At 35.4% G+C, this 57,671-nt stretch carries 44 protein-coding genes, 4 tRNA genes and 3 pseudogenes (2 of these 51 cut by a window edge); 30 read left to right on the top strand and 21 right to left on the bottom strand.

The window, feature by feature from the left end:
• The 4 genes from hemJ to ACFZP3_RS05055 form a co-directional block, all read left to right on the top strand.
• A protein-coding gene (gene hemJ, locus ACFZP3_RS05070; RefSeq protein ID WP_253302778.1) for a protoporphyrinogen oxidase HemJ crosses the window boundary here: on the top strand, positions 1-423 show its 3' portion. 6 nt of this gene lie to the left of the window's left edge; 423 of the gene's 429 nt are visible here — the last part of the coding sequence; its start codon lies off the left edge, out of view; its stop codon occupies positions 421-423.
• Positions 424-692: 269 nt separating this feature from the next.
• Positions 693-2,012, top strand: a complete 1,320-nt coding sequence (gene miaB / locus ACFZP3_RS05065; RefSeq protein WP_264688421.1) for a tRNA (N6-isopentenyl adenosine(37)-C2)-methylthiotransferase MiaB — start codon at positions 693-695, stop codon at positions 2,010-2,012.
• Positions 2,013-2,346: 334 nt separating this feature from the next.
• Positions 2,347-5,733, top strand: a complete 3,387-nt coding sequence (ileS, locus tag ACFZP3_RS05060) for an isoleucine--tRNA ligase (RefSeq protein WP_386087116.1) — start codon at positions 2,347-2,349, stop codon at positions 5,731-5,733.
• A gap of 68 nt (positions 5,734-5,801) precedes the next feature.
• Positions 5,802-8,489 (top strand): hypothetical protein, encoded by a 2,688-nt coding sequence (locus tag ACFZP3_RS05055; protein ID WP_253309469.1) that lies wholly within the window; start codon positions 5,802-5,804, stop codon positions 8,487-8,489.
• Here ACFZP3_RS05055 and pheT read toward each other — a convergent pair.
• Both pheT and ACFZP3_RS05045 read right to left on the bottom strand, forming a co-directional pair.
• Positions 8,483-10,879 carry a phenylalanine--tRNA ligase subunit beta gene (gene pheT, locus ACFZP3_RS05050; RefSeq protein ID WP_265016522.1) on the bottom strand — a complete coding sequence of 799 codons (2,397 nt, stop codon included), beginning with the start codon at positions 10,877-10,879 and terminating at the stop codon, positions 8,483-8,485. The genes ACFZP3_RS05055 and pheT overlap by 7 nt on opposite strands.
• A 120-nt stretch (positions 10,880-10,999) precedes the next feature.
• The gene (locus tag ACFZP3_RS05045) at positions 11,000-11,170 is read right to left on the bottom strand and encodes a hypothetical protein (RefSeq protein WP_341812316.1); all 171 of its coding nucleotides are present in this window, start codon (positions 11,168-11,170) and stop codon (positions 11,000-11,002) included.
• Positions 11,171-11,517: 347 nt separating this feature from the next.
• Between ACFZP3_RS05045 and ACFZP3_RS05040 the strand changes: the two genes are divergently transcribed.
• Genes ACFZP3_RS05040 through ACFZP3_RS05015 form a run of 6 tightly spaced genes read left to right on the top strand, consistent with a single transcriptional unit; the run spans position 11,518 to position 16,091 of the window.
• Positions 11,518-12,243 (top strand): F0F1 ATP synthase subunit A, encoded by a 726-nt coding sequence (locus ACFZP3_RS05040; RefSeq protein ID WP_253309466.1) that lies wholly within the window; start codon positions 11,518-11,520, stop codon positions 12,241-12,243.
• 59 nt (positions 12,244-12,302) lie between these two features.
• Positions 12,303-12,530, top strand: coding sequence for a F0F1 ATP synthase subunit C (locus tag ACFZP3_RS05035; RefSeq protein WP_250294934.1), 228 nt, complete (start codon positions 12,303-12,305; stop codon positions 12,528-12,530).
• Between the two features lie 3 nt (positions 12,531-12,533).
• Positions 12,534-13,013 (top strand): hypothetical protein, encoded by a 480-nt coding sequence (locus tag ACFZP3_RS05030; protein WP_264688424.1) that lies wholly within the window; start codon positions 12,534-12,536, stop codon positions 13,011-13,013.
• Between the two features lie 8 nt (positions 13,014-13,021).
• A complete protein-coding gene (locus ACFZP3_RS05025) occupies positions 13,022-13,498 on the top strand; it encodes a hypothetical protein (RefSeq protein ID WP_064125097.1) in 477 nt (158 codons plus the stop codon).
• 14 nt (positions 13,499-13,512) lie between these two features.
• Positions 13,513-15,069 (top strand): glycosyltransferase family 2 protein, encoded by a 1,557-nt coding sequence (locus ACFZP3_RS05020; RefSeq protein WP_386087115.1) that lies wholly within the window; start codon positions 13,513-13,515, stop codon positions 15,067-15,069.
• A gap of 23 nt (positions 15,070-15,092) precedes the next feature.
• Positions 15,093-16,091: a COX15/CtaA family protein gene (locus ACFZP3_RS05015; protein ID WP_253309463.1), complete on the top strand. Its 999-nt coding sequence runs from the start codon at positions 15,093-15,095 to the stop codon at positions 16,089-16,091.
• Here ACFZP3_RS05015 and ACFZP3_RS05010 read toward each other — a convergent pair.
• Both ACFZP3_RS05010 and ACFZP3_RS05005 read right to left on the bottom strand, forming a co-directional pair.
• Positions 16,074-18,152: an acetyl-CoA carboxylase biotin carboxylase subunit gene (locus ACFZP3_RS05010; protein WP_386086979.1), complete on the bottom strand. Its 2,079-nt coding sequence runs from the start codon at positions 18,150-18,152 to the stop codon at positions 16,074-16,076. The genes ACFZP3_RS05015 and ACFZP3_RS05010 overlap by 18 nt on opposite strands.
• Positions 18,153-18,224: 72 nt before the next feature.
• Positions 18,225-18,977 carry an ankyrin repeat domain-containing protein gene (locus tag ACFZP3_RS05005; protein WP_253309461.1) on the bottom strand — a complete coding sequence of 251 codons (753 nt, stop codon included), beginning with the start codon at positions 18,975-18,977 and terminating at the stop codon, positions 18,225-18,227.
• Positions 18,978-19,126: 149 nt separating this feature from the next.
• Between ACFZP3_RS05005 and gltX the strand changes: the two genes are divergently transcribed.
• Positions 19,127-20,557, top strand: coding sequence for a glutamate--tRNA ligase (gene gltX / locus ACFZP3_RS05000; protein ID WP_386086978.1), 1,431 nt, complete (start codon positions 19,127-19,129; stop codon positions 20,555-20,557).
• 1,139 nt (positions 20,558-21,696) lie between these two features.
• Here the strand turns inward: gltX and gatA are convergent.
• Positions 21,697-23,166, bottom strand: coding sequence for an Asp-tRNA(Asn)/Glu-tRNA(Gln) amidotransferase subunit GatA (gene gatA, locus ACFZP3_RS04995; RefSeq protein ID WP_386086977.1), 1,470 nt, complete (start codon positions 23,164-23,166; stop codon positions 21,697-21,699).
• Between the two features lie 98 nt (positions 23,167-23,264).
• On the opposite strand from gatA, the pseudogene ACFZP3_RS04990 reads away from it, so the two are divergent.
• From ACFZP3_RS04990 to gpmI, 4 genes and pseudogenes are all read left to right on the top strand, one after another.
• Positions 23,265-23,376 (top strand): annotated as a pseudogene (locus tag ACFZP3_RS04990) (IS5/IS1182 family transposase); the annotation flags it as partial.
• 35 nt (positions 23,377-23,411) lie between these two features.
• A complete protein-coding gene (locus ACFZP3_RS04985; RefSeq protein WP_253309452.1) occupies positions 23,412-23,603 on the top strand; it encodes a hypothetical protein in 192 nt (63 codons plus the stop codon).
• 19 nt (positions 23,604-23,622) lie between these two features.
• A tRNA-Asn gene (locus ACFZP3_RS04980) sits at positions 23,623-23,694 on the top strand.
• Between the two features lie 33 nt (positions 23,695-23,727).
• A complete protein-coding gene (gene gpmI / locus ACFZP3_RS04975; protein WP_386086976.1) occupies positions 23,728-25,302 on the top strand; it encodes a 2,3-bisphosphoglycerate-independent phosphoglycerate mutase in 1,575 nt (524 codons plus the stop codon).
• Positions 25,303-25,333: 31 nt separating this feature from the next.
• Here the strand turns inward: gpmI and fabD are convergent, their stop codons facing one another.
• A complete protein-coding gene (gene fabD / locus ACFZP3_RS04970) occupies positions 25,334-26,314 on the bottom strand; it encodes an ACP S-malonyltransferase (RefSeq protein WP_253309450.1) in 981 nt (326 codons plus the stop codon).
• Between the two features lie 128 nt (positions 26,315-26,442).
• Between fabD and rpmE the strand changes: the two genes are divergently transcribed.
• From rpmE to ACFZP3_RS04955, 3 genes are all read left to right on the top strand, one after another.
• Positions 26,443-26,655: a 50S ribosomal protein L31 gene (gene rpmE, locus ACFZP3_RS04965; protein ID WP_253309449.1), complete on the top strand. Its 213-nt coding sequence runs from the start codon at positions 26,443-26,445 to the stop codon at positions 26,653-26,655.
• Between the two features lie 27 nt (positions 26,656-26,682).
• A complete protein-coding gene (locus tag ACFZP3_RS04960) occupies positions 26,683-27,477 on the top strand; it encodes an NAD kinase (protein ID WP_264688435.1) in 795 nt (264 codons plus the stop codon).
• Positions 27,478-27,568: 91 nt separating this feature from the next.
• Entirely contained in the window at positions 27,569-29,329 is a 1,761-nt protein-coding gene (locus ACFZP3_RS04955; RefSeq protein ID WP_386086975.1) for a hypothetical protein, read from the top strand.
• Between the two features lie 813 nt (positions 29,330-30,142).
• Here ACFZP3_RS04955 and ACFZP3_RS04950 read toward each other — a convergent pair.
• The 3 genes from ACFZP3_RS04950 to mnmE form a co-directional block, all read right to left on the bottom strand.
• Positions 30,143-31,159 carry an NAD(P)/FAD-dependent oxidoreductase gene (locus tag ACFZP3_RS04950; protein ID WP_386086974.1) on the bottom strand — a complete coding sequence of 339 codons (1,017 nt, stop codon included), beginning with the start codon at positions 31,157-31,159 and terminating at the stop codon, positions 30,143-30,145.
• Between the two features lie 168 nt (positions 31,160-31,327).
• Positions 31,328-31,415: transfer RNA gene (locus ACFZP3_RS04945), tRNA-Ser, on the bottom strand.
• A gap of 47 nt (positions 31,416-31,462) precedes the next feature.
• Positions 31,463-32,791, bottom strand: a complete 1,329-nt coding sequence (gene mnmE, locus ACFZP3_RS04940) for a tRNA uridine-5-carboxymethylaminomethyl(34) synthesis GTPase MnmE (RefSeq protein ID WP_264688437.1) — start codon at positions 32,789-32,791, stop codon at positions 31,463-31,465.
• A 213-nt stretch (positions 32,792-33,004) separates the two neighbouring features.
• On the opposite strand from mnmE, the gene nuoI reads away from it, so the two are divergent.
• The 4 genes from nuoI to infC all read left to right on the top strand — a co-directional run bounded on the left by nuoI (position 33,005) and on the right by infC (position 36,170).
• Positions 33,005-33,487, top strand: coding sequence for an NADH-quinone oxidoreductase subunit NuoI (gene nuoI / locus ACFZP3_RS04935; protein WP_386086973.1), 483 nt, complete (start codon positions 33,005-33,007; stop codon positions 33,485-33,487).
• Positions 33,488-33,552: 65 nt separating this feature from the next.
• On the top strand, positions 33,553-33,741 hold the full coding sequence (locus ACFZP3_RS04930; RefSeq protein ID WP_187297136.1) for a hypothetical protein: 189 nt from the start codon (positions 33,553-33,555) through the stop codon (positions 33,739-33,741).
• Positions 33,738-35,639, top strand: coding sequence for a threonine--tRNA ligase (gene thrS / locus ACFZP3_RS04925; protein ID WP_253309443.1), 1,902 nt, complete (start codon positions 33,738-33,740; stop codon positions 35,637-35,639). The genes ACFZP3_RS04930 and thrS overlap by 4 nt, the downstream gene beginning before the upstream one ends.
• A gap of 12 nt (positions 35,640-35,651) precedes the next feature.
• Entirely contained in the window at positions 35,652-36,170 is a 519-nt protein-coding gene (gene infC / locus ACFZP3_RS04920; RefSeq protein ID WP_386086972.1) for a translation initiation factor IF-3, read from the top strand.
• A gap of 28 nt (positions 36,171-36,198) precedes the next feature.
• Here the strand turns inward: infC and nuoF are convergent, their stop codons facing one another.
• Complete coding sequence (gene nuoF, locus ACFZP3_RS04915) at positions 36,199-37,452, bottom strand: NADH-quinone oxidoreductase subunit NuoF (protein WP_253309962.1); 1,254 nt, start codon at positions 37,450-37,452, stop codon at positions 36,199-36,201.
• A 19-nt stretch (positions 37,453-37,471) separates the two neighbouring features.
• A tRNA-Lys gene (locus tag ACFZP3_RS04910) sits at positions 37,472-37,544 on the bottom strand.
• A 442-nt stretch (positions 37,545-37,986) separates the two neighbouring features.
• Between ACFZP3_RS04910 and ACFZP3_RS04905 the strand changes: the two genes are divergently transcribed.
• The 4 genes from ACFZP3_RS04905 (at position 37,987) to ACFZP3_RS04890 (ending at position 40,720) form a co-directional block, all read left to right on the top strand.
• Positions 37,987-38,062 (top strand) — tRNA-Ala (locus tag ACFZP3_RS04905).
• Positions 38,063-38,254: 192 nt separating this feature from the next.
• On the top strand, positions 38,255-39,793 hold the full coding sequence (locus ACFZP3_RS04900) for an MgtE intracellular N domain protein (RefSeq protein WP_386086971.1): 1,539 nt from the start codon (positions 38,255-38,257) through the stop codon (positions 39,791-39,793).
• Between the two features lie 62 nt (positions 39,794-39,855).
• Complete coding sequence (locus ACFZP3_RS04895) at positions 39,856-40,170, top strand: hypothetical protein (RefSeq protein ID WP_253309440.1); 315 nt, start codon at positions 39,856-39,858, stop codon at positions 40,168-40,170.
• Positions 40,171-40,291: 121 nt separating this feature from the next.
• Entirely contained in the window at positions 40,292-40,720 is a 429-nt protein-coding gene (locus ACFZP3_RS04890) for a hypothetical protein (RefSeq protein WP_253309439.1), read from the top strand.
• 77 nt (positions 40,721-40,797) lie between these two features.
• Here ACFZP3_RS04890 and ccmE read toward each other — a convergent pair whose 3' ends face one another.
• Genes ccmE through ACFZP3_RS04845 form a run of 9 tightly spaced genes read right to left on the bottom strand, consistent with a single transcriptional unit; the run spans position 40,798 to position 48,931 of the window.
• Complete coding sequence (ccmE, locus tag ACFZP3_RS04885) at positions 40,798-41,190, bottom strand: cytochrome c maturation protein CcmE (RefSeq protein ID WP_386086970.1); 393 nt, start codon at positions 41,188-41,190, stop codon at positions 40,798-40,800.
• Positions 41,174-41,311 carry a hypothetical protein gene (locus ACFZP3_RS04880; RefSeq protein WP_253309437.1) on the bottom strand — a complete coding sequence of 46 codons (138 nt, stop codon included), beginning with the start codon at positions 41,309-41,311 and terminating at the stop codon, positions 41,174-41,176. The genes ccmE and ACFZP3_RS04880 overlap by 17 nt, the downstream gene beginning before the upstream one ends.
• Positions 41,308-42,030, bottom strand: coding sequence for a biotin--[acetyl-CoA-carboxylase] ligase (locus ACFZP3_RS04875; RefSeq protein WP_253309436.1), 723 nt, complete (start codon positions 42,028-42,030; stop codon positions 41,308-41,310). The genes ACFZP3_RS04880 and ACFZP3_RS04875 overlap by 4 nt, the downstream gene beginning before the upstream one ends.
• Before the next feature lie 17 nt (positions 42,031-42,047).
• A complete protein-coding gene (locus ACFZP3_RS04870; RefSeq protein WP_386086969.1) occupies positions 42,048-43,412 on the bottom strand; it encodes an NADH-quinone oxidoreductase subunit N in 1,365 nt (454 codons plus the stop codon).
• Positions 43,409-44,851: a NuoM family protein gene (locus ACFZP3_RS04865; protein WP_253309434.1), complete on the bottom strand. Its 1,443-nt coding sequence runs from the start codon at positions 44,849-44,851 to the stop codon at positions 43,409-43,411. Before ACFZP3_RS04865 ends, ACFZP3_RS04870 begins: the two co-directional genes overlap by 4 nt.
• A 3-nt stretch (positions 44,852-44,854) precedes the next feature.
• Positions 44,855-46,702: an NADH-quinone oxidoreductase subunit L gene (gene nuoL, locus ACFZP3_RS04860; RefSeq protein ID WP_386086968.1), complete on the bottom strand. Its 1,848-nt coding sequence runs from the start codon at positions 46,700-46,702 to the stop codon at positions 44,855-44,857.
• A gap of 4 nt (positions 46,703-46,706) precedes the next feature.
• The gene (gene nuoK / locus ACFZP3_RS04855; protein ID WP_019236815.1) at positions 46,707-47,015 is read right to left on the bottom strand and encodes an NADH-quinone oxidoreductase subunit NuoK; all 309 of its coding nucleotides are present in this window, start codon (positions 47,013-47,015) and stop codon (positions 46,707-46,709) included.
• A complete protein-coding gene (locus tag ACFZP3_RS04850) occupies positions 47,006-47,593 on the bottom strand; it encodes an NADH-quinone oxidoreductase subunit J (RefSeq protein ID WP_253309432.1) in 588 nt (195 codons plus the stop codon). Before ACFZP3_RS04850 ends, nuoK begins: the two co-directional genes overlap by 10 nt.
• 60 nt (positions 47,594-47,653) lie before the next feature.
• Positions 47,654-48,931 carry a hypothetical protein gene (locus ACFZP3_RS04845; protein ID WP_265016509.1) on the bottom strand — a complete coding sequence of 426 codons (1,278 nt, stop codon included), beginning with the start codon at positions 48,929-48,931 and terminating at the stop codon, positions 47,654-47,656.
• Positions 48,932-49,191: 260 nt separating this feature from the next.
• Here ACFZP3_RS04845 and ACFZP3_RS04840 point away from each other — a divergent pair, with 260 nt between their 5' ends.
• Together ACFZP3_RS04840 and ACFZP3_RS04835 are read left to right on the top strand one after the other, a co-directional pair.
• The gene (locus tag ACFZP3_RS04840) at positions 49,192-51,105 is read left to right on the top strand and encodes an ATP-dependent helicase (RefSeq protein WP_265016508.1); all 1,914 of its coding nucleotides are present in this window, start codon (positions 49,192-49,194) and stop codon (positions 51,103-51,105) included.
• A 377-nt stretch (positions 51,106-51,482) separates the two neighbouring features.
• Positions 51,483-52,367, top strand: a complete 885-nt coding sequence (locus ACFZP3_RS04835; RefSeq protein WP_264688444.1) for an Rpn family recombination-promoting nuclease/putative transposase — start codon at positions 51,483-51,485, stop codon at positions 52,365-52,367.
• A 23-nt stretch (positions 52,368-52,390) separates the two neighbouring features.
• Here the strand turns inward: ACFZP3_RS04835 and ACFZP3_RS04830 are convergent.
• A pseudogene (locus ACFZP3_RS04830) lies at positions 52,391-52,936 on the bottom strand (IS256-like element ISWpi15 family transposase); the annotation flags it as partial.
• 223 nt (positions 52,937-53,159) lie between these two features.
• Here ACFZP3_RS04830 and ACFZP3_RS04825 point away from each other — a divergent pair.
• Together ACFZP3_RS04825 and ACFZP3_RS04820 are read left to right on the top strand one after the other, a co-directional pair.
• Positions 53,160-54,175 (top strand): annotated as a pseudogene (locus ACFZP3_RS04825) (IS110 family transposase).
• Positions 54,176-55,660: 1,485 nt separating this feature from the next.
• Positions 55,661-57,671: the 5' portion of an ankyrin repeat domain-containing protein gene (locus tag ACFZP3_RS04820; RefSeq protein WP_386086967.1), read on the top strand. It continues 905 nt past the right edge of the window; only the first 2,011 of its 2,916 coding nucleotides appear in the window; it begins with the start codon at positions 55,661-55,663; its stop codon lies beyond the right edge, outside the window.

Genomic DNA, 57,671 nt, shown 5'->3' with positions numbered 1-57,671 from the left:
TACTACCACTGGCTTGAAGCTTTTCACGTTATCTCCGCCATTATGTGGATGGCAGGTATGCTTTATTTACCCAGGCTTTATGTCTACCACGCAACTGTAAAACCGGGATCGGAAAATGATAGCTTGCTTCAAACAATGGAAAAGAGGCTACTTAGATATATCATAAACCCTGCAATGCTTTTCTCACTTGGTCTTGGAATCACATTAATGGTTATTAGGGAAGCATATCGTGAAGGATGGTTTCATGTAAAAGCATTTGCAATACTTTTGATGTTAATTATTCATATGCTACTTGCAAAATATAGGAAAAATTTTGCAATGGGTTCAAATGAAAAAAAACACGTTTATTTTCGTGTTTTAAATGAAGCAGTTACAGTATTGATAATAGTTATAGTTATTATGGTTGTTGTAAAACCTTTTTGACTGACCTTACCCAGAAAAAGCAGAAAGCTCAGCTACTCTTCTATTTTCATTTTTGACTTTTTTGAAAATAACATAAGCTAAAGTTACTGAGGTTTACCAATGATTTTTACAGGGATACTGGTGAAGTCGAGTTGCAATAGCTGTGTGCTTGACATTGGGATCCAATTTTATAAAAATCTATTGTGCTAGCAAGTTCACTAGCGTCACGCGCTGGTCTGTTGGACATTTAATGTGATTATATGTAGGGTTTTGAAAAAGACATACCAAATATGAAAGGCCTATATATTAAAACTTACGGCTGTCAGATGAACGTTTATGACTCCGTTTTAATGGAAAATATAATTAAACCTTTGGGGTTCAACGTTGTTAGTGATGCAGAAAAAGCTGATTTGGTGATACTGAACACTTGTCACATTAGAGAGAAGGCAGCAGAAAAGCTTTATTCTGAGCTCGGGAAGATTCATTCGTCACGAAAAGAAATTACTATAGTGGTGGCTGGATGTGTAGCGCAAGCAGAGGGAGAAGAAGTATTCAGAAGGGCTCCTTTTGTTGATATTGTTGTTGGTCCGCAGAGTATCGCTACCTTACCGGAGCTGATAGTCAAAGCAAGCAGAAGTAAAGGTCATGTAATAAACACTGATTTTCCTGAAGTTGCAAAGTTTGATAAATTGCCAGATGAATGCTATGGCAATAGCCAGGGGTCTTCTGCGTTTCTTGCCATACAAGAAGGTTGTGATAAATTTTGTACGTTTTGTGTAGTACCATATACTCGTGGAGCTGAGTATTCACGGCCAGTGAATGAAATATTTCGTGAAGCATTGAAATTAGTTGCAAATGGGGCGAAGGAAATCAATTTGCTTGGTCAGAATGTCAATGCTTACCATGGGAAATGCGAAGGGGAAGTGTGGGATTTAGGCAAATTAGTTAGTCATATTGCTAAAATTGAAAAGCTAGAGAGGATTCGTTATACAACTTCTCATCCAAGAGATATGCATGAATCTCTCTACTTGGCACATGCGGAAGAGCCAAAACTCATGCCATTTATTCACCTGCCTGTGCAGTCAGGTTCGAATAAAATATTGCACGCGATGAACAGAAAGCACACTGCAGAGGAGTATTTGGAAATAATAGACAGATTTCGCAAATTGAAACCTGAAATCGAATTTTCTTCTGATTTTATTGTTGGTTTTCCTGGAGAAACCGAAAAAGATTTTGAAGAAACTGTAAAATTAGTAGAAAAAATTAGATATGCTCAGGCTTATAGCTTTAAATATAGCCCAAGACCAGGTACACCAGGAGCAGAAAGAAAAGATCAAGTACCAGAAGAGGTTAAAACAGAACGCCTTCTTCGTTTACAGAAATTAATTAGTAAGCAACAACTTGAGTTTAACCAGAGTATGGTAGGCAAAACTATACCTGCTTTGTTCAGTGATAAAAAAGGCAAACACCAAAACCAAATTATTGGTAAAAGCCCATATATGCAATCAGTGTGCATTGATGATCCTGAAGGGAAGTATAGAGATAAAATAGTAAATGTGAAGGTATTGGAAGCTCGGCAGAATAGTTTGTTGGGGTGTGGTGCAGGATAGCTCTGTTGGACATCCGTCAGAGAATTATTTTGATTGAGAGAAAGTACCCCTATAGAACAAGATAGAAGTACTTCACGTAGTTTATTTCAAGTTTATCAACTATAGCTAAAGTAATTTAGGTTTACCGACAACCGTCATCCCGCTACTTGTTAGCGGGATCTAGAGATACCGTGACGATATGACGGTTAAGCTGAGATACCGCGAATGAATCGCGGTATGACGTGGGATTGTGTTAGCTATAGGGTGTGGGGTGCAGGAATAAGTTTGTTTCTTTTTGCATTTGTAATTTTCTAGAAAGCCCTGTATTCTTTGGCTTTATCCGGTCAAAATGAACATGAAGTCAAAGCATTATCCTGATACAGTAAGTAGTCCTGATTTTTCGTCGTTAGAAAAAGAAATCATAAAATTTTGGCAGGAAAATAAAGTTTTTGAGCGGTCAGTTGGAGAACGTTCCAAGGATAATTGTTTTGTGTTTTATGATGGGCCTCCGTTTGCAAATGGACTTCCACATTATGGACATTTACTCACTGGTTTCATCAAAGACGCATTTGCAAGATATCAAACTATGCTTCAAAAAAGGGTTGAACGTAGATTTGGTTGGGATTGCCATGGATTACCGGCTGAGATGGGTGCAGAAAAAGAACTTGGAATATCTGGTAGAACTGAGATAGAAAAATTCGGCATTGAAAAATTCAATAACCATTGTCGTACTTCTGTAATGAGATTTTCATCAGAGTGGGAAAAATATGTCAATAGGCAGGCAAGGTGGGTGGATTTTCATAATGACTATAAAACCATGGATAAATCATTCATGGAGTCGGTCATGTGGGCATTTAAACAGCTTTATGATAAGGGTCTAGTGTATGAATCAGTACGCGTTGTTCCATATAGCTGGGCGTGCGAAACTCCATTATCCAATTTTGAAACAAGGCTTGATAACGCATATAGAGAAAAGACTAGCAAAGCTGTAACTGTTGCATTTGAGCTTTTAGAAAACCCACAGCAGTTTAAAAGTGTTAAACAAAAATGTAAATTACTTGCTTGGACTACAACTCCTTGGACTCTTCCTAGCAATCTGGCATTGGCGATAGGAAAGGACATCAAGTATTGTGCAGTGTCAGTCCACTCTTTGGTGTCATCCCAGCGCGTGACGCTGGAATCTATTTCTGGATCCCAGTGTCGAAGCACTGGGATGACAGAAGTTAATGAAAGGAGTTCAGTGAAGAGTGAAATTTATATTTTCGCTGAAAGCTACCTAGAAAAATTTATCAGCCACTCTGAACAAAACAATATTCCATATGAAAACTGCAATATAAAACTTAAAGCGAATGATCTTGCAGGCCTTTCCTATAAGCCGCTGTTTGATTACTTTAAAGATACAAAGAATGCATTCCGTGTTTTTGTTGCTGATTATGTTACAGGAGAAGATGGTACTGGCGTTGTACACACTGCTCCTGGATTTGGTGAGGAAGATTTTTACCTTTGCCAAAGCCATGATATTCCAGTTATTTGTCCAATTGATAACAGTGGAAAATTTACTGCTGAAGTTTCAGATTTGGCAGGGGTTCATGTTTTTGATACCAATGATACAGTAATAAAAAAATTGAAAGAACAAGGAAACTGGTTCAAAACTGAACAATATATTCACAATTATCCACACTGCTGGAGAACTGACACTCCTTTGATCTATCGCACTATGCCTTCTTGGTATGTTGCCGTTACAAAATTCAAAAGCAGAATGGTAGAGCTAAATAAGAGAGTTAATTGGATACCAAACCACATTAGAGATGGTCAATTTGGAAAATGGCTTGAAGGGGCACACGACTGGTCAATTTCACGCAATCGATTCTGGGGTACTCCGATTCCTGTGTGGCAATCAGATGATACAAGATATCCAAGAGTGGATGTATATGGTTCGATAGAAGAACTAGAGCGAGATTTTAATGTTAAAGTAGATGATTTGCACAGACCATTTATCGATACTTTAACGAGGCCAAATCCTGATGATCCAACAGGAAAATCAGTTATGCGTCGTGTGCCTGACGTATTTGACTGCTGGTTTGAATCTGGCTCGATGCCATTCGCACAAGTCCACTATCCGTTTGAAAATAAGGAGTGGTTTGAAACTGCAGATTTTATCACTGAATACATAGCGCAAACCAGGGGGTGGTTTTATACGCTCTTTGTATTGTCCACTGCTTTGTTTGATAGGGAACCATTTAAGAACTGCATATGCCACGGTGTTGTTTTGGATGTAAAAGGGCAAAAATTGTCCAAGCATTTGAATAACTATGCAGATCCAATGGAGGTTTTTGATAGATACGGTTCTGATGCACTGCGTTTTCTTATGCTTTCTGGATCTATTGTTTGTGGTGGTAATTTGCTACTTGATAAAGAAGGGAATTTAGTACGAGACGTTCTGAAAAACGTAATAAAACCTATTTGGAACAGTTATCACTTTTTTACCATGTATGCAAATGCAGATGGAATTAAAGCTGAAGTTTGTAAGGATTATCAAAGTACTATTGATCGCTACATGATTTCCAAATGTTTTGAAGCTGTAGAAAGTATCCAAACTTCTATGAACAGCTATAACTCCCAAGAGGCTTGCAAAATTTTGATGAACTTTTTTGAAGTGCTAAATAATTGGTATATTCGTCGCAGTCGCGAGCGTTTTTGGAAAAGTGATTTGGATCAGGATAAAACTGATGCTTATAATGTTCTATATACGGTTTTTTATTACATACTAAGAGCTGCAGCCCCTTTGTTGCCACTTATAACAGAGAATATATGGCAAGGGCTTAAGTATGAAGAAACATCTGTTCATTTGGCTGATTTCCCACAATTAGAGAAGTTTGATAGTCAGCTCATTGCCAAAATGGATCTAGTGAGAGAGATATGTAACTCTGCACTCTCTATTAGAAACACTTTTAATATACGTATCAGACAGCCACTTGGCAGTATGATCATTTATCATCAGTCTTCCTGTAGTTTTCTTGAAGGTGAGCTGTTTTCTGTCATCCCAGTGCGTGACACTGGGATCCAGTGTGCTGAAAACTCAAATGAGTACCAAGAGATGATAAAAGATGAGGTAAATGTAAAAAAACTGAAGTTAGTAAACAGACTTGAAGATATTGCATCACTAGAGTTAAAACTCAACTTCCCTGTGCTTGGAAAAAGAATTCCGGAGAAGATTAAGACACTGGTTCAATATGTTAAACAAGGAAAGTGGAAACAAGTTGAATCCGGTGTCATCCGAGTAGCTGACACTGGGATCCAGACGCAGATTCCAGCGTCACGCGCTGGAATGACAGAAAGAGGTCTCATATTTTTGGGGGACGAGTCAGAAAATTATATCATAGAAAAAGGCGAATATGAACTATTATTAAAAGCAAACAGTGAATTCTCCTCTGTATTTGATAACAACAAAGGGGTTGTTATCCTAAACACTACTTTAAATGATGAATTGATTCTAGAAGGGCTTGCAAGAGATGTAGTGAGGCTCATTCAGGAAACTAGGAAACAAGCTGATTTTCATATGTCCGATAGAATCAGAGTAATAATCAAAACAGAAGATGAGAAAATTAAGGAAGCAATAAATACGTGGATTGAATATATAAAAGAGCAGACCCTTGCCTTATCTTTGGACATTAATACAGAAGTTGGAACTAACTTTTATTCTAAGGAATATCAGGATTTAAATGTTAGCATTGAGCGTTAGATTTTTAATAAAGTTGCAAGATTGTCAGTATTTATGCTATACTTAAGGTAATTGGACAAGGTTATGGTATGAATGCTGTTGTAGGTTGTGAGGAAGTTGTTGACTTAAATAACAATAGTGGTGATTTAGATGCATTAAATGGACAACCTAATTTACAAAGAGAATCTTTTGCTACTTCAGAAAAACAGGAAGGACCTGTTGCTACTTTGGAAGAGCAAGAATCTGTTAGTAATTTAAAAAAAATAGGTGCTGATTTTAGCATTCCACTAAGTATATTTCATTATAAAGGTTACGGCTCCGATTTTTTTACTTCCTGGTATAATATATCAAGCGAAATATTTAAGGAAATAAACAGAGCTTGCCTGGAGAAGAAAGTATTAAATTCAGCTCTATCAGTTTTAATGTTTCCTTATGTTGCTTCTGTTGCATTGGGGTTAGTTATATATAAAACAAACAGTAAAACACAAACCAGTTCAGAGGAAAGTAAAACAAAAAAGAGTGAGGTAAGTACAGCAAAAAGATTGGCATATGGCGTTCTTGCTGCAATTGCAATTCTTGTTGATATAGCTGTGCTTATAGCCTTAATTATTCCTGCAACACCCGCCTTAGCTACTTTTTATCTTACAAACAGAAAGTTATCTCATTCTTTGGTTGCTGCTCTAAAAATAAGTAATGGGTTATATCAGAATGAACACCAGAATATTGAAGTGTCTTTTCGTGAAATAGATGCTGGTAAGTCGGACATTAAGTGGGATATGGAAGTTAAGTTTCCACCGCAATTTGAACAATTACTTAGAGATTTATATGAAGATAAAGATGGTAGTTGGTTTAATGTTGCACGTGATTCAGAACATAATACCATACTGAAATTATCAGCTAATATCAATTTAAAAAACGGCCTTAGGCCTTTACGTAATGAGATCAAGAATGTGCTTGCAATTTCGATTCAGGAATTCGCAAAGACTATGGAAGAGCTAATGAAGCTAGAAGGAAAAGATATTACATATGATAAGCTGAAGGAACTGTTGAACGAATTCAGACTGAAAGTGGTGGATAGTGTAGATTCTAAACTGGTGAATTACTTAATACAAAATGCTTATCGAGTTGCTTTTATACAAGCAATTAAATTTGCACAAAAAAGAAGAGAGGAAAAGGAAGATTTTTCATTAGAAGAAAGACTGAAAGAGGTATTAGTGGAGCAAGAACTGAAAAGCCAAGGTAAGGAATTGCCGACTGAAAAGGAAATGATACTAGAAGATCTAAAAAAAGCAGGAGCAAAAGTACCAGATGACTTGGACGATAGAGGGCTTCCTATGTTTAAAGCAAAATGGAAACAGCTTATAAAAGAAGGGAAAATAGCTGAAAGGACAATAATTAATACTTATGAAGATATGTACCCTCAAGAAACAAAGAAAGCTCTAGATAATGCTGAAAGAGAGATTAAGGATTTAAGAGAAATAGGACAGAAAAGATATAATGGGATATGTGAAAAATTAAAAGAGATGCATAAAAATAGGAAAAACGGTAACTTAAAAGATGGTGCTTTAAAAAGGAAATTAGAAGATCTTTTTAAATTTGAATATGATGATCAAAAAGTTGAGGAAAGGCTAATAGAATCGAGAATAAGGACTATTAACACTCTACTGAGTAAGTCAGATAAAAAAATAAAGCAATCTTTAGCAGAAGATTTTAGTGAATTAAAGGAAACAAGGACTTCGGATAAAGTGAATGACTTTGTAGAGAAGATGTATTTAGAAATAACAAGATGTAGAATTCAAGAGTTATTTGAAAAGCAAGGGGAAAGTATAAAGAATGTAGAAGATAATAAGGACATGCTATTCAATGGAGAAGATGAAAAACGTCTAGTAAACAAGATTGTTTCTTATCGAAAAGAAATTGGAGAATATTTTACGCAACCTACAAGACTGAAGGAAATAATAGGAAAGCAGAATGAGGATTTGGATGTTGAGAAAAATAGTAAAGAAGAGAAATCTTCAAGTATGGAGTTAATAGAGTTATGCTTGCGAAATAACCAAGAAATTTTAGAAGCATTAGAGCAATTAGAGTTAAAAAAAGAAGGATTGTTGATAAATGAAGAAACAAAAAATAATTATAGAGAAGAGCTGGAATCTCGTGAAAAAATAAAATTTGCAATAATAGAAGATGATTTACTGAAAGCGTTCGAGCATGAAACTTTTAACGAAGAAGCAATTAAGAGATTATTAGAGGAAGCGGAACTTGAGTACTATTTGGCAGAAAGATGCATCAAATATCCTGTGATTAAAACGAAAGATAATATCAAACATTTTTGTCAAGATTTATTGTCTCCTCTGGTAGACAGGTTAGCGAACCTCATAATAAATAATGTACCAAAAGATAATGGGAATAGTTTGTGGAAGATTTGGAACTCTCTTAAAGTTGGTTTTAATTATAATGTGATTGGATGGTCAGCTACCGTAAACAAAGATAAGAGCACAGAAGGAAAAGCGTTGAGTGTGGCACATGATACTCATAAGGAAATAGAGACATTTCTTCAACATTTCGAATCAAGTTATGAAGAAGTAGGAGCCTTGATAGGTGATGTATTTTCTGATGATGGGAAAACATTTAAAAATGATGTATGGCCTAAAGTAGAAGAGCATTTGCATGGAATGTGGAATAGATTTTTTAAGGATGTTGAATTCAAGATTGGGAATAGATTGGATGAAGTAAGTGTGACACAGCAAAAGCAGAACACTATGATTGTGACTCAATGATGAGTTCTCAAAGTTCCTCCGGTATTTTCATATACCAAATTGACTATAGCACTTGATTCTTTTTGGATCTCTTTTTCAGTTAAAGTGTGGATTGGAGAGCAGAAAGTAACTGACAATGCTATAGACATCTTATTCGGTTCTATATTGTTTCCATGGTATACGTCAAATACTAAAACTTCTGTGATGAGCTCTGAGCTTTTTTTTACCACATTGATTATGTTACCTACTTCCACATCCTTATTTACAATAAATGCAAAATCACGTTTTACACTTTGGTATTTATAATCGATAAATTTCTTTCTACTTACAGGTAAATTTTCAATATTTTCTAGTATTACCTCAAAACCTACAACTTTTTGCTTGATGTCAAAAAGATCTAATATATTAGGATGCAACTCTCCAAAATAACCTGCTACTTTATTCTTAAAAGAGAGAGTGCCTGACTTTCCTGGGTGGTAATGTTCTTTTTCTGCTCTCTCTATCGTTAAATTATCGCAATTGACGTTAAAAAACTCCAAAGCTGCTATGCAATCAGCCTTTGCGTCAAAAACATCTACTTTCCTATCAATATTATAATGGTTTCGCGGTAAATTATTTCCTGTTCTTATTCCACTTAAGACATGTTTAGACTGAGCTTCACCATCGTAAATCGGCCCAATTTCGAAGATTGCAAGATCAGATACTCCATGGGCAATATTATCAGCAGTGACTTGCAATAAATTTGGCATAATACTTGGTCTCATCATATTAAAGTTATTGTTAAACGGATTATCGATGATAAATAACTTATTCGAGTAACCAAATTTTTCAGCTGTTGATTCACTCATAAATGACCAGGTTAGCACTTCATGAAACCCTCTGTTTGTCATCAAAATACGCAAATTGTCGTATGTACTATCTACTTCTTCAACATTATTTGGTAGTGGTTCTTCTTTTATTTTGTCATAGCCGTATATTCTTGTTACTTCTTCAATTAGGTCAGCAGGTATAGTCACGTCCGGTCTCCAGCTTGGTACTTGTACATTCCAATTGCCTTCGGTTTTTTTATCAATACTAAACCCTAGTTTCGTTAAGATATCGAACGTCTCATCAGGTGATACAGATACACTTCCAAACTTGTTTATATCTTGGTAATCAAGGCTTATCTTAGCATCATTCCGGCATGGTTTTTTCTGGATCCCAGTGTCAGCTACTTGGATGACAGAGGTGTATTCTTTATCTAGATTACCGGCAGACACTACGCTTGAGACTTCTCCACCACATAAATCCAAAATCATTTTGGCTGCAAGATTGAGTCCATCAAGGGTAAATCCAGGATCGATTGAACGTGCAAATCTGTAACTAGCGTCTGTGGAGATGCTGAGCTGTCTTGAAGATTTAGTGATAGAGATTGGATCGAGCAAAGCTAATTCCAAAAAAATATTGGTGGTTTCAAGAGTACATTCACTGCACTTTCCACCTATAATTCCAGCAACTCCATGAATATTTTTACTATCAGAATAAATGTTTATATTATTGTCCAGTAAATATTCCTTACCATTTAAAGCAAAGAAGCTTTCTCCATCATTTGCTTTTCTTATTGTAAGTTTGCCATCTACTTTGTTTGCATCAAACGCATGCATTGGACGATTAAAAGATATCATAATATAGTTAGTAATGTCAACTATTGTAGAAATGGAGCGCATTCCTATCGATTCCAATTTATCTTTTAGCCACTTTGGGCTTTCTTGATTTTTTACATTGGCGATGTATATTCCACTAATAAAACTTTCTCCGTCAGTCACTTCAACATCGATTGGTGAATTTATGGAGCTGGTAAGTTGTGGAATGCTTAAAGTCTTTAATGTCCCAATTCCAGTTGCAGCAAGGTCGCGAGCTATTCCATAAATGCCTAAGCAATCTCCACGGTTTGGAGTAACATTTATATCAATTACAGGGTCACAATTGAAAAATTTATCCCCTACTTTATAATCATCGGAAAGCTCGATTATTCCTTCACTTTCCTCTTGAACTAGCGCAAGTTCAGAAGCAGAGCAGAGCATCCCTTCACTTAGCACTCCTCGTATTTTTGTAGGCTTGATTGTGAAATCACTTTCTGGCAATGTGCTACCAAGAGATGCAAGCACAGTTTTCATACCTTCTCTAACATTGTTTGCTCCGCAAACTATTTGTAGAGTTTTACTTCTGTCATCTACTTTACATAATTTTAATTTATCGGCATTTGGATGAGGTGCAACTTCTAATACTTTTGCAACAATAAAACCAGCTAATTTGGTATTGTCGATCACATCTTCTACTTCTAACCCTATGTGAGTTAATTTATCGGTAATTTCTTCTAAACTAGCATTGGTTTCTAAGTGTTCTAATAACCAAGATAATGTGAATTTCATGAACCTTTAAAGAAATAAAAGAGTTATTGTAATATAAAATGTAGTGCTTTTAAAGCTTTTTGTAATGGAATAAAAGGTAACTTCTACATCATAAACAAGGATGCAGAAGTTTTTGTAATTTTATATATTATTGTAGAGAGAATTTATCTTCTCGATATCACCTTTTAAATCTATCTCCATAGAGAGCTTAAGATTCATATTGTGGTTATCTTCATGGAAGTTATGAATGTAACCATCAATAGTTAAGTTTCCTATCATATTATGGCTTTTATCTAGTATTTCGCTTCCCATTTGATAATGGCCATTATATTCGTTAAAGGAGCCATCTGTTAGTTTAATGTATCCACTACCAAATTCCTGCTCTAAATTTAAAGGATGATTAGTGTTAATAAAATCTATTTTGTTCGTAATAATACCTCACTAAAAATTAAATTATAATTAAAATAAGATGTTAAGTCAAGATATTGAATTATTTAATAAGATTAGTAAGTTTTAAAATACAGAGCTGACTGTAATTAACACTCTAATTACATATTTTGTTAATGTATCAATGTTATAATGATACAGGGCTTTATCTTAATTCTTGACTTTGTCCTATAAAATTCATACTTTATTTACTGTTTATAGTTCAGATTAAAATGGCATTAAATCCACTGGAACAGTTTAAAGTATATACAATAATAGAGTTACCTAGGTTATTTGGGTATGACGTAAGCTTTACCAATTCATCTCTTTTCATGATGATTTCGGTGATATTGGTGATACTCTTTTTGCTTTTTGGAATAAAGAAGGGGTCAGTAATACCAGGATATTTGCAAGCTGCAGTTGAATATGTATATGATTTTGTTGTTTCAATAATAGAAAGTAACACTGGAAGCAAAGGCTTGCAGCACATTCCATTGATATTTACAGTGTTTATTTTCATTTTATCATGTAATTTGGTTGGTGTTCTTCCTTATAGTTTCACGGTCACAAGTCATGTGATAGTCACCTTCGCTTTATCGATGGTGGTTTTTATTTATATAACGATTGTTGGATTTAAAGAAAGGGGAGTAGAATTTTTACGCATATTGCTACCAAAAGGAACTCCTTCGTGGCTTGCACCTATAATAATTATTATTAAGTTGTTTGCTTATTTAGTAAGGCCGATTAGCCTATCAATAAGGCTTGCAGCAAATATGATTGCGGGTCATACAATTATCAAAGTGATAGCAGGGTTTATTGTAAATATGAACATATTTCTCACTCCTGCGCCGTTTTTGTTCATAATTGCATTGATAGGGTTTGAAGTATTTGTTGCAGTTTTACAAGCTTATATATTTACTATATTAACATGTGTATATTTGTCAGATGCAGTAAAGTAATTGACTTCCTTGCAGAATATTTTACAATTATACTATAAAGAAATGTTTAAAGGTAATATATGGATTTAGTAGCTTTAAAATTTATAGCAATTGGTTTAGTTGCGTTTGGAATGCTCGGTGCTGGTTTAGGTATAGCTAATATCTTTTCTGCTATGCTGAATGGGATTGCGAGGAATCCTGAATCGGAAGGTAAAATGAAAACTTACGTTTATATTGGTGCTGCTATGGTTGAAATAATGGGATTGCTTGCGTTTTTACTTGCAGTATTATTAATATTTGTTGCTTAACACATGCCACAGCTTGATGTTTCAAACTTCTTTTCTCAAGTTTTTTGGTTTTTAATTTTTTTCTCTTCACTTTTTTTCGTAGTAAGTTGTTTATTTTTACCAAAGTTAGATGAAATAATAAGCACTAGAAGTAAAAAAGTATTGGATTCTTTTAATAGTTCTGTTCATCTTTTAAGACTCACGGAAGAGCAGATTGCCAAGTATAATGCCGCTTTAAACCAAGCTAGAATACAGGCAAAAAGGATCATAGATGATGCACTTGCTCAGGTAGAAGAAATGAGAGCTAATGTTAAGAATATATTAGAAGAGGAAGACAAAAAAATGAGCAAGCTTATTGAAGAAAAAGTGGCAGAATTTAAATCTGAATATACTGATCAGTTAAAACAAATGGCTACTAGTATTGCTTTAATTTATTATACTAAATTGACCAATTCTGAAATTGAAGAGGAGTTTGTTGCTGACTTGGTGTCCAAAGAATTTTAGGGGTTTTTATGTCTACATCACTGATTATCGGTCTTGCCTTCTTGGTAAGTTTTGTCCTTTCGTATAAATTGCTAAAGAAAGTGATAAAAAATGCGCTTAACAATAAGCGTAACAAAAGCAAATTTTCAAGTGAAGAAACTGAAAAATTCAGGAAAGATATGTTGGAGTATTACAAAAAATCTTCTGAAAAATACAAAGAATTAGATGCAGAAGTTAATAAAATGATGAATGAAGCACTTGATAAAGCTAATAGTATCATTAAGCACAATAGACAGCAGCTAGATCAGACATTAGATGACAATGCCCATTCTAACTTGAAGAAAGTCACTGACCAAGTTGAAAAAGCTCTTGGAGACTTACAGGCTAACACAGCGAATATAGCTGCTGATGCTGTAAAAAAAATAATGCATGAACGTAAAGATGATAAGCGTAGTAGCGAGGTCATATCTTCATTTTCACGTGACTTAAATAAAAAATTGCATTAGGTTTAATGCAACAATTGCCTATACTTCAAGCTGATAATGTAGAAAAAATTAAGTTTGATTCTAGTTTATGCAAAGAGCAAGAGAAACTTTTTTACTATAAATTTAATATAATTCCTTGGCAAAAATTAAATGATACTACTTTTTTTATGGTTGAAGACACAAGCCGAGATATCAACCGTTGGGTCGAAGCTCATTACGGTATTGACTATGTATTAATAAAAGTGGATAGCGAACAGATTTTAAATCTTCTTAACTCGCACTTTGGTATTTCAGAATTTGCAAGCAACTACTTATATTACAAGAATGCTAATTTTTCAGCTAAAAGCATTAAACTAAGCTCAATATTTTTTGCTTCTTTCTTTATTGTAACTTCAATTTTAACACTAACAGAGAAATATACATATTTTGCTTTGATGTTGATATTTATAATCGGATGTTCTAGTTATTTATTCAAGTTTATAGCTACAATTTTTAACTTATGTGAAACCTCCAACCAAAAAGTGGATTATAGTAAGCTGAATGAAGAAGATTTTCCTATATATACTATTTTATTGCCTGCTTTTAAAGAAAGTGCAGTGATAGAGCAATTGATCGAAAGCATTGAAAGTTTGGATTATCCAAAATCGAAATTAGATGTGAAGCTTCAGGTAGAAAGTGATGACCAGGAAACGCTAGCAGCTATAGAAAAGTACACTTTACCACAGTATTTTGAAGTAATAAAAGTGCCTCATTCTTTGCCTAGAACAAAAGCCAAGTCATGCAATTATGCTATGAGCTTTGCTAGAGGAAAGTATGCAGTAATATATGATGCGGATGATAAACCAGACCCATTGCAGTTAAAAAAAGCACTGATTGAATTTAATAAGGGCGACGATAAGCTTGCCTGTGTACAGGCAAGGTTGAATTACTATAATTATGATCATAATTTTCTGACAAAATCCTTTTCTCTGGAGTATATGAACTGGTTTCAATACTTATTGCCTGGATTCCAAAAAATGAACATGCCAATGCCTTTGGGTGGTAGCAGTAATCATTTTTCAGTAAAAATTCTAAAAAAATTGTTTTTCTGGGATGCTTATAGTGTTACCGAAGATGCTGACCTTGGTTTGAGACTTGCGCAAATGGGATATAAAACCAGGATGATTGACTCAGAAACATTGGAAGAGTCACCAATTGCTGTATTTGCTTGGATTAAGCAAAGAGCGCGCTGGATCAAAGGCTATATGCAAACTTATATTGTTCATTTAAAAAATATAAAGTCACTTTATAAACACACTGGATTTAAGGGAATTTTGCTATTGAATCTTTTTGTTGGCTCTGCAGCTTTTATATTTTTTACTACTCCATTTTTACTGCTTTCATTGATATTAACTAAAGTTTTAAATGAATTATTTTTGTACTACTTTGTAGTGGTATACGTTACTAACCTGATTCTTTTGGTAATAGCTGTCAAACAGCAAAAGATGCCTTTTTATTTTTATATAGTATCGATATTTTTTCCGGTCTATAGTCTGCTACATAGTGTTGCAGCTTTTCTTGCCTTATGGGAATTTATTCTTTACCCTGAGTGATGGAACAAAACTCAGCATGGTTTATGGAATCAAAACCTGTAGCTATTTGGCTTTTTCTCTGCTGTATTATGGTAATTCTCATGGTGGGGATTGGTGGATTTACCAGACTTTCAAAAGCAGGATTGTCAATCACGGAGTGGAAACCCATCACTGGAACATTGCCACCACTGAGTGGACAAGATTGGCTACAAGAAAAATTAAAATATGAAACTACACCTGAGTATAAAGCATTCAACTATGGTATGAGTATGGAGGAATTTCAGGCTATATACTTAATAGAATATGTACACAGATTGGTTGCAAGACTAACAGGTTTAGTTTTTGTCCTGCCATTTATATATTTTACATTAAGAAGAAAAATATCTAAAAAGGTAGTAATAAGGCTATTTGTGGCATTATTATTTGGAGCTTTACAAGCTTTTGCTGGTTGGTATATGGTTAAAAGTGGTTTAGTAACTGAACCTCATGTTAGCCACTATAGGCTTGCACTTCACTTATTATTAGCATTAATTGTCTTTGCATTATTGTCATATCAATTTTTTGATTACCAAATCAGGCCAAAGCAAACTAAACTTAAGATTAGTAGTGACACTATATACTACACAGGGATGATTTTGGCCCTAATTGTAATACAAATAATTTTCGGTGCGTTTGTTGCGGGATTAAATGCTGGTTTGATTTACAATACCTTTCCACTAATGGACGGACAAATCGTTCCAGAAGATTTATTTTTCTTACACCCTATATGGCTGAATATCTTTGAGAACAGAGCAACAGTGCAATTTATACATCGAGCACTGGCATTGCTAATACTAGCTTTGGTAGTAATACTCACAGTAAAAAATGCTAGCGTAAAACCGGTATATATTATGCTGCTCTCCGTTATCATTCAGATCATTTTGGGTGTAATTACTCTATTATTGCACATACCAATAGCCATTGCCATAGCTCATCAAGTGTTTTCATTTATCTTGTTTGGGTCAAGTTTATACTTCTTGTGTTATTTAAGAAAGCAGAGCTAATACTACATCACCAATCTGCACATTTTTTCCTTCTTGAACGAGAATATTTTTTATCACCATTGATGCTTCAGCACATATGATATTTTCCATTTTCATTGCCTCCACCACAAATAAAGGTTGTCCTATTTCCACCTGATCTCCTATATTTACGTGCAACTTAACTAATAAGCCAGATATTGGGGATTTTACAGCATCTGCTGAAATCCCTTCTGTTTCATTATTTAGCATTAACCTACTTAATTCAGCTACATGAGGCTTAAATATACAACACTCAGCTTTCATGCCTGCATGTCTTATGAAGTATTTGCTGCCTTGTTTTTCTACTTTAAATGTTATATCAGCATCATCATTAATTGTAATATATAGTAACTTATGACTTGATTTCCACTTGCCTACTACAGAGTATGTATTGTGGTTATATACTGTTGTTAATATATTATCTTGATATCTTGCACTTACGGAGTACTCATTGTCATTTATATTCACTATGAATAAATCTCTTGCACGGTCACCTGCCATCCGAGTAGCTGATACTGGTGCCCCTTCTTTTTTACTAGATTCCAGTGTCACGCACTGGAATGACACCTGAGGTGTTTCATTCACTGCTTTATGATGGTACCTTTCTTCATTTTCCAAATGAACATATAACGCAGTGAAAATAAATATTTTAATATACTCCTCTGTAACAAAATCGCCGTGAAACCCACTAGGGTAATGGTCTGGAATGAATCTCGTATGGAGCTTTGCTGCAATAAAATTTGGGTGATGGAAGATGGATTCTAGAAATTCTATATTATTTGTTACTCCTTCTATATAGCATTCAGACAATGCTTTTTGCATTCTACTGATCGCTTCTACTCTATCTTTTCCATATGTTATAACTTTTGCAATCATTGAGTCATAGAACGTGCTAATTTCTGAACCTGCAGCAACTCCATCATCTATTCTTACATAATCATTTTCATCCGGTTTATCGTAATATTTTATTCTTCCGCTGGAAGGGAAAAATTTCTTCGATGGGTCTTCAGCGCAAATTCTACTTTCTATTGCAGAACCAGTAAGTTTAATATCATCCTGATTGAATCTCAATTTCTCTCCACAGGAAGTTCTAATCATTTCTTCTACTATGTCTATTCCAGTTATAAATTCTGTTACTGGATGCTCAACTTGCAATCTCGTATTTACCTCAAGAAAATAGAAGTTTTGGTCTTTATCTACAACAAACTCAACAGTGCCTGCTGAAAAATAGCCAACTTGCTTTGCCAGAGAAACACATTGGACATACATTTTTTGTCTTACTTCTTCACTAATGAATGGACTTGGCGTTTCTTCCATTATTTTCTGGTTATTCCTTTGTATCGAGCATTCTCTTTCTCCAAGACACACTATATTGCCATATTTATCTGCTATGATTTGTATTTCAATATGTCTTGGTAGTTCTATATATTTCTCTATAAAGATACTGCCATCCTTAAAACTTTTCTCTGCTTCATTTGTTGCTGATGTGAACGCTAGTTCAATTTCTTTTTTGGAATTTACAATTCGCATTCCTTTGCCACCACCGCCTGATGCAGCTTTAAGCATAACCGGAAAGCCAATTTCTTCAGCAACGATGGCTGCATGAGCGACATCTTTAATCTTGCCCATATATCCTGGTACTACATTTACTCTAGCCTTTCTTGCCTCTTCTTTTGCCGTTATTTTATTGGCTGTAACTTCTATTGTTTCTGCACTGGGACCGATGAAGTCTATATTATGTTTTTGAAGAGCACGTGGAAAATCTGGATTTTCCGCTAAAAACCCATAACCAGGATGAACTGCCTGTGCACCTGTTTCAACTGCTACCTCGCATATTTTTTCGATGTTTAAGTAACTGAGGCAAGATGGCGAAGGGCCAATATACCTCGACTCATCTGCTTGCCTTACATGCACAGAATTTATATCCGCATCCGAATATACGCATACACAAGATATATCCATCTTATGGGCAGTTCTGATAATCCTGCAAGTAATCTCTCCTCTGTTTGCTATTAAAATCTTACTGTACTTCTTTTCCGTCATCGTATCAGTATACTTTCTTAAGTTAAGAAAGTAAATTTCTATATCATTGCCTGCAAGTAATTTCTAGCTTCATCAAACACCCAAACCTTCTCCTGCAAGTTGTACATTAGTTTCCACTAAAGTGCTTTCGTTATGCAAGGCATGTATCTCGTTACATGCCTTAACTGACAGGTATGTGACTCCGCCAGAAGCTATTGCAACCATCGAGCTTAGTGCAAAAGTCTGAGAAGATAGATACAGAAAATATAAAGATAAACACAAGGCAGCAATACACGCTATAGCCCCTACTATATATAAACACAGGTGAAACTTCTGATTACATATAAAGCTGTCTTTTATGTCTGCGATTTGCTTAATTTCTTTCTGTTGTGCAGCATCTAAGTAATAAAGAGGAGTTTCCCTTTTCTTATTAAAAGCATGGTCTTTACTGCAGAGCGCATCTTTAATATATTTTTTATTACATTTGAGTTCCTCTTTCAATCTGCTTACTTCTTTCCGATCTCCAGCTTCTTCTGCTTTTGTAATTTTGTTATCAGCTTCCGTCTCTAAGTAATGCACAATCTCTTTTACTGCAGGCAGCAAAATCCCACTCCTTGCTGCTTCATGAAATGGATTATTTCCATATTCATTATGCGCAGTTACAGAAGCAATGTTCTTCCTGCAAATGTCTACAAATTTATCTTTTTTTGGTATTCTTGCAGCTAGATGCAAGAGATTATCTGCCCGTACTATTTGTTTTGTTTTATCAAAAGGGCCGGTGTAACGCCAACTGACAGTAGCTTCATTATCTGAAAGCAATTTTGCTATATCTACAAGTCCATCCATAACTCACCTCGCTATATTCAACCAATAATAAATTATACAACATAACTTATGAAAAACAAGTAAATTTTATCTCTCAGAATAAATAAATTCCACATTGTTGCAAGCATAAATTTTAGCTATCATCATTTACATTACTGTAATAGACAAATATGCCAGACGTAGTCACTAGATTCGCTCCATCACCAACAGGGTTTTTACACATTGGAGGGGCTCGTACTGCTTTATTTAATTGGCTCTACGCGAGGCACCATGGTGGCAGGTTTTTGCTAAGGATTGAGGACACCGACAGAAAACGTTTAACACAAGAAGCAATTGATGCAATTATAGAAGGGCTAAAATGGCTCGGTGTGAGTTATGATGGAGAAATAGTATATCAGTCAAAAAGAATAGAGCGGCATAAAGAAGTAGCAAACCTTTTAGTTGAGAAGGGTAGGGCGTATCACTGTTACTGCCCTGAAGATGAAGTTGCAGAAAAGAAAATAAAAGCAAGAGAAGAGGGCAAGATATACAAGCATAAATGTACTACAAAACCTCCTTCTTGTCATCCCAGTGCTCGACACTGGGATCCAGAAAAAAATATGTGGTCACGCGCTGGAATGACATCGGGTGTGAGGTCAGTTATCCGTTTCAAAGTGCCAGACTCGCAAGAGATCGTCGTTGATGATAAAATATACGGCCAAATCGAAGTAAATAGCGACCAGCTTGATGATATAGTGATCTTACGCTCTGATAACACTCCAACATATATTTTCGCCGTGGTAGTTGACGATCATGATGCTGGAATAACTGATATAATACGCGGTTCTGACCATCTCACTAATACTTTTAAGCAATTGCTAATATACCAGGCTCTTGATTTTGATGTTCCACGTTTTGCACACGTACCGCTTATCCATGGGGAAGATGGGAATAAGCTATCCAAAAGGCATGGTGCCACAAGCGTTTGCGATTATGAAAAGATGGGAATATTGCCAAAAGCGATGCGTAATTACTTGCTGAGACTTGGCTGGAGTCACGGCAACGATGAGATTATTAGCGATGAGCAAGCAATAGAGTGGTTTAATTTAGAAAGTATTGGTCGTTCACCTGCACGGCTCGATTTCAAAAAACTGGAGCATTTGAATAACCACTATATTAGTAATATGAGCAATGAAGATATTCTGACTCTAATGCTTAGAGAAAATACTCTAACTGACAAAAAAAAGGGCTATTTACTGCAGGGACTGACAGAGCTGAAAAAAAGAGCAAACTACCTGACCGAATTATTGGATTTAGCAAAATTTTATATTCAAGATCCGCCACTTGATTTAAGTGAAGAAGCTTGTCAAATTGTCAAATCTAACCTCAATATAATTAAGTTACTCGCATCATTTCTGTCAAAGATCGGTGATGAAAATTGGAATAAGGGTTTTTTATCTTCTCAGATCAAGGAATGTGCAAAATCACATGATATGAAAATAAGCAGTGTATACCACTCATTACGTGCCCCTATAACTGGAGTAATGGATGCACCTGGAATCATCGATATCATGGTGATTCTTGGTAAAGACGAGTGTATAAGAAGGTTACAAGCAATTTAAATGAAATAAGAAAATTTCTTGACAAACTCCGCCAGCCCCCTTATTATGACAATAAGGGTATTTATGACTCAAAACTTGTTTTTGACCTGCAGGCTCAATGACAAAATTCAGTAAAAAACTCAGGGTATTTATTGGCGGATTACATAAAATTATAGCGGCTGCATGTCTTTTTTATTTTTTCTACATTCAGCCAAATCGCGCTTATTTTAAGCGTTAGCACATTATTACAGCGCCACTTACAGTAATATAGAGTCAAAACTCGCACCACGGGGCTTCTTTTGCCTTTTTTTCGTTTGGTAAATTTCTTAACGTTTGTAGCTAAACGACAACCGTCATCCCGCTACGTGTTAGCGGGATCTCTTGTTAGCGGATGAGATACCGCGAATGAATCGCGGTATGACGGTTCGCGGTGGAATGACGATAACTTCGTCATTCCGCTATGTGTTAGCGGCTAAGAGATACCGCGGCAGTATGATGGTTAAGTAGGGTGTCATCCCAGTGTCAAGCACTGGGATGACAAAAAAGGGGCTACTCGGATGACAAAAAAAGGAGCACTGGGATGACAGCTAGCCTGACAACCGTCATCCCGCTGCTTGTTAGCGGGATCTAGAGATACCGTGGCGGGATGACGAGGATGCCGCCGCGAACTTGTCATTCCAGCGTCACGTGCACAACTGTACGAACGTTGTGATTTTGGCCCATCAGGAGGGTGTCATCCCAGTGCTTGACACTGGGATCCAGGAATTTTAATTGTAAGTAAGCATACTGAGTTGATAAGTATAAAAGTAGCTAGAAAATAAACATTTTTGATGAGATTATATGGAAAACTGGATTCCAGTGTCAAGCACTGGAATGACAAGAAGAGGGTACTTGGATAAGAGGCATTGCCCTTCTGGTAGGCCCAAATCACAATGTTCGTACAGTTATGCGTTATGCGCTGGAATGACAACGTAAGGTGAATTTTTCAACATCCCAAAATTACAGAATTTAGTCTGTTTAATTAAGTGTGAACTGTTACACGAAAATTTTGTAAACAGATTAATATGCCCTGTTTTTGCTATTCATCTAAAAATGGAGCCATAGAGTACGTTGATGAGCATAAGCAAATTTTAATGCAAAAATTACTATCAGAAAATAGATTACGCAAGAGGTCTAATTATTCTGCCGCAATTTTGCTCTATCAAACTTGCCACATTTAATATTCCAGCTTCGTCATAATAATTTCCAATCACTTGCAAGGCAAGTGGTAAACCCTCATTGGAAAGCCCAACAGGAACAGAAATAGCAGGCAATCCTGCAAGACTTGCTGGCACGGTAAACACATCATTGATGCACATAATTAGCGGATCTGGCTTTTCATTTAAGCCAAAAGCTTCTGTTGGAGCAGATGGCACAAGTATGTAATCTATTTTTTCAAACGCTTTTATAAAATCATTTCTGATTAATGCTCTAATGCACTGCGCTTTTTCGTAATATTCATTATAATGACCTGAAGAAAGCGCATAAGCGCCAATTAAAATTCTTCTTTTCACCTCTTTACCAAAACCTTCTGCTCTTGTTAGTGAATACATTTCTTCAAGGGTATCAGCATCAAACCTTAATCCATAACGCACACCATCGTAACGAGCAAGATTGGATGAAGTTTCAGCAGAACAGATTAAATAATAGACCGGTATTGCATATTTAGTATATGGCAGAGTAATGTCAACAACTTCAGCGCCATTTTCTTTTAAATAGGAAGCAACTCTTTCCCAATTATGAACTATTTCCTCTGAAATTCCATCCATCCTATATTCTTTTGGTATACCAATACACTTACCCTTGACATCACCATTTATAAAGCTAGAAAATTTAGGCACTGGCTTTTCGCTCGATATTGAATCTTTTTTATCATAGCCACAAATTGCTTCCAGCATTAATGCTGAATCAGAGACAGAACGAGTAATGACTCCTGCTTGATCCAGAGAACTCGCAAATGCAATCATACCAAAACGCGAGCATCTTCCATAAGTTGGCTTTATTCCAACTACTCCACAATAAGCTGCTGGTTGGCGTACAGATCCACCGGTGTCGCTTCCTAACGCTCCAGCGCATAAAAATCCAGCAACCGATGCTGCAGATCCACCAGATGATCCACCAGGAACAACTTTTTCCCCATCACTTTTTCTAATCCACACATTTTCAACAGGGCCAAAATAGCTGTTTGTGTTCGCAGAACCCATAGCAAATTCATCCATATTAAGCTTACCGAGCATGGCTGCTCCACTTTTTAAAAGCAAGTCAGACACCGTAGATTCGTAAGTCGGAACGAAATTTTCCAGCATTTTTGAGCATGCTGTTGTTTTTATTCCTTTTGTACAGAATAGATCTTTGATGCCAACTGGTATACCCATGAGCGGCGAGATTAAATCATCCTTTTGCCTAGAGAAATGTTCATCTGTAGCTTTAGCAGCTTTCATTGCTATCTCTGGGGTTTTTGTTATAAATGCATTTAATTTCTCATTTTCAACCGCACTGATGTGCGCCTCCACGAGTTCAACAGCGGAAAAACTCCTTTTTTTGAGCCCGTCATGCATTTGTGTAATACTTAACTTTTTTAGTTCATTCATCAATATTTAATTTTTAGCAAGACGTTAATTATAACATGGCACGATAAAAAATCCATACATTTATAGTTACAGCTAGAAATATAGCTAAGAACCTGTACATAATTGATGCTCAGAGTGTAAAGAACGCAGATACTGCTGAAGAAAAAGGCTATGACGCTGGTAAAAAAATCTCAGGGCCATATCGCAGTTGATACTCAAGACATGCAATTTATGTAGCAACTGCAGGAACAACTAGTGCTGTGAGAATGGTCAACAATGCAAAAGAAAACCTTTCTGGAGTTAAAAATATACTGGTTGATGCGGGCTATACAGGAGAGAATTTTGCAACTCAAATAAAAGATATTATTGGTGCAACTGTTGAAGTAATAAAGCGAAGTGAATTTGAACAGGCTCTTACAAAGTATACAAAAAACGTTTACAATCAACGTTCAACGTGATAAATTAAAGACGGTTTATTCCTCGGTAGCTCAGTGGTAGAGCAGTTGGCTGTTAACCAATTGGTCGCTGGTTCGAATCCAGCCCGGGGAGCTCTTCTCTGTGAAATTCTAGTGTTAATCTTATATGGGCATTAAATCAGTTGTCTTATGTATACTAGATGGCTGGGGAAATGGAGTAGAAAGCAGTAAATATAATGCTATTAGCAACGCAAATCCACCCTGTTGGCAATATATTAGCTCTAATTATCCAAAATGCAGTTTGTCCGCCTGTGGAACTGATGTTGGGTTACCTGGTGGTCAAATAGGTAATTCAGAAGTTGGCCATATGAATATTGGCAGTGGTAGAGTAGTAATGCAAAGCCTTCAGCGCATTAATCAAGAAATTGGAACAATAGAAAACAATGCAAATCTACAAAGCTTTATTAGTAATCTAAAAAGTAAGAATGGAGTATGCCATCTGGTGGGATTAGTGTCAGATGGCGGTGTTCATTCGCATCAAAAGCATATTTCGACTTTAGCAAATAAAATATCACAGCATGGAATCAAAGTGGTGATACATGCATTTTTAGATGGCAGAGACACATTACCAAATTCAGGAAAAAAATGCATTCAAGAATTTATAAAGAGTATAAAGGGAAATGACATAAGAATTGCTACTGTTTCTGGGCGTTACTATGCTATGGACCGTGATAACAGGTGGGAGAGAACAATTGAAGCTTATGAGGCTATCGCATTTGCAAAGGCACCTCGTCATGATAATGCAGTATCGTTGATTGATGAAAATTATCAAAATAACATAACTGATGAGTTTGTCAGGCCCGCAGTAATAGGTGACTATCAAGGTATAAAACCAGAAGATGGAGTGCTGTTGGCTAACTTTCGTGCTGATCGAATGATACAATTAGCAAGTATTTTACTAAACCAATCAGGTGTCATTCCAGCGCGTGACGCTGGAATCTATGGTCAAACTACTCGTACGACAGAAGGTCGTAAACGAAAACCATTTTCTTTAATTCTAAGTATGATGAAGTATAAAGAAGATCTTAAAATTCCTTATATTTTTCCTCCTATATCTTTTGCTAACACTTTAGGACAAACAATAGAAGACAATAAATTGCAACAATTACGCATCGCCGAAACCGAAAAATACGCTCATGTGACTTTCTTTTTCAATTGTGGAAAAGAAGAACCTTTCTCTGGTGAAGAAAGAATACTCATTCCCTCACCAAAAGTTCAAACTTATGATTTGCAGCCCGAAATGTCAGCCTTTGAGCTCACAGAAAAGCTTGTAGAAAAAATTCACTCCCAAGAATTCGCACTGATAGTTGTAAATTACGCTAATCCTGATATGGTAGGGCATACAGGTAATATAAAAGCAGCCGAGAAAGCTGTGCTAGCTGTAGATGATTGTCTTGCGAAAGTGCTGAGTGCTGTTAAAAAGTCAAGCAACACTGCATTAATTGTTACTGCAGACCATGGTAATGTGGAATGTATGTTCGATGAAGAAAATAATACACCTCATACAGCGCACACTCTAAATAAAGTGCCATTTATTGTGTCTTGCGATAATCTAAAACTAAGAGACGGAAGATTATCTGATATCGCTCCCACTATTTTACAGCTACTTGGAATTAAGAAACCGGATGAAATGACAGGCAGTTCGTTGATTTCTTGCATTACCCTCTGTCATTCCAGCTAGGCAGCGTCATGCGCTGGCAAATAGATGTGTTTTAACTTAACCCAACTTTTAAATTTTTCGCTGTTAGTACTAATGATTCATTAAAGAAGCTGTCTATATCACCAATATTACCTATACTTTTTGTACTGATAGATTGGTCAATCCTTTTGACTAAATTAGATAAAACTTTATTAGGGCCAATTTCAACAAATTTGTTAATGCCACGGCTTGCCATATACAAAACCATTTCTCTCCATTTCACTCTGCTTATGACTTGTTTAGCAAGTAAAGCTTTTATAACTTTGGGATCACTCTCCTCTTTAGCTGTAACATTTGATATCAAAGGAACTATAGGACGGGTTATTTTAATACCCTCCAAAAATTCCAAAACTTTTTCATCAGCAGGTTTCATAAGAGATGAGTGAAAAGGTCCACTAACCTGTAACTTAACTAATCTCTTGATGTTCAAGTTCTTGAGCAAATCGGGTAATATTTCAAGACCCTCTCTAGTACCACTTATAACCACTTGTCCGCCACCGTTATCGTTTGCAATTTCACAAATTCCGTCAATTTGAACTGATTTCAATATATCTTCCACTTCATTTATCTCTGCTCCAAGCAACGCAACCATTCCCCCTTCACATTTCAAAGAAGCTTCATGCATTGCTTCGCTGCGAACTTTCAGCAGCTTGATTGCAGACTCAAGAGTCAATGCCCCTGCAGCACATAGCGCTGTATATTCACCGACTGAATGTCCACAAACATATTTAATTCCATAATTAGAAAAAAGAGATTCACCAAACACATGCTCGATAACGCGTAGCGTCGCGATTGACACTGCCATTATAGCTGGCTGAGCGTTTTCTGTAATGGTTAATTCTTCAATAGGACCGTTGAAGATTAAATGAGACAGCTTTCTACCCAATATGCTATCCACTTCATTAAATACTTGTCTTGCAACGGAAAACTCACTATATAAGCTCTTTCCCATTCCTACAAACTGAGAGCCCTGACCAGGGAAAGCAAAAATCATGATAACTATTATTTATTCCTTATTAAGTATAACATTTTATTTATTTTTTGTCAATATTTTAGAATAATGATTGACTTAGTGAATTAAGTTCACTAGAATATTAACTGACTAAAAGTTTATAAGCAACAATGGCAGAAATTGATTATCATAAGGTTACTATAGTCATGACAGATGGTCAAGAGTTTGAAACTCGTTCCACTTATGGAAAGGAAGGTGATAAGATAAAACTTGATAGGGATCCTCTCACTCACCCTGCATGGACTGGAAGTTTGACAAGCGGGTCAGCAAGTAAAACTAGCAAATTAGCTAAGTTTAACGATAAATATGGGGATATTTTCTAGTTTTTCGCTTCTTTTTCAGAGTGAAGCATGCATAAATACAAAAATATAGGCTATATCGCTTCTGAGTCACCAAAATCGCAGGAAGTATCTAAACTATTAAAGAAACTTAATTTTATCAATATAACAGAAGAAAATAAGTCCGAAATCGATCTATTGATAGTTGTTGGCGGTGATGGCTTTATGCTACGCACCTTGCATAATTACGTTATAGAAAACAAAAACACACACGTATACGGAGTAAACACTGGCAATGTTGGGTTTTTGATGAATAAATGCTTTAGCCGCAGTGAAGATTTAATTGATCATATAGAGCACGCAACTTCAACTCAGTTAACTTTACTAAAAATGGAAGCAACAGACACAAGTGGCAAGAAATACCACTATATAGCGGTAAACGAAGTATATGTTTTTAGGAAAGCAAACCAAATAGTAGAGATGAATATTACTATTAATGATAAACTAAAAGTAGAAAAATTTAGAGGGGATGGAGTAATATTATCTACTCCCACAGGCAGCACTGCATATAACTTCTCTGCCGGTGGCCCAATCTTGCCACTAAATTCAAACTTACTTGCACTGACCTCCATCAATAGCTATTACCCAAGGCATTGGAATGGAGCACTAATCTCAAATGATACGATCGTACAAATTGACATTAACGACACAAAAAATCGTCCAGCGCTTGTAGTATCAGATTACAAAGAGTTTCATAATATATCACAGATAAAAATACAAAAAGACCATGAGAACACAATCACTCTGCTTTTTGACAAAGACGACTCACTCAATGAAAGAATCTTTGATAGGCAATTTCTATACTAAATTTTTCATAATTATCCGTAAACTGGTATTTACTACATCTTAATAACTATAGCGTAATCAACACAACATAGTAATTAATTTTGGAGTAAATATGGGACCAGTAACGAATCTACCATCGTCTGAAGAGAATGCACTATTAATATTTGACTTTGATCAAACAATTACAAATAAGTCTATGTGCAATTTCTTTACATCCAAGGGATATGATGATTATGATTCTGGCAAAGAAAAAGCAGTAATTAAAGAAAAAATAGAAGAATTTTTACAAAAGGAAGGCTCGGGAATCAAAAATAAAGAAAAGCTAAGGTCTGTATTAGATTCTGCACTTTCAAGCGGAGTAGAAGTTGCTATTGTATCGTCTGCAAAATACATAAAAGCAGTAGAGTATGTAGTGAAAAATCATTTAGGCTTAACAGAAGAGCAGGCACAAGGTATTAAAGTAGTTGGAGGAACGACTAAGCGTCAAGATCCACTAAATTCAGCAGAAGTAGCTAAAAGAATGAATGAGCCTCAAGATCCACAAATTGGAAAACATCTATGTGTTTTATCTCTTTTAAAAGCATATAAGAAAGACAAAGGTATGTTACCGCAAAAAGTCATGTTAGTTGATGGTAATCAGCGGGGCATTAATCCTGCTGATGACTTTTATAAAAGCATCAAGGAAGGATTATTAGAAAAAGATATGAAGGGTCTCTTAGAAAATATAGATCAAGAAATAGCGGAAGTTGATATCAGGGAAGAGGAAATAAACAATATTGCATTTAAAGGGATTAATGTATCTAGTGAGCCAACAACAGGAACAGAAGGAGCAGCGGATGATGGTTATTTAGGCAAAGTAGAAAAATGGATTGGAGAACCTATACCGAATCCTCAGGATATTAAAAGTCCAGGTACGTTTCCAACTCCTCCACCATCGTATAAAAGCAAAGATGACTCTGAAGAGTCTTTGTCACTAAATTCTGATATAGGTAGCACAACAAATAAAAAAACAAACAGATCCTGGCCAAGAGCAAAATATGCCATGCAGCAGAAGGGCTTTATAATTTTTGGTGCAAGTGCTATTATACTTGGCACATCTGCAGCTTTATTATACTTACAAGATAAAGCAAAATTTATTGCATTTTTTACAAACAGCCCAAAATATATCACTATACCAGTTATCGCACTTGCTGCGTTGCTTGCAATTAGTCCAATACTTTTTGCAATAAGGCAATTTAGAGATACTGCAGAGCATAAAACTCAAGAAAAAAATGCGGATGGAATTTTAGATGAGGTGTTAAAGCATCAGCCAGAAAATAAAGCTATAAAATCTGTAAGATTAGAGTATAACAACAACACTCATTCAAATTTTATATTTAATGCTTGGGAATCTAAAAACGACTTCATTAACATTGATGAAAAAGTAATTAGTAGAACTAATAAAATAGAATCAGTAATTAACAATAGGCCACTATTTACTGCATTACTGACCGGTGTAGTTGCTGCAAATATAGCACTTCCTTTATTGCTGTACGCGGAAGGCGGTGTTAATAACGTACAAAAATTTTACCAAAACCCTTTGACTAATAACATAGGGTTATCATTGCTTATAGGCTCAGGTGTACTTGCATTATTAGTTGTATGTTTTGGCGTGCATTATTATAACAAAACAAATTGCACTAACCTTATATATTCTCAGGAAAAGATTAACACTGAAAGCGTTAACAAGAAATTCATTGAAGAAATAAAACAAGAAAGAACAGAGGTTCTTGGAGAAAACCACAGTAAAGATGCTAAACGCAGCAGCTTAACGCTTGAGCAAGTTGTAGTCCAATCTCATAATTGTAAGGATGTTGTTTATAGTGTCGGTTAATAAAATGCATGATATAGCTAGTGCAACCCTACGTCATACCGCCGCAGAATAATTAACCGTCATACCGCCGCGGTATCTCAGCCGCTAACAAGAGATCCCGCTAACACGTAGCGGGATACTTAACCATCGTCTACACCGTCATACCGCCTCGGTATCTCAGCCGCTAACAAGAGATCCCGCTAACACGTAGCGGGATGACGAATATACCGTCGCGGTATCTCTTAGCCGCTAACAAGTAGCGGGATACTTAACCATCATCTACACCGTCATACCGCGATTCATTCGCGGTATCTCGCTAACACGTAGCGGGATGACAGCAGTCCTACATCATATCGTCACGGTATCTCTTGGCCGCTAACAAGCAGCGGGATGACGGTTGTCGTTTAGCTACAAACGTTAAGAAATTTACTAAACGAAAAAAAAGGCAAAAGAAGCCCTAGTCATTGTCTATTTTCAGTATTGGCGTTTTTTAAGCCTTAAACACTGCAATTTAGCTGCTTTTAAATGCAACTAACCTTAGTTTAAATGTTTAAGAAATTTACTAAGCAGAAAAAAAGGCAAAAGAAACCCCGTGGTAATTAGTGTTCACTCCCTAATCCTGCAAATTGGCGTACTATACTGTCTTAAACGACTTATAAGCGCGTTTCAGCTTATATAGGTAAAAACCTAGAAATATTGTGAAGACATAAGGTGCACATAGTGCAAAAAATTAAAAATAAGACGCCAACTACGTTGTTTTCTTGCTGTTTAATCTGCACAGATGAAGATAACTGAATACCTTCAGTTTCATGATAAGGGGGCTGGCGAAGGGTGTCAAGTAAGTTTTTCTTTTCCGTGAATTCCCTTTGAAGTCGAGTATTGAAAATTGACTGGAGAGTTGTGGATTACTTTGTATATGTCATAACAAGCCATGGCACTCTCGGCAAAACCACTTAGTATCAACTTGAGTTTGCCTGGATAAGTAGCTATATCTCCGATTGCATATATTCTATCTCTACTGGTTCTAAGTGTAGCTGGGTCGACAATTATGCGGCCATGTTCTAACTCTATACCCCAACTGTTTATTGGACCAAGATTCATTGACAATCCAAAAAATGGCAGCAAAGAATCAGCGGATATTTCTTTTTCTTCCTTAGAGGCAATGTTTTTTACTATCACTGCGCTCAACTGCCCATTACCTCCTGCTAGTTCGTGTAATTGATATGGCACTACCAGTTCTATCTTTCCATCATTTTCAAGTGATTCTAATTTATTTCTAGTTTCAGGAGTGCAGCGAAATTCCTTTCTTCTATGTATCACATAAATTTTCTTTGCAACTTTAGAAAGTTCTACAGTCCAATCAGCTGCAGAATCACCCCCCCCTGCAATGACTATAGTTTTGTCCTGAAAATCAGAAATTTTATTTACACTGTAAAATACAGATTGATTTTCATATTTTAATATACCACTTAAGGGTGGACGGTTAGGTTCAAACATTCCGTTACCTGCAGCAACAATAACAGCCTTACATTTTACCTCTGTACCTGTGTTAGTTATGATAGTAAAGCTTTGATCACAGTTATTCGAAATCTTTTCCACTTTTTGACTTAAATGGTAAACAGGCTCAAATGGTGAAGCTTGCTCCATTAATTGCTCAATTAATTTTTGGGCAGTAATTACAGGATAACCAGGTATATCATATATTGGCTTTTCTGGGTAAAGAGCTGTGCATTGTCCTCCTGCTTGATCCAAAACATCTATTATATGACATCTCATATCAAGCATTCCCGCTTGAAAAGCAGTGAATATTCCAATAGGCCCTGCACCTATTATTACTATATCGGTTTTCATATTCAGATGGTAATCTATTTATAGATATTAGCTTTCTTCGCTAATAAGGTCAATTTACAAAGGGATGTATTTTTAAAAGATGTGGCTAGATTAGATAAGATTTCCAGCGTTATGAACCACATAGTCCAAATAAGCTCTAAAAATCAGCTAACATCGCGGGATGCTGTGCGGACGGAATGGGATTCGAACCCATGGTACGCTCATCACGTACGTCAGTTTTCAAGACTGGTGCCTTAAACCGCTCGGCCATCCGTCCATTTCTTTTCTATCACAACATTTGATTTTAAGCAATCTATAAAAGCTTTACTTGCCCACGCAAAAGTTGCTAAACACACTACTCAATATTTCCTCAACATTAATAATTCCAATCACCGCACCAAGTTCAAATGCAGCAAGCCTCAAATCTTCAGATATCAACTCAATTGGATTATCGATATTAAAACGTTGTAAATGTTCCAGTGCTTTCTGCATGTGACTCCTATGTCTTTGCCGAGTAATCACAGGAGTGTCTCTATCATGCCCAAATTTTTCCTCTGCCTTCTTTTTTATGAGAGAGATCAACTTGTTTGTACCTATTCCCTTTAAAATAGAAATAGGTAGAAAATCTACATCGCCAATCAGTATATTTCTGTCATTAATTGCATCGTCAGCTTTGCTCAATACATAAATAGTATCGCTATTTACAACGTTGCAATTGATATTATAACGTTGTTCAAAAGGAAATAGTTCTATTCTTAGATCAGCTTCAAAAGACCTCTTTTTTGCTCGACTTATGCCTTCTGATTCTATCGGGTCTGAACTCTCACGAATTCCAGCAGTATCAGAGAGAATGATTGGGTATCCGCCAATGTCAATATGAGCTTCAAGCACGTCTCTTGTTGTGCCTGCATATTCAGAAACAATAGCAATATCACGCTTGGCTAAGAAATTAAATAGAGTTGATTTACCGACATTTGGTTCACCAGTTATTACAATATGTAAACCCTCACGCAACCTTTCGCCCCGTCTATTATCATTTAAATGCTCTTGTATCAACTGCACGAGAGATTGCACTTCATTATTAATTTTTTTCAATTCACTTTTTTCTGCCCAAATGTCCTCTGGAAAGTCTATATATGCTTCGATTTTGGATTGTATCGTTATTAATCTTTGCCTCCAATTGCTGTATAGTCTCTCCAATTCTCCCGATATCTGCTTAATCGCTTGTTTAGCTTGCATTTTCGTCTCAGCATCAATTAAGTCTGCAATCCCTTCTATTTGCGTTAAGTCAAATTTACTATTTAGAAAAGCCCTAAGTGAGAATTCTCCAGGCTTGGCCATAACGAAAATTTTTGATAATTCCTCTAAGATGATTTTTATGACTGCCTTGCTTCCATGCACTTGTAACTCTATAACGTTCTCGCCAGTGAAACTGTTTGGAGCAGGGAAATAGATGATTATTCCATTATCTATCAATTGATTGGAATCATCATATAGATCAACTAAAGTAGCAAATCTTGGTTTAATTTCTTTCTTAATATGAAAATGATTTAAAGCTTTAAGCGCGTAGTTGCCTGAAATTCTGATTACTGCAACTCCTGACTTACCCAATACGGTCGATAAAGCGAAAATAGTTTCATTTGTGTTTGTCATTATTTATATAAACTACTTAGCAATATTACACTTAAGAAACCAAAATACCTAATTTGAAAATATTCAAAATTTTTATCTATCTTGCTAGTTTATAGTAATATCATGTTAATAAATACATTATATAAAAAACTGCAAAGGTCACTCAGGTGAAAATATTTATTTTGAAAACTGATAATATGATTTATAATTATCAACATAGGTTTTAAATATTTTATGCTCAAGAAATTAGCTTGGTATTGGTCTTTTATAGAGTTAATTAAAGGGTTTGTTATTACATTAAAATATATGTTTAAGCCAAAGGTTACTTTGAGGTATCCTATGGAGAAGGGCCCTTTAAGTCCAAGGTTTCGTGGTGAGCATGCGTTGCGTAGGTATCCAAACGGTGAAGAACGATGCATAGCTTGTAAATTATGCGAAGTTATCTGCCCTGCTCAAGCAATAGTTATTGAAGCAGAGGAAAGAGAAGACGGTAGTCGTCGCACCACGCGCTATGATATTGATATGACAAAATGCATATACTGCGGACTTTGCCAAGAGGCATGTCCAGTTGATGCAATTGTGGAGGGTCCTAACTTTGAATTTGCTACTGAAACAAGAGAGGAGCTAATGTACAATAAAGAAAAGTTATTGCGTAATGGTGAAGTTTGGGAAGACGCAATTGCACTCAGGTTAAAAAAGAATAGACCGTACTACTGATGTTAAAAATTTATAGCTTTCAAATCATTCCTCTGTTACCCAGGTGCTGTTTTTCTGTCATTTCAGTGTTCCTTTTTTTGTCATCCCAGTGCGTGACACTGGGATCCAGGTATAAAAATATTTGTAAATTGTGCAATGGACAACAGATTTTAGGAGCATACGTTAAACTAATTTCCATTATAAAAATAAGATGGATCCCAGTGTCACGCACTGGGATGACAAAGAGAGGGTTAGACAAAAGGGTCGATAAATGATTAAAATTACTTTTCCAGCTGAAAAAAGAATAGAAGAATATGACGATAAAGTCACTGGCTTTGATATATTACAACTGGATGCTTTGAAAGAAGCAGTTGCATTGAAAGTAAACGGTGAGTTGTATGATCTCTCACGTGAAATTGAATCTGATACAGAGATAGAGGTGATACAACTGAGTGACGAAGTGGGTTTGGACATAATAAGGCACGATGCTGCTCATATAATGGCGCAGGCAGTGAAAGAGCTATTTCCTAATACTCAGATTACTATTGGCCCAACAATTCAGGACGGTTTTTACTATGATTTTGCTACAGATCGTACCTTCACTACGGATGATCTTGCTGCAATAGAAAAGAAAATGAAAGAGATTGTAAAAAGTAATCACAGATTTGTTCGAGAGGTTTGGACTCGCAAGCAGGCAGTTGATTTCTTTAGTGGTATAGGCGAAAAATATAAGGTTGAAATTATATCCTCTATACCAGAGAGTGAAAACCTAACTGTTTATAGACAAGGCGATTTTGTTGACTTATGCCGCGGTCCACATTCTCCTTCAACTGGCAGAGTCAAAGCGTTTAAGCTTATGAAAGTTGCAGGAGCATACTGGCGTGGTGATTCTAAGGGTCCAATGTTACAGCGAATATATGGCACCGCATGGAGAAATAAGGATGAATTAAACGCTTACCTTGAGTGTCTCAAAGAAGCAGAAAAACGTGATCACCGCAAAATTGCTAAGGATATGGATTTATTTCACATCCAAGAGGAAGCTGTCGGGCAGGTTTTTTGGCATGAACAAGGATATACTCTATATAATGTTCTTGAGTCTTATATAAGAAAGAAATTGATAAATAATGGCTATTTTGAAGTAAAAACTCCTATTTTGGTAAGTAAAGAACTGTGGGAAAAGTCGGGACATTGGGATAAATTTCGTGAAAATATGTTCATTGTTGATGAATCTGAAAGCAAAAAGCTAGCAATAAAACCTATGAATTGTCCTTGTCATGTGCAGATTTTTAATTCTCACACGAGAAGCTATCGTGATCTACCAATACGTATGGCAGAGTTTGGTACATGCCATAGAAATGAAAGCTCAGGCTCATTGCACGGACTGATGCGAGTGCGTGGTTTTACGCAAGACGATGCACACATTTTTTGTATGGAAGAACAAGTAAATTCTGAAACTGTAAAGTTTTGTGACCTTTTAAAAGAAGTATATTCAGAGCTTGGATTCAATGAAATTTCTGTGAAATTTTCAGACCGTCCAGATATTAGAGCCGGTAATGATGAAGTGTGGGATAGAGCTGAAAAAGCGCTGCTTGAAGCCGTTAAAGAAGCGGGCTTGAGTTATGAACTGAGCCCTGGTGAAGGTGCATTTTATGGTCCAAAGTTAGAGTTCGTTTTGAAAGACGCAATAGGCAGAAATTGGCAATGTGGAACATTACAAGTTGATTTCATTTTACCAGAACGTCTGGGAGCTTTTTATATAGGGGCAGATGGGCACAAGCATCACCCTGTCATGTTACATAGGGCAATTCTTGGGACTTTTGAGCGTTTTATCGGAATTTTGATAGAAAATTATGCAGGAAAATTTCCAGTTTGGCTTGCTCCAACGCAACTTGCTATTCTGACCATTACAAATGAAGCTGACGGTTACGCCACAGAAATTAGCAATATTTTAAAAGAACAAGGTGTGAGAGTCAAGACTGATTTGACCAATGAAAAAATTAGTTATAAGATACGTTTGCATAGTTCAAACAAGGTTCCTATATTATGGATTATAGGCAAAAATGAAGTTACAAGTAAAACTGTGTCAGTGAGAAATTTAGGATCAGAAAGACAGGAGTCTTTTTCTTTGGAAAAGGCTACTGAATCGCTGTTAAAAAGTGTTAATTTGAATTAAGGGAGTTAAAGTTTGCAAATAAAAAAGAACAATAAAAATAGAATTAATGAACTCATCACAGCTAAGGAGGTACTCTTAGTTGATCACAGTGGTGAAATGGTCGGAATTGTGCCAATAGAACAAGCTTTGGCATCTGCTCAGAATGTCGGTTTAGACTTGGTGGAAATTGCACCTGATTCAACTCCTCCAGTATGTAAAGTTCTGGATTACAGCAGACAAAAATATGATGCAAAAAAGAAGGCAAGTGAAGCAAAAAAGAAACAAAAAGCATTAACTATAAAAGAAGTTAAACTGGGTCCCAATATTGGTGATCACGACTACGAAACAAAATTGCGTCAAACAATGGATTTTCTTGTGCATGGACATAAAATTAAAGTTACAATGAGATTTAGAGGGAGAGAGCTTATAAACACTGAAGTTGGACTGGAAAAATTAGAACGGCTAATTAGAGACACTGAAGATATTGCAAAGGTAGAATTAGCACCTAAAAGAGAAGGAAATCAATATTTTTTAACTTTGGTTGCTAAGTAGCAAAACGGCTTAAGAAGTATAAGTAGAGTTAAATTATCGCTCTCTCTTTGATAACATGGCGAAAATGTCTTATTAATCCTTGAATCGGCCAAGCTGCAGCATCACCAAGCGCGCAAATTGTATGTCCTTCTATTTGAGTTGTAAGGTCAAGCAGCTTATCTATTTCATCAGGCTTAATATCTCCTGCCACCATCCTCTTCATAATCCTCCACATCCATCCAGTACCTTCACGGCATGGTGTGCATTGTCCACAGGACTCATGCATGTAAAAGTGTGATAACCTCTCTATTGCAGCTATTATATCAGTTGATTTATCCATCACTATTACAGCAGCAGTACCAAGCCCTGATTGTGCGGTTCTTAATGAATCAAAATCCATTTCAATAGTATCGCATATAGATTTTGGAATTAATGGCACTGAAGACCCACCAGGTATTACAGCAAGTAAATTATCCCAACCCCCTCGCACTCCACCTGCGTATTTTTCAATCAATTCACGTAGTGGAATTCCGAGCTCTTCTTCAACATTACACGGGTTGTTTACATGTCCTGAAATACAAAAAATCTTAGTACCAGTATTATTTGGTTTACCAAGAGATGCAAACCATTCTCCTCCGCGATTTAGAATATCTGGAACCATGGCTATAGTTTCAACGTTGTTTATTGTGGTTGGACAGCCAAAAAGTCCAACACCTGCGGGAAATGGAGGTTTCATGCGAGGAAAGCCCTTTTTTCCTTCAATTGATTCGAGTTGAGCTGTTTCTTCCCCACATATGTAAGCTCCTGCACCCCTATGGATAAACACATCAAGATCATAACCTGATTTGCAGGCATTTTTTCCAATTAAGTTTTCTTTATAGGCTTCCTCAAGTGCTTTTTTTAGAACTAAATATTCATTATAAAATTCACCCCTGATATAAATATACGCAACTGATGCGCTGATCGCTTTGCCGGCTAGGAGAATTCCCTCAAGTAACTTATGTGGCTCATATCGCAATATATCTCTATCTTTACATGTACCAGGTTCTGACTCATCTGCATTGACTACTAAATATGCTTTTGGGAGATTTTTGGGCATAAAGCTCCACTTAAGGCCGGTGGAAAATCCTGCACCCCCTCGACCTCTCAAACCAGATTTCTTTACTTCATCAATGATCTTTTCTGATCCTAAATCTAGTAACTCCTTTGTTTTTTGCCAGCTACCACGTTTTTTTGCACCCTTAAGTAGTGGAGTTTCTTTACCATTTAGGTTGGTGAATATTTTGTCTTGTTCTTTTAGCATGTTTTTCAAAATTTGTGAGTGATCCCGACGCGATTCGAACGCGTGACCCACTGATTAAAAGTCAGTTGCTCTACCGGCTGAGCTACGGGATCATTTCATTTTTCAGCTATACTAAACATCAATACAGTTTTTATCCGTTTTAATCAAACTAAAATTTTCATGTGTGGTTAAATAAATTATATAATATACTGCGTTAGTGATAATTTAGTTAAAAAATCTATGGATAATTTAAAAAATTTTTAAAGGAAAACTTCTTGTTAATTTTCAGTTCACAGATTTATTTGGATGGTGTGAAGTATAACGCTAAGGAGATAAGAAAAATAGAAAACTGTATATACCCTGCAGAATTTGTGCACTATTATAATGCTTAGCAATAGCCTATAGCTAACACGTCACACTGCTGCAGATAGATTCCGCTAACACGCAGCGGAATGACGGTTTTTCAAATTGTCAGTAAATCTAAGTCAGTTTAGCTATAACAGATAAATATTTCTTGCATTTCAGCCTGAGTGATTTATGCTTTAAGCAAGAATTGGGGGCATAGCTCAGCTGGTAGAGCATCTGTTTTGCACGCAGAAGGTCAGCGGTTCGATCCCGCTTGCCTCCACCAATATAGGTTCTAGCATATCATAAAGTCAGCTTATTTTAGCCCATTAGTATTTTATACTAGTTCCCTAAAAAATCCCTCTTTCTGTAACTTTTCTTTATGCAAGTAATGTTTTTTATTATAATTCTAATATATACCAATTTAATAATAAATTAATCAATAAATGTTAGAATACTAACAGTTAATTTATTGGTAATGCCTATGAGTGGAAAAAAGCATGTTTTTAAGATGGTACCTGAAAAGTCTCTTGTGATAAGCGAAGGAATGACATGCTATCCAGGCAAAAATGTTTGTTTAGGAACCTCTTTTTCTGGCAGAGATAATGCTGATGTGAGTAGACCATACAAAATTGCTAAACTTGCTTTTATACCGCTGAATGATAAAAGTGAAGAGGTGCTAACACTAAACGTAAACTTCTGTCAATTTCATAACGGAATGTATACTTGTCTTAATGAATCGGGACAAAGTCTGAACGCTAATAACTGGTATAACCGAGATGCCACTAATAATTCTCTTATATACCTTAATGATCAGCTAGTAAACGTAGTAACTAGTGTAGGAGATAACAGTGAAAGATACAGTAGTGTGGATTTTCTTGCACAAGCTGTATCGTATCAATACGTAACGCGAGACGAAAGTGGTAAATACTATTTCTCAGATAAAAAAGGAAATATTATCGATTCACCTTACAATACAGCGCTGCAAAAAAACGTAGCACCTTGTAATGCAGGGGAAATAAAGGAAATAGTGAATAATATGTTACTTGATATACCTATTCAACTGCAAAAAATAATTTTTGAACTGAATTCAAATCAACTCCAGATTTTAGCACAGAATTTAACGAATGAGCAGCTGCAAAAAATAATTCCTGAACTAAATTCAAACCAGTTGCAGGTCTTAGCAGAGAACTTAATGGATGAACAACTCCAAGCTTTAGTGGATCATCTAACCAATCACCAGCTAAAAACCCTTGCTCAGGAACTAAATCCAGAAAAGTTACAAATAATTGTTCCTCTTTTAGATAAAAATCAGCTTACAAACCTAGTGAAAGACTTAAATCTAGACCAAGTAAAAGAAATTTTCCCTCACCTTAAAATGAATCAGTTTCTGGAGGCTATCAAGACAATAAGCAATGATCAGTTTGTAGAACTAATAAAAGATGCAGATGAGAAAAGTATAAACACTATTTTGGACGAAACGTTGAAAAATCGACTTCCAGCCCTAGTACACAATTTAGAAGGAGATAGATTACATGATTTAATTAATAAGCTAGACCACAAGAAACTTGCAATAGTAGCTCGAGATTTAACTGATCCTAATAAGATTCAGATTATCATTAAGTCTTTAGTTGATAACCCAGACAAACTTCAAGCTTTTGCTCGCAATATGTCTAATGAGCAGTTTAAAGAACTTTTGGATAACATAGGCGCAGAAGAGCTTAAAGACATCATTCACAAACTGCCTTATGAGAAAGTGACAGCTGTGATTGGTGATCTCAGCAATCAAGATCAGTCTAAAGCTATTATTGATGCATTAAAAGAGAAGTTTGATGAACAAAACAAGAAACAAGAGGAAATGAAAGAAAAACTTGAAGAACTTAAGGAATTGCTGGAAGGTGATGATATAGTTAACCCCAATCAATTTAGCTATCAACATTCTTCTGTAGTAAATGAAGAGTATTACCTTAACAGTAATGATGCTTATACTGTTCAGGATTACTCCATATCTGTTTAGCAGATTACAGAAGATAATGAATAACATTATTTTTAATATTATTATTTAAGGAGTTAATAAACATGAATAATTCAACAGAAGATAAAAAATTTAATGTGGAGTTAATTGAGGCACCATTAAAAGAGATAACAGGAACTAAAGGGATGGTAAAAGCTGACACATTTGTAGAATCAGTCAATCCCATAATAAAACATATCAATAATGTAGTAAGCCAAACCACACAGCACTTATCTACAATAAAGAAGGAAATTGGTGATAAAGATTCAGGTTTAATTGGGAAAATCGATAAATTGAGAGATGAAGTAGATTCATTCACGGATTCTGACATAACAAATCCCAACACCTTTTTTTCTCCAGAGTTAAATCCACTAGGATAGAAAATAGCTAATAATTAGCAAAAATAAGAAAAAGTAATAGCCCAGTGGGCTATTACTTTTTTCACATACCATTTCAAGGTAACTAGTTAGTTTTAAATTCTAATTTTTTATAGGAGTTAATATGAGTAATTACAGTGTAAAAGAAAGCGAAAGCAACTTTGGAGTAACAAGCAGAATGAGCGGTACCAATCGTAGAATAATAAATGACATAGAGGTCAAAATTAAGCCTAAATCTTTTGAAGGCAATAAAGAAAAGAATGCGTCGGTCGATTACGTCCACAAAATTCTAGATAAACTAGTCAAAGATTTAAATGACACATTTGTTCCTAAATTGAATGACGTGTTGAAAGGTCATCAAGATTATATGGATGAATTGTATGATAATTCAAATAGGGTTGAAGAGCTAGTTATGGATAATAAGAAGGATCTTAAATTTTTGAAAGAAAACTTTGACAACCTAAATGAAGAGGTTGGAAAATTAAAAACAGGAACAACTGGTGGTGATAACATAGATGAATGGGAAGCGCCAACTCACTCTGATATATTATAGTAGTTAGGAAAGTAACAGCTTGCTAGCAGGCTGTTACTCTCTCTACATATCGTTTCAATACAGCTGAATTAGGGAATCTATTTTAAAACTTTCGGCATATAGTTCTCATCATGTTTTGCAAACACTGTATCTGCAAGAAAAGTACTATTATCAAACATTTTACCTTGCACAACAACACCACTTTTTTCTGAAAACATTGGTGGAAGTATTCCCTGATATTTCACCATAACGCTCTTATTAAAATCTGTTATTTGAAAAATCACTTCGCTTTCGCTCCGTATCACACTATTTTCAACAACCATTCCACCAACACGGATTGGCTTTTGATTATTTGGTAAAACTATTGCCTCACTTACTGTATAGAAAAATGAGATATTTTCTTTGAGCGTTGTTAAAATAAAAAAAACTGCACAACTTAAAAAGCAGAAAATTCCTGAAGTTATAAGTAATCGCTTATGTTTCTTCTTCATTATTACTTTTAAGGCTTTCTAAGATTTTTTTACTTTTAATATAGCAAGAAATGGTAAAAATTAGCTCTCCAGCAATCAGCGTGAAACTAATAAGGTAAGCAAAAATTACATATGTATTCATAATGCATTATCAATAAATAACTCACCTGCATCAAAATAAATTAAGCTTCCATCCTTTTGCTGCAACACCAATTTACCACTTTTATCTATATCAGCAAAAATTCCTTCATACAATTTGTCAGCTAACTTTACACTGATTTGCTCATTCATTTTGAATGCTTTTTTTAACCACATTTCTCTTATAGCATAAAACCCATCAAATAGCCATTGCTTTCTTAGCTTATTAAAATTTATTATTAATTCCTTTAACAGATCCATGTTAGACACAGATTCACCGTAATTGCTAATGCACGTTGTTCCTGGAAGTGGTGCATGATTGACATTAATTCCAATTCCTATAATGAGCCAATTCGAATTGGATCTTTTTTCAAGCAATATTCCACTTATTTTCTTGCCATCGATTAGAATGTCATTTGGCCATTTATGTTGAACGTTACTGTCACTTATAAATGATAGTAACGTGTTGCCAACAGCAAGAGCAGTAACAAAAGTCAATTCTGTCAATTTGCTGACATCCGTTTCTTGGTTAATTATCAAACTCGCATAGAGATTACCCTCTGGAGAAATCCAGCTTTTTCCAGTGCGTCCCCTACCTTCTGTTTGTTTATCAGCAATAATGACAGTTTCATTTGATATTCCTTTATCAATTAAATCTAACGCTTCTTCGTTAGTGCTTGAAACTTCTTTGTAATGATGAATATGAAAGCCCTTAGGGATCACCTTGTCAGCCCTTTAGTTCAATGAGTGAGTAAAACGTATAAGAAAAGAACGAGGTTGATAAGTGAAGCCACTGAAGTGATAATGAATAGACCCTTAGAATAAGCAACCTTATTACCACTAGCTTTATCAAAATACATAACTTTCATGATATTTAAATAATAGTAGCATGATATCACACTCGCTATTACAAGGATCAAAGACAGGCTGATAAAGCCAGAATTTATTAAACTTTTGAATATAAAAAATTTAGCGATAAAACCTGCAAGTGGAGGTATTCCCGACATCGAGAGTAACAGTACAGAAAGATGAAATGCTACAATTGGGTGTTTCTTCCCTATACCAGATAAATTTGCAATATCACAATCGTCATCGTCAATTTGTACGAGATATGAGAATAGTCCTATGCTTGTGATGATATATATCACCAAATACATTAAGGCACTATCTGTTCCTGCTTGTGTAAAAATAGAAAGTGAAGCAAATATAAAACCAATGTGACCAATTGAACTGTAAGCAAGCAGCCTTTTTAAGTTTTGCTGACGCAAGGCCCCAAAAGCTGAGATAAGCACAGACAATGCTGAAACGTATAAGAAAATAGGCTGAACATAACTTTTTACATTTACTAACTCTTCATTCATCAATCGAATTAAAAATGTTACAAGTGCAGCTTTTGGGGCCGTAGAAAAAAACGCAGTTACTATGGTAGGTGCACCTTGATAGACATCTGGAGCCCACATATGAAAAGGAGCAATAGCAAGCTTGAAACACAAACCAATAAGGATAAAAACTAACCCAAAAACTATTCCATAAGTTATCTGATGGTTTTGCAAGAATGAACAGAGCTCAGAGAAATTGACTTGTCCTGTATATCCATAAAGCAGCGACATTCCATATAGCATAATGCAGGAAGATAGTGCACTAAGTGTAAAATATTTCACTCCTGCTTCACATGAATAAGCTGAATCTTTATTAAAGCTCGCAAGAACATATAAAGATATACTCATCAACTCAAAAGCTAAGTAAAAAGAAATCAGACTATTTGCTGAAACCAAAGTTATCATGCCAAATAGCGCAAAAAGAATCAGTATTGAAAATTCATATTTATAGTCATATTTTGATAAATTCAGCATCAAAAGTATTAAAATTCCTGTGCTGAGAATTAACCCTTGGGCTGACCTGATGTATAAATTGAGTTTTAACAACGAATTAAAGAGAAAAATTTCATTGTTTTCTGCCGAAATAATTAAAATAATCAAAGTTACCAATGTGCAGCCAAGTGCTAATAAGTTGATAGTTCGGCGGTTAAATATAATTCCAAGCAGTAGCAACACTAACGAGGAGATAATAGAGAACGTTTCCGGCAATATCTGTATATAATTCATAGCGCATTATATTTGACTAACAAATTTGCCATACATGGCTTCAAATAATTCAGTGCAAGGGTTGGGTAGAATCCAAGCAAAATAACAAACACTGCAAGCAGAATTAAGACAGAAAATTCTATGCTATCCAAGCGATTATTTAATAATTTAGAATAGCTAACCCCCCATATTATTTGCTTACATAAATTCAGCATATAAACTGCGCTTAAAATAGTGCCAAGTGCGATAAATCCTGTAAAAAAACCTATGCTCTTAAACATTCCAACCATAGCCAAAAACTCACCTATGAACCCAGATGTTCCAGGTAGCCCTATTGAAGCCATTGAAAACAAAATGAACATAAAACCAAATTTTGGCATTGTATTTACTATGCCAAAGTACTTTGCAATCTCCAAAGTTCCAGTTCGAGTATATAGCATTCCAACACACAAAAATAAAGCAGCAGAAATAAGGCCATGACTAATCATTTGAAATATGCTACCCAGTACTCCTTCCTCACAAAATGAAAAGAGGCCAGCGGTAACGATTCCCATATGTGCTATTGAAGAATAAGCTATTAACTTCTTTATATCATCTTGAGCAAACGCAACTAGAGAAGCATATATCACCGCAATAATGCTCAGCACAACAACGAAATTTGAAAAATACAAACTTGCCTGAGGAAGCATTGGAATAGAAAACCTTAAAAATCCATATCCCCCCATTTTAATAAGCAAGCCAGCTAAAATCACAGACCCAGAAGTTGGTGATTGCACATGCGCATCAGGAAGCCAAGTGTGAAATGGAAACATAGGTACTTTTATTGCAAAAGAAATAAAAAATGCAATCCACAGCAATGACTGCACTTCAAGATCAAGGCTTGGCACTAATGTAGCTAATTTTTGTATACTAAACGTTCCAAAAACACTATAGATGTATACCAACCCAAGTAGAAATAATAATGAGCCAGTTAATGTATAAAGAAATAACTTAAACGTCGCATATATCCTTTGCTTCCCTCCCCAAATGCCAATAATAAAGAACATTGGTATTAAGACAGCTTCAAAAAACACATAAAAGCTTATAGCATTCAGTGAAACGAAAAAACCGACTACAAAACTCTCAAGCAGTAGAAATAATGCCATATAGGCTTTTAGGGTCGTATAACTCATTTTGCAATTATAGAGCATACAAATAACAAACAAGAAGGTCGTAAGTAGAAGGAAAAGCAACGATATTCCATCCACCCCTATTCCAATATCTCTTACTGGATAGCTGACAAACTGAAAGTCCGCATTGTTATAATCAAATTCTATACAAGCTACAATGCTAAGCAAAAATGGAAGTACAGCAAAAAATAGGGCAAGGAATCTTAAGTGTATAGATTGATGATTAATCCTGATCGAGGATAAAATCAACGCTCCTATCAGTGGAAGCAAGAATATACTAAGTAACAACACCTTCTATTTAATTCCAATAATATATAAAGCACCGATTATTAAAGTAACAAACATAATAAATGCATAATCAAATATATAACCAGTTTGTAACTTTATAGAACTTTTTGAACATTCGTTAACCAACCTTACAACACCATTTGGTCCAAATGAATCAATAGCCTTAACATCAAACTTCCATAGAAGCCTAGATATAAACCTTATCGGTGCAATTATAACAAACTCATACACCTCATCAAAGTACCATTTATTCTGCAAAAACTTAAGTAAAAATTTACTCTTAATTTGCCTAATTACTTGATATTGGTAAATCAGGTACGCAAGAGCTATTCCACTTAGGCTTGCCAAGGTTGGTAGTAGTTTTATAAAGAAATTATGAACTCCATGCTCATCAATCACCATTAAACTTGATTTCCAAAACGCATTACTAGTTATGTTCAAAATATTTGCTCCCCACACTCCAGAAAATACCGATCCAAAAGCAAGTATCAGTAATGGTATAAGCATAATCTTCGGTGCTTCATGTATATTAATTTTACTTTGTTTTTGGCTATGGAACACAAGAAGCAATAACCTCCAAGAGTAAAACGCTGTGAAGAATGGAACAACTAAGCTTATTACAAAAGCAAAGCTATCCGTGCTATAAGCATGTTCAATTATCAAATCCTTTGAGTAAAAACCTGCAAATGGAAATATTCCAGAAAGCGCAAGAGACCCAATCCACATGAGAGTGTAAGTGCAAGGGATTTTCTTCCAGCAATTTCCCATTTTCTGAATGTTTTGCTCATGATGCATTGCATGAATTACATTGCCAGCACCAAGAAATAGTAGAGCTTTAAAAAAAGCGTGTGTCATTAAATGAAAAATAGCAACATTGTAAGCAGAAAGCCCACATGCCATGAACATATAACCAAGTTGGCTGCAGGTTGAATAAGCAATTATTTTTTTTATATCGTTCTGAGTAATCGCAACCGTAGCTGCAAAAAAAGCAGTAAGTGCCCCAACAATAACTATTAATTCTCGTGCCACATTTGATAGCTCAAACAATGGAGAACATTTTGCTACTAAAAATATACCTGCTGTTACCATCGTTGCTGCGTGAATGAGTGCAGAAACAGGGGTTGGCCCTTCCATTGCATCTGGCAACCAAACATGTAAACCAAGCTGTGCAGATTTACCCATACAGCCAATAAAAAGTAATATGCATATTATATGAATTATTTTAAATTCACAGCAGAATGCCCTAATGTTCTGTGCGCCAAGAAGATCAGCTGTGTCAAAAACTTCAGTAAATTTCAAAGAGTGAAATGTATAATAAATAAGAAAGATTCCAATTAATAGTGCAAAGTCTCCTACCCTATTTACAACAAATGCTTTAATTGCTGCATTATTTGCAGAATATTTTTGGAACCAAAATCCTATGAGTAAATAAGAACATAGGCCAACCCCTTCCCAGCCAAAAAAAAGCTGCACGAAATTATCGCTTACAACCAGCACAATCATGCAAAACGTAAATAGCGATAGGTAAGAAAAAAACCTCGACTTCCCTTTATCATGCTCCATATAACCGATAGAATAGAGGTGGACTACTAGTGAAACGGTGGTAATAACAATAAGCATTAAGGATGAGAGAGCATCCACACTAATTGCCCAATTTACTTTTAATACACTTAATGAAAACAAAGGAAATAAAACTAAATGATAGTTTTCAGAGAAGGTGAGAAAAACATACCAAGATAAAACTGCAGATATTCCAATCCCTGCCGTTGTAACTAACTGACTTTTTCTAAAAAGTGCTGCAAATAGCGAACCAAAGAGTGGCAAAAATACTATTAATTTCAGTATATCCATCATACTTTCATTCTTTCATTAAGTTCGCTTGTTCAACATCTATATTGCCACGACTTCTATAATATACAACCAATATTGCAAGCCCAACTCCTGACTCTGCTGCCGCAACAGTCAACACAAACATCACAAAAATTTGCCCAACTATATCATTCATAAAGGCAGAAAAAGCAACTAAATTGATGTTAATCGCCAGCAATAATATTTCTATTGATAACAGTATATTGATTATGCTCTTACGGTTAATGAAAATACCGCACACCCCAATAGTGAACAAAATAGCAGCAACTATCAAAAAATGATTTAATCCTATTTCCATTCTACTCCTTTTCCAAATTTAGCCTTAACCAATTTTACAGATGAAGATTGTGTCAATTGCTTTAATACATTCTGTTTTTTAACTCCTTTTTTCTTGTCCTGCAAAGTAAGAGCAATTGCACCGACAATTGCAACAAGCAGCAGAATACCAGAAAGATGAAAAGCGTACATGTAGTCAGTGTAGAGCAAATTACCGATAGCTTTCACGTTATTGGCATTATAGTTTATAACATTACTTATATTCAGCGTTGAGCTGCGGATTACAAAACTGATAATCAGAAAAAACACAACACATAATATAGCACCAGGAGTGAAATGCTTCGCAAAACCCTGGCGCAACCTTATGTAGTCAATATCGAGCATCATAACTACAAAAAGGAATAACACTGCAACCGCACCGATATATACTATCAGCACCATCATAGCAATGAATTCAGCTCCAAGGAGAATAAAAAGAACTGCAGAATTAACGAAGGTGAAAATTAAAAATAATACTGCATGCACAGGATTTCTTACACTAATTACACAAACAGCAGATAAAATGCTAAGAATTGCGAAAAAATAAAAGAAAAAAGGCATCGATACTTTAACTGCAACAACAATTACTAATTTAAAGTGACTATCGTTGTAAAGTCAATACTAAATGCCTACCTTATGGATTAAACACTCAGGGATAAGGACATTCTTAATTGCAGTACACATACTCATATCAGGATCATTTTGCTTCTCTTCACTGACCTTTTCACAAAATTTTCCAATACCATAACCCACCAGTGCACCAACAACAGTGGCTGCAATAAATACTGCAACAGCAACAACAGGAGTTAAAGCAGCAGCTCCTGCAAGATATGCTATGCTCAAACCTAAAAATAAGCCAATTGCTGTACTGTAGCCAGCATAATATTTGCTATTGTTTTCAGGACTGAATGGTAGATTTTGATTATGGTAATGTACAACAACAGTACAATTTGTAAGCTTAGCTTCTAGCTCTTTTCTAACTTCATCACCAACACCTTCGGTTAAGATAAGATGTTGAAGCTTTGTAAAGTTACCATTAGCTAAAGCTTTTGCACCTTCATTACGAATGTAGTTGTCTTTTAAACTAAGGTATTCAAGCTTTGTAAGATTGTTATTAGCTAAAGCTTTTGCACCTTCATCACCAATATTGTTGTTTTCTAAGTTAAGCTGCTCGAGATTTTCAAACTTACCATTGGCTAAAACTTTTGCGCCCTTTTTACCAATCTTATTCCGGGTTAAATTAAGTTGAACAAGATTGATAAGATTACCTTCAGCCAACCCTTTTGCACCTTCAGAAGCACCAATATTATTTTGCGTTAAATCAAGATATTTAAGATTTTCAAGCTTACCATTAGCTAAAGCTTTTGCACCTTTACCACCAATTTTGTTACATGATAATTTAAGCCATTCAAGACTTGTAAGATTACCGTTAGCTAGAGCTTTTGCACCTTCATCACCAATATTGTTGTTTTTTAAATTAAGCTGCTTGAGATTTTCAAGCTTACCATTGGCTAAAGCTTTTGCACCTTCATCACCAATATTGTTGTTTTCTAAGTTAAGCTGCTTGAGATTTTTAAGCTTGCCATTGGCTAAAGCTTTTGCACCTTCAACACTAATATTGTTACTCAATAAGTTAAGTCTAGTCAGACTGGTAAGACTAGCTAAAGCTTTTGCACCTTTATCACTAATGTTGTTCATGGATAAATCAAGTGAAGTAAGATGTGTAAGCTTAGCTAACTCTTTTGCATCTTCATCATCAATTTTACACCATTCTAGACCAAGTTCTGTAATGTGTGTTTCATTTTGTAAAAACCTTACTAGCTCTTTAACCACTATATCTACAGCAACACATCCATGTATAAAAAGTGCATTGCCTTTAATATATTTGTCAAAATCCATTTTTCCTCCTCACAAGAATTATCATATAAACATTTTAGCCTGTATCTCAGTGATTGTCAATTATTGACTTGTATCCTTATAATGTAAGGTATTGGAACTGAAATAGATTGTCCCGGCAGGTTATACTAGAATTAGTACAATAAATTGGTATGGTGGGACCATACACCTAGGACATTCTTTAACTGTTCTATTCAATAAAACCTTTACAATATTTCGATCATAGGTTTAACTTTACGAAGTTATAATCTATAGAGCTGCAAATGAACGATTATCTCTCACTGCTAAATCCAGAACAACAATTAGCTGTAACTAACATAGATGGACCGGTTTTAATATTGGCAGGAGCCGGAACCGGAAAAACAAGAACGATCACTTCAAGAATAGCGCACATAATTAGGAACGGTCACGCTTACTCTGATGAGATATTAGCAGTGACATTCACAAACAAAGCAGCAAATGAGATGGTATCAAGGGTACTTGAGCTAACAGGCACAAACATACCATGGCTTGGCACTTTCCATGCAATTGCAGCAAAAATTCTACGTCATCATGCTGAAGTCGTGGGGCTAAATTCCAATTTTACAATTATTGGTGTGGATGACCAATTACAGGTAATAAAAAACATCATGAATGAAATCAGCCCTGATTACCTATCAGAAAAATGTAAGACCATTATGAATATTATTCAGCAATGGAAAGAGAAGTGTTTGTTGCCATCTGAAGTGGAAGACGTTCAATCATTTAGATCAGTATACGTGATTGCACTCAAAGTCTATCACCAGTATCAGGAAAGGTTAAAATTCCTTAACTCTGTCGATTTTGGTGACTTATTGCTATATAACATACAACTCTTTAATCAAAAGACCGAAGTTCTGTCCTACTACCAAAACAAGTTTAAGTATGTCATGGTAGATGAGTATCAAGATACAAATGCAATACAATATCTTTGGCTAAAATACCTTGCAAAAAAGCACTCAAATATTTGCTGTGTGGGAGATGACGATCAGTCAATATACAGTTGGCGTGGTGCAGAAGTTGAAAACATTTTAAAATTTTCTGATGATTTTAAAAATGCAAAAACTGTCAAACTAGAGTGTAACTATAGATCAACATCTCACATACTTGCAACTGCGTCATATGTTATCAATCACAATAAAACTCGGCTAGAAAAAAAATTGTGGACAACAAACGTTGAAGGGGAAAAGGTAAATCTAATAAAATTATGGGACGGAAAAGCTGAAGCAAGGTTCATAAGCGAACAGATATTAAAGCTCAATAAATACAGATTTAGTGACATTGCAGTGCTGGTAAGGGCCACTTTTCAAACTAGAGTTCTCGAAGAGTATTTTATAAAATATTCAATTCCCTACAAGATTATAAGTGGCGTAAAATTCTACGAACGTCAGGAAGTCAGGGATATAATTGCATATTTAAGACTCGTTACAAACAATAACGATGACTTAGCTTTCGAAAGGATCGTAAATCGGCCAAAAAGAAGCATAGGAGCTACAACTCTAAAGAAAATATACACGACTGCTCAGGATAACAAAATTTCTTTTTTTGAGGCAGCAAAAATATTAGTTAATAGTAATCAAGTAACCGAAAGAATTAAACTCTCACTAAATGATTTTTTAAATAAAATTAAAGCTTGGGAAGAAATAGTAAGCGTAAAACCACTGCATGAATTCGTTAAAATCGTAGCAAACCAATCAGGGTATATTGAAATGCTTGAAAATGAGGAAGTAACAGGCTTAGCACGAATAGAAAATGTCAAGGAGCTCATCTCATCTTTAAAAAATTTCGATAATGCCACAACTTTCTTGGAGCATATAAGTCTAGTGATGGAAGTGGATAATATGAATAACGATGACACCGTATATGTTATGACTCTTCATGCAGCCAAAGGACTTGAATTCCCGTGCGTGTTTCTACCTGGTTGGGAAGAGGGATTATTTCCTCATCAAAGATCTTTTGAAGATAAAAGTGGTAAAGCTTTAGAAGAAGAAAGGAGACTCGCATATGTTGGCATAACCAGAGCCAAAGAAAGGTTAATCATTTCATGTGCAGATAGGAGGGAAATTAACAACCAGTGGCAACCGATGCGCACTTCTCGGTTCATTAAAGAATTGCCAAGAGAAAATGTTGAGGTAATCAAGAGTAACGCCTACTGTTGAAGCTATAACTGCAGATAAACATATCTTACAAATCTGAATTACTTCAACTATATGTGTAACCAGACTGCATTCTGTGATTTTTAGCAAAACATGATCTTTCATTTGAGCTTTCTTCAATTTAAAATAAATACAGAAAATTGCTGCCTATAGCTAAACTGACTTAGATTTACCGACAATTTGAAAAACCGTCATTCCGCTACTAGTTAGCGCCGCGGCGCTATGACGGTTCGCGGCGGCATCCTCGTCATCCCGCTACTTGTTAGCGGGATCTGTGCTAAGAGATACCGCGGCAGCATAGCTATAGCTATCTTCAAAAATATGGTTGAATAATTGTTAATAATAGTGTATAATTATTAATATTTTCAAGCATTTTTGCCATGGCTCTTTCAAAATTTCTCGATCCTCGCAATGATTTGTGTTTCAAAAAAATCTTTGGAACGGAAAAAAATAAGAATATCCTGATCCACTTTTTGAACGATATTTTAGGGTTTACTGAGATAAATGCAATACAAGAAGTTGAGTTTCTTAGCACTATTATGGATCCCGAAGTTGCCTCTGATAAACAAAGTATTGTTGATGTTCTCTGCAAGGATTCTCACGGAAATAGATATATAGCAGAAATGCAGCTTGCTAGAGACAAGGGCTTCGAAAAACGCGCTCAATTATATGCCGCTAAAGCCTACTCAAGACAATTAGATAAATCTGGCAACTACATTGATTTAAAGAAAGTCTTCTTTATTGCTATATCAAATTGTAACTTACTTCCTGAAGAAGTTGATTATATTTCTACTCACAATATACGTGATATAAAAACTAACGGCCATTACTTAAAAGATTTTCAATTTATCTTTATAGAATTGCCCAAATTTTCAAAAAGTAAAGTAGAGCAGTTAGAAAGTATAGTAGAAAGGTGGTGTTTCTTTTTTAAATACGCAGAAGAAACAACAGAAGAGGACTTAAAAGAGATAGCAGAAAAAGCGCCAATAATAAAGCTAGCATATGATGAATTAGACAAGTTTCGTTGGAACGAAAAAGATTTAGTAGCTTACGAAGAAAGAATAATGGATCTACGGAAAGAAGAAGCCATTCTTGAATACAGACTTGATCTTGCTGAAGAGAAAGGTATACAAAAAGGTATAGAGAAAGGGAAAATTGAAGGGAAAATTGAAGTCGCAAAAGCAATGCTGGCTAATAATGTTGATGTCAACACTATTGTCAAGTTTACAGGCCTTTCTATTAGTGAGATTGAAGGGGAGTGTTAAATAAACTGTGTCAAACCGCATTTTTAGTTCAACTCAATTTTCAATCTGCCAGGAAAGAAAACACCAAGTTGAGAGATAGTTAATGCCCAATCATGTACAGGCATCGTCCACTTTTCCTCTGCCTTCTTTATAGCACAATATACCTGCTTATACAAGGCATTTATGCTGGTAAATGAGCCTTTGGTCTTAGTGAATTTCCTAATTTGCCTATGTAGCCCCTCTATGGGATTGGTGGTGTAGATTATCCTCCTAACTGGACCAGAATACTTAAAATAACCAGACAAGTTTTCCCAATTATTCTGCCAAGATTTTATAACCATAGGGTACTTTGTGCCCCATTTTTCATCCAATTCCAACAGATAATTCTCGGCAATTTCCTTGCTTGAAGCTTGATATACCTTCTTTAAATCGCTCAAAAAACTCTTCGCATCTTTACTGGCCACATACTTCAGTGAGTTGCGTATCTGATGCACTATACACATCTGCACTTCCGCATTAGGAAAGACACTGTTTATAGCTGCAGGAAAGCTTTTCAGCCCATCAACGCAGGCAATAAGGATATCTTCTACTTGTATCTTGTCAAAAGCATCTAATGTTTTAAGCTTAAGCATTAGGTGGAGAAGGGAGGAACTCTGTGCTTCTTCTTAGATATAAAATCTGTAGAGGAGATAAGAATTCCCTTCTCAAAAGTATAGGCTGGAAGGTATCGTAGAAAGACCTGAATGGTTCTAATTCTGTATTCACAAGACTAGCCTTACTTTTCATTTTTAATGGTAACGTATGGGGTTATATATGATCAACAACTTTTTGGGCATAGATATATCAAAAGATCGCTTTGATGTTTTTCTCTCATTTATAAGCAAAAAAGGAAAGCGTGAAACTAGAAAAAGAAGCTTTAAGAACGATGGTTTCAAAGTCTACTGAATTTTCTACACAAACATAATGTAGAAAAAGTAAAAACCTGCATGGAATCTACTGGTTGTTATAGCGAAGCACTGGCTGAATTTCTACACAATGCTGGACATTTTGTAAGTGTTGTAAATCCTTATTGCATAAAATCTTATGCAAGGAGTAAGCTGATACGACAAAAGAATGATCAGACCGATGCAGAAGTTATTGCTGATTATTGCCAAAGACAGGAACCTTCTAGTTGGACACCACCTTCTCCTGAAATGAAAAAATTAAAACATCTTTATCGTTGCTCAGTTGCGTTAAAAGATGAGTTAACATTAGTAAATAACCACTTAGAAAAAAAAGAGAGACTGCCTAAAGAAGTTGCAAATGCTTGGGAAGACCTTGCAATGAATATAGCTCAAAAAATAGAAACAATAAAAAACTCCGTACGTGAACTATTAAATCAACACAAAGAATTGTTGGAAAATTTTCAACTTCTATTGACTATTCCAGGCATAGGAGAAGAATCAGCAATAGCTATTTTAGCTGAAGTTTCTGATATAGAGGTTTTTAGAGATGCCAGGCAATTGGCAGCATATACAGGAGTTATACCACGAAATATGACGTCAGGTTCCTCTGTATATGCCAAACCCAGATTAAGTAAATCCGGTTCACAAACATTACGTAAGGCACTTTTCTTTCCTGCCATAGTAGCTAAGAATCACAATCCTATCATTATGAGCTTTTGCCAAAGATTAAAGGAAAAGGGTAAGCATAATATGGCCATCGTTGGTGCTGCAATGCGTAAGCTACTCCATATCATTTTCGGTATTCTGACATCCAAAAGTGCTTTTGATCCTAACCATATCAAAAACTACAGGGCTAGGAGGTTGACTGAAGGTTTAGTACTTTAAAATCAAAAATGCTTCCTATCTATCTTATGTAAAGTGGTATCTTACACAAATTTATTGAATGTTGTTGGTTAGTGGATATGTTGATAAGTAAACTTCATCTGTTTTGTGCGTATAAAACTAATTTACTTATCAACATATCCACTAACTATAATCTGTGTACTGTTACACAATTGGAAGTATTTTTTGATTTTATGATGCAACTTGGGAAATTTTTATAATTTTTTTGTTGACTAACAAGACGGTATCTCCTGTCATCCGAGTAGCTGACACTGGGATCCAGAAAACTTAATTTTAACCAAGTGGCTGCATAATAAAGACTGGATCCCAGACTGGAATGACACCCTACTTAACCGTCATACCGCGATTCATTCGCGGTATCTCAGCCGCTAACAAGAGATCCCGCTAACAAGCAGCGGGATGACGATTGTCGTTTAGCTACAAACGTTAAGAAATTTACTAAACGAAAAAAAAGGCAAAAGAAGCCCTGGTCATTGTCTATTTTCTGTATTGGCGTTTTTTTAAGTCTTAAACACTGCAATTTAGCTGCTTTTAAGTGCAACTCACCTTAGTTCAAATGTTTAAGAAATTTACTAAGCAGAAAAAAAGGCAAAAGAAATCCCGTGTTAGCTAGTTGTCACTCTCTAATCCTGCAAATTGGCGTACTATACTGTCTTAAACGACTTATAAGCGCGTTTCAGCTTGTGTGGGTAAAAACCCAGAAATGTTGTGAAGACATAAGGTGCACATAGTGCAAAAAATTAAAAATAAGACGCCAACTACGTTGTTTTTTTGCTGTTTAATCTGCACAGATGAAGATAACTAAATACCTTCAGTTTCATGATAAGGGGGCTGACGGAGTTTGTCAAGTAAGTTTTGCATTTCTGTGAGCTACCAAGTGATACATACGAACTTTTTTATATGATGATTTCATTATACGCTAAAACTAGCCGTATTAGCCCATTTCATCCATATCTACATACGAACTATTTTGCCTAACTTTGTTGCAAAGATTTCAAAATTCTATTTTCGTAACTCCATTTTTACGCAACTTGTTCTCAAAAATATACGATCTTTTTTGAGGGAGTAAACAATTGAATTCTTTATAACACTAGCTAGCATGGTACTTTTACTAAAGTATTTTTTGAAAAAGTTAGTTGACTTATAAATAATTCTCTACTAATACTGGCATGTATTTGTTTATTCTGCTGAAGTTGCTCCATACAGGTTTGCTGTAAAAACTTCAGCAGTTTCCGTACTCCTTTAAAGCATCATATTCCTATATATTAAATATAGCTGGTGTTCTCAGTTTTGTTGATCTATAGTAAAATTGGCTAAAACTTCCAGTAATAAACAACTTTTAACCTAGCAGTACTCACCATAAAAACTTAACAAAAATATGAGTAGTAAAAAGATTATGTTGAAATTAGCTTGACACATACTACACATTCTATATAATATATTCTATATCTAGAGCTAGCAGGTAATATGGGTACAGGGTCAGTAAAATATATTGCAGAACCTATCAGTGAACAAAGCAAACACACTGATGAGCAAAAACTGAAGTGTGACCTAAGTGCTGGACAAGAGTGTTCAGAAATAGGTAGCCCAAAAACAGAAGCAACTGAATTACCAGTAGATAGTTATTATGAATTCATTAAGCGAGATTTATTTTGGGCTGATAGAAGTTTGATAGATGATAAAAAATACTTAGAGGATTTAATAGATGAGTGGCTTATTCATGCACCTAACTTAAAACTGGAAGAGAGTCAAAAAAAGTTAAATCAAAAATTACTCAATAGTATTATAAAAGATTTTAATATGGGGAATTATGACTCATTTTCAAATCTTAAGCAGTTTTTAGAAAGTAACGAGAAAAATAAAGACCTGAAGTACGTTCTTAATCTAAAAAGAGGGCATCTAGGAACAACAGTATTGAATGTGTTTGTTGCACACGATGAAGCCATTCATCCTCTTCTCAAAGCTGGTGCTGATCTAAATATGAAGGATAATAAAGGTAAAACACTTTTGCATGATACTGCTATTTATTCCAGTGAGTATGAAGGTCTAAAGTATCTCTTAGATGCAAAAACTGATCCAAATATACAAGATAAAAAAGGTAATACACCTTTACACTATTATGCTGCTAATTGTAATGATTATAGCAGAAAGGTTATGGATTTACTCATAAGCAAAGGAGCTGATTTAAACATAAAAAATAACAATGGAAAAACCCCACTGCAAATTGCAATTGATAGCAACAATATTATAGAGTGTTTTTTAACTGACAACCAAAAAAAGTTAAGAGACCAACTACGTAAAATGGTTAAAGCTACAGATTCTGATGAAGATTGGGATAATCCTTATGGTCCAGGTGTTGAAGATCTGAAAAAATTTTTAGATAAACATAAAAATAACCAAGATTTAAAGATAGTTTTAAATGTTAAGGGTGATAGTTCAATTTGGCCGTTTTGTCAATTTCCTGATGTAAAAGCTTTACTCTTAAAAGCAGGAGCAACTGACTTTGTAGGTAATAAGCAAGATAATTGTGAAAAATGTGATAGTCTCTTATCAGAGATGTATCAAACAAATCAACTTGCTAAGCTAAATAAGTTTTTGAGTAAGGTAGTAAAAGCTAAAAGCATGATTGAACTACAGGAAGTTGTAAATGAGATTATAGCTTCTGGAATGAGATTAAATTTTGCTAAAGACAAAGATTATTACTTTGCAGATCACGTACTAGAAAAAATTGCTCAGCTAGAAGGAAGCTATGGAATTGCCAGTGATATAGTATGTGCATTAATATCGAGAGGAGCAAAGTTAAAAAACTCAGATAGTTTAAAAGTCATTGATACAATAGAACGAGAGTTTAAAGATCATAAAGCTAATGTAATCAAGTCTCATGTAGAGTACATTAATTATGCTGAAGAATTTTTTAGAGTTGCAAAGGATGCTACCAGTGGTCAACTGTGTGATGGAAAAATCGATAACAGTGTATCTTACTTAGAATACTCAGAGGATAGTATAATAGATGTTGCAAAAATCACAGATAGAACAAGGAATTTAGGAATACCTCAAGGAGAAAAAGGATATGGAAGGAGTGTAATAAAAATTGGCAAAAGTGAGGTGGAAATTATAACCCAAGATGGCATAAGGAATTACACAAATCTTGCAGAAGGCAGCGATATAGTATTAACTTTCTATACCAGTTTGGGAAATATAGACGTTAGACTGTATCCTGACGTACAAGATAAAAGCAAAATTATAGTAAAAGTGAGTAATAAAGAGGAAGTATTGGAAAAATTCAAAGGTCATGAAGAAGAATTAGGCGAGGATTGTGCACTTGGTGATTATGATATCTACTATGCTATTGAACAGGGATATTTTGAAAGGTCTGGAAAATTAATACATCCTGAAGTAATAAGCGAGTCTAACAACAAATGGACAGAACGTGAAGAGTTAAGAAAGGATTCTATGGAGGAAGTTGCTAGAAGGCATA

It is taken from the genome of Wolbachia endosymbiont (group A) of Norellia spinipes (genome assembly GCF_964273535.1).
This window is presented reverse-complemented; position numbering and strand designations above follow the sequence as displayed.

Bases quoted from the DNA above. Each gene is read 5' to 3' on its own strand.
- ACFZP3_RS04845 (WP_265016509.1), bottom strand. From the start codon at position 48,931: ATGGATTTTGACAAATATATTAAAGGCAATGCACTTTTTATACATGGA.
- ACFZP3_RS05055 (WP_253309469.1), top strand. From the start codon at position 5,802: ATGAATGCTGTTGTAGGTTGTGAGGAAGTTGTTGACTTAAATAACAAT.
- ACFZP3_RS04890 (WP_253309439.1), top strand. From the start codon at position 40,292: ATGAGTAATTACAGTGTAAAAGAAAGCGAAAGCAACTTTGGAGTAACA.
- ACFZP3_RS05015 (WP_253309463.1), top strand. From the start codon at position 15,093: ATGGAATCAAAACCTGTAGCTATTTGGCTTTTTCTCTGCTGTATTATG.
- ACFZP3_RS05005 (WP_253309461.1), bottom strand. From the start codon at position 18,977: ATGGATGGACTTGTAGATATAGCAAAATTGCTTTCAGATAATGAAGCT.
- ACFZP3_RS04955 (WP_386086975.1), top strand. From the start codon at position 27,569: ATGGGACCAGTAACGAATCTACCATCGTCTGAAGAGAATGCACTATTA.
- ccmE (WP_386086970.1), bottom strand. From the start codon at position 41,190: ATGAAGAAGAAACATAAGCGATTACTTATAACTTCAGGAATTTTCTGC.
- ACFZP3_RS05045 (WP_341812316.1), bottom strand. From the start codon at position 11,170: ATGGGAAGCGAAATACTAGATAAAAGCCATAATATGATAGGAAACTTA.
- nuoK (WP_019236815.1), bottom strand. From the start codon at position 47,015: ATGGAAATAGGATTAAATCATTTTTTGATAGTTGCTGCTATTTTGTTC.
- ACFZP3_RS04840 (WP_265016508.1), top strand. From the start codon at position 49,192: ATGAACGATTATCTCTCACTGCTAAATCCAGAACAACAATTAGCTGTA.
- ACFZP3_RS04850 (WP_253309432.1), bottom strand. From the start codon at position 47,593: ATGCCTTTTTTCTTTTATTTTTTCGCAATTCTTAGCATTTTATCTGCT.
- ACFZP3_RS04900 (WP_386086971.1), top strand. From the start codon at position 38,255: ATGCCTATGAGTGGAAAAAAGCATGTTTTTAAGATGGTACCTGAAAAG.
- ACFZP3_RS05010 (WP_386086979.1), bottom strand. From the start codon at position 18,152: ATGACGGAAAAGAAGTACAGTAAGATTTTAATAGCAAACAGAGGAGAG.
- rpmE (WP_253309449.1), top strand. From the start codon at position 26,443: ATGGCAGAAATTGATTATCATAAGGTTACTATAGTCATGACAGATGGT.
- ACFZP3_RS05025 (WP_064125097.1), top strand. From the start codon at position 13,022: ATGTCTACATCACTGATTATCGGTCTTGCCTTCTTGGTAAGTTTTGTC.
- ACFZP3_RS04880 (WP_253309437.1), bottom strand. From the start codon at position 41,311: ATGAATACATATGTAATTTTTGCTTACCTTATTAGTTTCACGCTGATT.
- thrS (WP_253309443.1), top strand. From the start codon at position 33,738: ATGATTAAAATTACTTTTCCAGCTGAAAAAAGAATAGAAGAATATGAC.
- nuoF (WP_253309962.1), bottom strand. From the start codon at position 37,452: ATGCTAAAAGAACAAGACAAAATATTCACCAACCTAAATGGTAAAGAA.
- ACFZP3_RS04835 (WP_264688444.1), top strand. From the start codon at position 51,483: ATGGCTCTTTCAAAATTTCTCGATCCTCGCAATGATTTGTGTTTCAAA.
- ACFZP3_RS04985 (WP_253309452.1), top strand. From the start codon at position 23,412: ATGGTCAACAATGCAAAAGAAAACCTTTCTGGAGTTAAAAATATACTG.
- gpmI (WP_386086976.1), top strand. From the start codon at position 23,728: ATGGGCATTAAATCAGTTGTCTTATGTATACTAGATGGCTGGGGAAAT.
- fabD (WP_253309450.1), bottom strand. From the start codon at position 26,314: ATGATTTTTGCTTTCCCTGGTCAGGGCTCTCAGTTTGTAGGAATGGGA.
- ileS (WP_386087116.1), top strand. From the start codon at position 2,347: ATGAAGTCAAAGCATTATCCTGATACAGTAAGTAGTCCTGATTTTTCG.
- nuoI (WP_386086973.1), top strand. From the start codon at position 33,005: ATGCTCAAGAAATTAGCTTGGTATTGGTCTTTTATAGAGTTAATTAAA.
- ACFZP3_RS04960 (WP_264688435.1), top strand. From the start codon at position 26,683: ATGCATAAATACAAAAATATAGGCTATATCGCTTCTGAGTCACCAAAA.
- gatA (WP_386086977.1), bottom strand. From the start codon at position 23,166: ATGAATGAACTAAAAAAGTTAAGTATTACACAAATGCATGACGGGCTC.
- ACFZP3_RS05030 (WP_264688424.1), top strand. From the start codon at position 12,534: ATGCCACAGCTTGATGTTTCAAACTTCTTTTCTCAAGTTTTTTGGTTT.
- nuoL (WP_386086968.1), bottom strand. From the start codon at position 46,702: ATGATGGATATACTGAAATTAATAGTATTTTTGCCACTCTTTGGTTCG.
- mnmE (WP_264688437.1), bottom strand. From the start codon at position 32,791: ATGACAAACACAAATGAAACTATTTTCGCTTTATCGACCGTATTGGGT.
- ACFZP3_RS04870 (WP_386086969.1), bottom strand. From the start codon at position 43,412: ATGAATTATATACAGATATTGCCGGAAACGTTCTCTATTATCTCCTCG.
- ACFZP3_RS05035 (WP_250294934.1), top strand. From the start codon at position 12,303: ATGGATTTAGTAGCTTTAAAATTTATAGCAATTGGTTTAGTTGCGTTT.
- pheT (WP_265016522.1), bottom strand. From the start codon at position 10,879: ATGAAATTCACATTATCTTGGTTATTAGAACACTTAGAAACCAATGCT.
- ACFZP3_RS04950 (WP_386086974.1), bottom strand. From the start codon at position 31,159: ATGAAAACCGATATAGTAATAATAGGTGCAGGGCCTATTGGAATATTC.
- ACFZP3_RS05040 (WP_253309466.1), top strand. From the start codon at position 11,518: ATGGCATTAAATCCACTGGAACAGTTTAAAGTATATACAATAATAGAG.
- gltX (WP_386086978.1), top strand. From the start codon at position 19,127: ATGCCAGACGTAGTCACTAGATTCGCTCCATCACCAACAGGGTTTTTA.
- miaB (WP_264688421.1), top strand. From the start codon at position 693: ATGAAAGGCCTATATATTAAAACTTACGGCTGTCAGATGAACGTTTAT.
- ACFZP3_RS04895 (WP_253309440.1), top strand. From the start codon at position 39,856: ATGAATAATTCAACAGAAGATAAAAAATTTAATGTGGAGTTAATTGAG.